The 44914-nt window shown below is 72.6% G+C and carries 38 protein-coding genes, 1 pseudogene and 1 riboswitch; of the genes and pseudogenes, 27 read left to right on the plus strand and 12 right to left on the minus strand.

Annotated features, from left to right (window positions below; genetic code table 11):
- The 4 genes and pseudogenes from CCN42_RS09565 to CCN42_RS09580 form a co-directional block, all read left to right on the plus strand.
- Positions 1 to 790: pseudogene (locus CCN42_RS09565) on the plus strand (ABC transporter ATP-binding protein); the annotation flags it as partial.
- Positions 791 to 952: 162 nt separating this feature from the next.
- Entirely contained in the window at positions 953 to 1840 is an 888-nt protein-coding gene (locus CCN42_RS09570) for a FadR/GntR family transcriptional regulator (protein WP_086734553.1), read from the plus strand.
- A 441-nt stretch (positions 1841 to 2281) separates the two neighbouring features.
- Positions 2282 to 3817 carry an RNA polymerase sigma factor gene (locus tag CCN42_RS09575; protein WP_086734609.1) on the plus strand — a complete coding sequence of 512 codons (1536 nt, stop codon included), beginning with the start codon at positions 2282 to 2284 and terminating at the stop codon, positions 3815 to 3817.
- A gap of 164 nt (positions 3818 to 3981) precedes the next feature.
- Positions 3982 to 4839 carry a S1 family peptidase gene (locus CCN42_RS09580; RefSeq protein ID WP_086734555.1) on the plus strand — a complete coding sequence of 286 codons (858 nt, stop codon included), beginning with the start codon at positions 3982 to 3984 and terminating at the stop codon, positions 4837 to 4839.
- Between the two features lie 121 nt (positions 4840 to 4960).
- Here CCN42_RS09580 and CCN42_RS09585 read toward each other — a convergent pair whose 3' ends face one another.
- On the minus strand, positions 4961 to 5191 hold the full coding sequence (locus CCN42_RS09585; protein ID WP_086734557.1) for a DUF7455 domain-containing protein: 231 nt from the start codon (positions 5189 to 5191) through the stop codon (positions 4961 to 4963).
- Positions 5192 to 5632: 441 nt separating this feature from the next.
- Between CCN42_RS09585 and CCN42_RS09590 the strand changes: the two genes are divergently transcribed.
- The 3 genes from CCN42_RS09590 to CCN42_RS09600 all read left to right on the plus strand — a co-directional run bounded on the left by CCN42_RS09590 (position 5633) and on the right by CCN42_RS09600 (position 10076).
- The gene (locus tag CCN42_RS09590; RefSeq protein WP_086734558.1) at positions 5633 to 7756 is read left to right on the plus strand and encodes a DNA gyrase/topoisomerase IV subunit B; all 2124 of its coding nucleotides are present in this window, start codon (positions 5633 to 5635) and stop codon (positions 7754 to 7756) included.
- Positions 7757 to 7972: 216 nt separating this feature from the next.
- Complete coding sequence (locus CCN42_RS09595; protein ID WP_086734560.1) at positions 7973 to 8494, plus strand: DUF485 domain-containing protein; 522 nt, start codon at positions 7973 to 7975, stop codon at positions 8492 to 8494.
- Positions 8484 to 10076, plus strand: coding sequence for a solute symporter family protein (locus CCN42_RS09600; RefSeq protein ID WP_086734562.1), 1593 nt, complete (start codon positions 8484 to 8486; stop codon positions 10074 to 10076). Before CCN42_RS09595 ends, CCN42_RS09600 begins: the two co-directional genes overlap by 11 nt.
- Before the next feature lie 187 nt (positions 10077 to 10263).
- Here CCN42_RS09600 and CCN42_RS09605 read toward each other — a convergent pair whose 3' ends face one another.
- The 3 genes from CCN42_RS09605 to CCN42_RS09615 form a co-directional block, all read right to left on the minus strand.
- Positions 10264 to 10944: a response regulator gene (locus CCN42_RS09605; RefSeq protein ID WP_086734564.1), complete on the minus strand. Its 681-nt coding sequence runs from the start codon at positions 10942 to 10944 to the stop codon at positions 10264 to 10266.
- Positions 10941 to 12713 (minus strand): sensor histidine kinase, encoded by a 1773-nt coding sequence (locus CCN42_RS09610; protein WP_086734566.1) that lies wholly within the window; start codon positions 12711 to 12713, stop codon positions 10941 to 10943. Before CCN42_RS09610 ends, CCN42_RS09605 begins: the two co-directional genes overlap by 4 nt.
- A 106-nt stretch (positions 12714 to 12819) precedes the next feature.
- Positions 12820 to 13779 (minus strand): ferredoxin family protein, encoded by a 960-nt coding sequence (locus CCN42_RS09615; protein WP_086734568.1) that lies wholly within the window; start codon positions 13777 to 13779, stop codon positions 12820 to 12822.
- A gap of 182 nt (positions 13780 to 13961) precedes the next feature.
- On the opposite strand from CCN42_RS09615, the gene CCN42_RS09620 reads away from it, so the two are divergent.
- Positions 13962 to 15128 carry a CobW family GTP-binding protein gene (locus CCN42_RS09620; protein WP_086734570.1) on the plus strand — a complete coding sequence of 389 codons (1167 nt, stop codon included), beginning with the start codon at positions 13962 to 13964 and terminating at the stop codon, positions 15126 to 15128.
- Here CCN42_RS09620 and CCN42_RS09625 read toward each other — a convergent pair.
- Positions 15125 to 17581: a DNA gyrase/topoisomerase IV subunit A gene (locus CCN42_RS09625; protein ID WP_086734572.1), complete on the minus strand. Its 2457-nt coding sequence runs from the start codon at positions 17579 to 17581 to the stop codon at positions 15125 to 15127. The genes CCN42_RS09620 and CCN42_RS09625 overlap by 4 nt on opposite strands.
- 305 nt (positions 17582 to 17886) lie before the next feature.
- Between CCN42_RS09625 and CCN42_RS09630 the strand changes: the two genes are divergently transcribed.
- The 4 genes from CCN42_RS09630 to CCN42_RS09645 all read left to right on the plus strand — a co-directional run bounded on the left by CCN42_RS09630 (position 17887) and on the right by CCN42_RS09645 (position 22728).
- Entirely contained in the window at positions 17887 to 19281 is a 1395-nt protein-coding gene (locus CCN42_RS09630; protein WP_086734574.1) for a M16 family metallopeptidase, read from the plus strand.
- On the plus strand, positions 19278 to 20666 hold the full coding sequence (locus CCN42_RS09635) for a M16 family metallopeptidase (RefSeq protein ID WP_086734576.1): 1389 nt from the start codon (positions 19278 to 19280) through the stop codon (positions 20664 to 20666). The genes CCN42_RS09630 and CCN42_RS09635 overlap by 4 nt, the downstream gene beginning before the upstream one ends.
- A 224-nt stretch (positions 20667 to 20890) precedes the next feature.
- Positions 20891 to 21058: riboswitch (cyclic di-AMP (ydaO/yuaA leader) on the plus strand.
- A 12-nt stretch (positions 21059 to 21070) separates the two neighbouring features.
- Positions 21071 to 21838 carry a M23 family metallopeptidase gene (locus tag CCN42_RS09640; RefSeq protein WP_086734578.1) on the plus strand — a complete coding sequence of 256 codons (768 nt, stop codon included), beginning with the start codon at positions 21071 to 21073 and terminating at the stop codon, positions 21836 to 21838.
- A gap of 194 nt (positions 21839 to 22032) precedes the next feature.
- A complete protein-coding gene (locus CCN42_RS09645; RefSeq protein ID WP_086734580.1) occupies positions 22033 to 22728 on the plus strand; it encodes a GntR family transcriptional regulator in 696 nt (231 codons plus the stop codon).
- Positions 22729 to 22932: 204 nt separating this feature from the next.
- On the opposite strand, the gene CCN42_RS09650 is transcribed toward CCN42_RS09645, so the two are convergent.
- Entirely contained in the window at positions 22933 to 23214 is a 282-nt protein-coding gene (locus tag CCN42_RS09650) for an HPr family phosphocarrier protein (RefSeq protein ID WP_006136411.1), read from the minus strand.
- A 179-nt stretch (positions 23215 to 23393) separates the two neighbouring features.
- Here CCN42_RS09650 and CCN42_RS09660 point away from each other — a divergent pair, with 179 nt between their 5' ends.
- The 4 genes from CCN42_RS09660 to CCN42_RS09675 all read left to right on the plus strand — a co-directional run bounded on the left by CCN42_RS09660 (position 23394) and on the right by CCN42_RS09675 (position 28841).
- The gene (locus CCN42_RS09660) at positions 23394 to 26258 is read left to right on the plus strand and encodes a bifunctional acetate--CoA ligase family protein/GNAT family N-acetyltransferase (RefSeq protein ID WP_086734582.1); all 2865 of its coding nucleotides are present in this window, start codon (positions 23394 to 23396) and stop codon (positions 26256 to 26258) included.
- 87 nt (positions 26259 to 26345) lie between these two features.
- Positions 26346 to 26942 carry a DUF5998 family protein gene (locus CCN42_RS09665; RefSeq protein ID WP_086734584.1) on the plus strand — a complete coding sequence of 199 codons (597 nt, stop codon included), beginning with the start codon at positions 26346 to 26348 and terminating at the stop codon, positions 26940 to 26942.
- Positions 26942 to 28138 (plus strand): alkaline phosphatase family protein, encoded by a 1197-nt coding sequence (locus tag CCN42_RS09670; protein WP_086734586.1) that lies wholly within the window; start codon positions 26942 to 26944, stop codon positions 28136 to 28138. The genes CCN42_RS09665 and CCN42_RS09670 overlap by 1 nt, the downstream gene beginning before the upstream one ends.
- 52 nt (positions 28139 to 28190) lie before the next feature.
- Entirely contained in the window at positions 28191 to 28841 is a 651-nt protein-coding gene (locus tag CCN42_RS09675; protein ID WP_043504691.1) for a thymidine kinase, read from the plus strand.
- 31 nt (positions 28842 to 28872) lie between these two features.
- Here the strand turns inward: CCN42_RS09675 and CCN42_RS09680 are convergent, their stop codons facing one another.
- Positions 28873 to 29670, minus strand: coding sequence for a VOC family protein (locus CCN42_RS09680; RefSeq protein ID WP_086734588.1), 798 nt, complete (start codon positions 29668 to 29670; stop codon positions 28873 to 28875).
- Between the two features lie 306 nt (positions 29671 to 29976).
- Here CCN42_RS09680 and CCN42_RS09685 point away from each other — a divergent pair, with 306 nt between their 5' ends.
- On the plus strand, positions 29977 to 30825 hold the full coding sequence (locus tag CCN42_RS09685) for a sulfurtransferase (RefSeq protein WP_086734590.1): 849 nt from the start codon (positions 29977 to 29979) through the stop codon (positions 30823 to 30825).
- Between the two features lie 184 nt (positions 30826 to 31009).
- On the opposite strand, the gene sepH is transcribed toward CCN42_RS09685, so the two are convergent.
- Positions 31010 to 32077 carry a septation protein SepH gene (gene sepH, locus CCN42_RS09690; protein WP_086734592.1) on the minus strand — a complete coding sequence of 356 codons (1068 nt, stop codon included), beginning with the start codon at positions 32075 to 32077 and terminating at the stop codon, positions 31010 to 31012.
- 471 nt (positions 32078 to 32548) lie between these two features.
- On the opposite strand from sepH, the gene CCN42_RS09695 reads away from it, so the two are divergent.
- Complete coding sequence (locus tag CCN42_RS09695) at positions 32549 to 33418, plus strand: hypothetical protein (RefSeq protein WP_086734594.1); 870 nt, start codon at positions 32549 to 32551, stop codon at positions 33416 to 33418.
- On the opposite strand, the gene CCN42_RS09700 is transcribed toward CCN42_RS09695, so the two are convergent.
- Positions 33342 to 34661 (minus strand): D-arabinono-1,4-lactone oxidase, encoded by a 1320-nt coding sequence (locus CCN42_RS09700; RefSeq protein WP_086734596.1) that lies wholly within the window; start codon positions 34659 to 34661, stop codon positions 33342 to 33344. The genes CCN42_RS09695 and CCN42_RS09700 overlap by 77 nt on opposite strands.
- On the minus strand, positions 34621 to 35862 hold the full coding sequence (locus CCN42_RS09705) for an MFS transporter (protein ID WP_086734597.1): 1242 nt from the start codon (positions 35860 to 35862) through the stop codon (positions 34621 to 34623). The genes CCN42_RS09700 and CCN42_RS09705 overlap by 41 nt, the downstream gene beginning before the upstream one ends.
- Positions 35863 to 36076: 214 nt before the next feature.
- Here CCN42_RS09705 and CCN42_RS09710 point away from each other — a divergent pair, with 214 nt between their 5' ends.
- Both CCN42_RS09710 and CCN42_RS09715 read left to right on the plus strand, forming a co-directional pair.
- The gene (locus tag CCN42_RS09710; protein WP_086734599.1) at positions 36077 to 37204 is read left to right on the plus strand and encodes a ferrochelatase; all 1128 of its coding nucleotides are present in this window, start codon (positions 36077 to 36079) and stop codon (positions 37202 to 37204) included.
- 8 nt (positions 37205 to 37212) lie between these two features.
- A complete protein-coding gene (locus CCN42_RS09715; RefSeq protein WP_086734611.1) occupies positions 37213 to 38028 on the plus strand; it encodes an inositol monophosphatase family protein in 816 nt (271 codons plus the stop codon).
- A gap of 79 nt (positions 38029 to 38107) precedes the next feature.
- Here CCN42_RS09715 and CCN42_RS43215 read toward each other — a convergent pair whose 3' ends face one another.
- Positions 38108 to 38281 carry a hypothetical protein gene (locus CCN42_RS43215; RefSeq protein WP_167551858.1) on the minus strand — a complete coding sequence of 58 codons (174 nt, stop codon included), beginning with the start codon at positions 38279 to 38281 and terminating at the stop codon, positions 38108 to 38110.
- A gap of 561 nt (positions 38282 to 38842) precedes the next feature.
- Here CCN42_RS43215 and CCN42_RS09720 point away from each other — a divergent pair.
- The 4 genes from CCN42_RS09720 (at position 38843) to CCN42_RS09735 (ending at position 42412) form a co-directional block, all read left to right on the plus strand.
- Entirely contained in the window at positions 38843 to 39496 is a 654-nt protein-coding gene (locus CCN42_RS09720) for a response regulator transcription factor (protein WP_086734600.1), read from the plus strand.
- A 4-nt stretch (positions 39497 to 39500) separates the two neighbouring features.
- A complete protein-coding gene (locus CCN42_RS09725; RefSeq protein ID WP_086734602.1) occupies positions 39501 to 40748 on the plus strand; it encodes a sensor histidine kinase in 1248 nt (415 codons plus the stop codon).
- Between the two features lie 394 nt (positions 40749 to 41142).
- Positions 41143 to 41439 carry a DUF4193 domain-containing protein gene (locus CCN42_RS09730; RefSeq protein ID WP_043504706.1) on the plus strand — a complete coding sequence of 99 codons (297 nt, stop codon included), beginning with the start codon at positions 41143 to 41145 and terminating at the stop codon, positions 41437 to 41439.
- 13 nt (positions 41440 to 41452) lie between these two features.
- A complete protein-coding gene (locus tag CCN42_RS09735) occupies positions 41453 to 42412 on the plus strand; it encodes a hypothetical protein (protein ID WP_086734603.1) in 960 nt (319 codons plus the stop codon).
- A gap of 37 nt (positions 42413 to 42449) precedes the next feature.
- Here the strand turns inward: CCN42_RS09735 and CCN42_RS09740 are convergent, their stop codons facing one another.
- Positions 42450 to 42917, minus strand: a complete 468-nt coding sequence (locus CCN42_RS09740) for a DUF3093 domain-containing protein (protein WP_086734605.1) — start codon at positions 42915 to 42917, stop codon at positions 42450 to 42452.
- Between the two features lie 58 nt (positions 42918 to 42975).
- On the opposite strand from CCN42_RS09740, the gene CCN42_RS09745 reads away from it, so the two are divergent.
- From CCN42_RS09745 to CCN42_RS09755, 3 genes are read left to right on the plus strand one after another with little or no spacing between them, the layout of a single operon-like run.
- Positions 42976 to 43560, plus strand: a complete 585-nt coding sequence (locus tag CCN42_RS09745) for a PaaI family thioesterase (RefSeq protein WP_086734606.1) — start codon at positions 42976 to 42978, stop codon at positions 43558 to 43560.
- Positions 43557 to 44108 carry a dUTP diphosphatase gene (gene dut, locus CCN42_RS09750; protein WP_086168391.1) on the plus strand — a complete coding sequence of 184 codons (552 nt, stop codon included), beginning with the start codon at positions 43557 to 43559 and terminating at the stop codon, positions 44106 to 44108. The genes CCN42_RS09745 and dut overlap by 4 nt, the downstream gene beginning before the upstream one ends.
- Position 44109: 1 nt before the next feature.
- On the plus strand, positions 44110 to 44871 hold the full coding sequence (locus CCN42_RS09755; RefSeq protein WP_086734608.1) for a DUF3710 domain-containing protein: 762 nt from the start codon (positions 44110 to 44112) through the stop codon (positions 44869 to 44871).
- Positions 44872 to 44914: the final 43 nt, after the last annotated feature.

Consider the following 44914-nt stretch of genomic DNA (forward strand, 5'->3'; position numbering starts at 1 on the left):
CCCCATCTCGGTCCGCCCAGCCCCCAGCCCGCTGCGTCCGCTGCGCTACGAGCTGCGCCGGGCCACCGGGGTCGGCATCGGGTTTCTCACCGGCGCCGTGGTGCTTGTGGTCTCGGCGCTCGCCGCGGTCGTCCTGGCCCGTTTCGGGCACACCCCGCAGGCGCGGCTGCTTGCCGCGTGGCCGCGGGAGCTGCCGCTGCCGCCCGCGGCGCTCGGCGCGGGGCTGCTGGGCGCGCTGGCCTTCGGGGACGAGTTCCGTCACCCGGCTCTGGCGGCGGATCGCGGCACGGTGCCCCGCCGGCTGGGGCTGCTCGCCGCCAAGCTCCTCGTGTCCGCGGTCACCGGGCTGGTCCTGGCCGTGCTGACCGTGGGGTGCGATGCCGAGGTGCTCTATCTGTTGTACGGACGGGAGCTCGTGACGGTTCCCGTGGACTGGCTGTCGCTGGGGGTGAGTTGGATCGGGCTGGTGATCGGCTGTGCCTGGGCCGGGGTGCTGGCCGCCGGGGTGTTCCGGTCCACCGCGGGCGGGCTCGCGGTTGTGGTGGCCGTGCCGGTGATCGTCGTACCGCTCGTACAGAAGTTCCTGGAGGGACCGTCCGTGAGGAGCGCGGCGGGCTTTCCGCTGCGGCTGCGCGAGGTGCTGCTGTCGCAGTGGCCTCTCGGTGGGGAGCGCTATGTGTCGGCCGTGGCGCGAGTGGTCGGCCAACCCGTCGGAAGTGCGCTGACGTTGTCGCTGGCCACGCTGCTCTGCGCGTATGTGCTCACGACACTGCGGCGCAGGGTCAGGTGACAACCGTCCGCGCCCATCCGGTCCGGCTCGTGCACAACTCCCTCGCAGAACGCCCATTTCCTTCCGATAAGGCGTCAATTGCGACGCGGTGAGCGATCACCCTTTCGTGTGCTTTTCACCAAAGACCTCAAGGGAGTTGGAGGCGACGCCGACAAAGGATCCGTGAGTACCCTTGCGCACACCATGATGACCTCCGCCCGCGCCGCAGAGTCCGGCCTCGCCGGCCCGGGCGAACTCGACCGCTATCCCTTCGCGGAGGCCGCCGCCGCGGACCGCGTCGGGGTCCCCGCCTGGGAGGGCGCGGACCCCGAGCTGGGCCGGGTGAGCCGACGCGCCGCGGGCAGCCGCGGCCGCGGCCTCCACGGCCAACTCGTCCAGCAGCTCGGACAGATGATCGTCTCCGGCGACCTCGGTGCCGACCGTCCGCTGGTGCCCGAGGAGATCGGCCAGCGCTTCGAGGTGTCCCGCACCGTCGTCCGTGAGTCGCTGCGCGTCCTGGAGGCCAAGGGCCTGGTCAGCGCCCGCCCGAACGTCGGCACGCGCGTGCGTCCCGTCAGCGACTGGAATCTGCTCGACCCGGACATCATCGAGTGGCGGGCCTTCGGTCCCCAGCGGGACGACCAGCGCCGCGAGCTGAACGAGCTGCGGTGGACGATCGAGCCGCTGGCCGCGCGGCTGGCCGCCGGCCACGGCCGCGAGGACGTCCAGCAGCGGCTGTCCGACATGGTGGAGATCATGGGGCACGCCATGGGGCAGGGCGACGCGCTCACGTTCTCCCGCGCGGACACCGAGTTCCACTCGCTGCTCATCCAGATCGCCGGCAACCGGATGCTGGAGCACCTTTCCGGCATCGTCACGGCGGCCCTCCAGGTCTCCGGAGGTCCGGTCACGGGCTGTGACCGCCCGAACGAGGCGACGCTGGTCCACCACGGCCGGATCGTCGACGCCCTCGCCGCGGGGGACGGCGCCGCGGCCGAGGAGGCCATGCGCCAGCTGCTCACCGTGCATCCAGAGGTGGAGCGCGTCGTTCCCGCGCCGCGCGAGCACTGAGCGGAAGCGGAAACCCCGGACGTCGCGGCCGGGGGGCTTCCCTCTTCCTCGTCTGTGTGGCGTCGCCGGTCCGGCGAGCCGTCTCCCGTCGGACCCCGCAGGATCCACCGGACCTGCAGGGTCCGCCGCCGCGAGTGGCGCCGCGAGTGGCGCCGCGGCGGGCGTCCGCCAGACCGCACATGACCTTGTATGTCTGTGTCCGACCATTTTTGGGCACTTACGGGGTGTGACTCGGGCCACGCAAGTTGGGCGTAACGCTCGGGGGAACAGCGCGATGACCTAAGAGGTGACAGCCGCGGAGGGAATACGGACGCCGTTCAAGGCGCTGTGCATCTTCCCGGCCCCCGCCCGCGCCGTCGGCCCATCCGCAAGCCGACGGTCGGCTCTCGTCCGCCGTGGACGGGGCCGGAAGTCGTTTTCCAACGTTCCGAGAGGTTGTTCGTGTCGGCCAGCACATCCCGTACGCTCCCGCCGGAGATCGCCGAGTCCGTCTCTGTCATGGCGCTCATTGAGCGGGGAAAGGCTGAGGGGCAGATCGCCGGCGATGACGTGCGTCGGGCCTTCGAAGCTGACCAGATTCCGGCCACTCAGTGGAAGAACGTACTGCGCAGCCTCAATCAGATCCTCGAGGAAGAGGGTGTGACGCTGATGGTCAGTGCCGCAGAACCCAAGCGCACCCGAAAGAGCGTCGCAGCGAAGAGCCCGGCCAAGCGCACCGCCACCAAGGCGGTCGCGGCGAAGACGGTGACCACTCGTAAGGCCACCACCTCCGCCGCGCCGGCCGCGCCCGTCGACCCTGCCGTCGACCCCACCGAGGAAGCCGCGCCCGCGAAGAAGGCCGCTGCCAAGAAGACCACCGCCAAGAAGGCGGTCGCGAAGAAGACCACCGCCAAGAAGACGGCGGCCAAGAAGACCGGCGCCAAGAAGGACGACGTCGAGCTGCTCGACGAAGAGGTCCTCGAGGACACCAAGGTCGCGGACGAGCCCGAGGGTGCCGAGAGTGCCGGCTTCGTCCTGTCCGACGAGGACGAGGACGACGCCCCCGCGCAGCAGGTCGCCGCGGCCGGCGCCACCGCCGACCCGGTCAAGGACTACCTCAAGCAGATCGGCAAGGTCCCCCTGCTCAACGCCGAGCAGGAGGTCGAGCTGGCCAAGCGGATCGAGGCGGGTCTGTTCGCCGAGGACAAGCTGGCCAACGCCGACAAGCTCGCCCCTAAGCTCAAGCGCGAGCTGGAGATCATCGCCGAGGACGGCCGCCGGGCCAAGAATCACCTGCTGGAGGCCAACCTCCGCCTGGTGGTCTCCCTGGCCAAGCGCTACACCGGCCGCGGCATGCTCTTCCTGGACCTCATCCAGGAGGGCAACCTCGGTCTGATCCGCGCGGTCGAGAAGTTCGACTACACCAAGGGCTACAAGTTCTCCACGTACGCCACCTGGTGGATCCGTCAGGCGATCACCCGCGCGATGGCCGACCAGGCCCGCACCATCCGTATCCCGGTGCACATGGTCGAGGTCATCAACAAGCTCGCGCGCGTGCAGCGCCAGATGCTCCAGGACCTGGGCCGCGAGCCCACCCCGGAGGAGCTGGCCAAGGAACTCGACATGACCCCCGAGAAGGTCATCGAGGTCCAGAAGTACGGCCGCGAGCCCATCTCGCTGCACACCCCGCTCGGCGAGGACGGCGACAGCGAGTTCGGTGACCTCATCGAGGACTCCGAGGCCGTCGTCCCGGCCGACGCGGTCAGCTTCACGCTCCTCCAGGAGCAGCTGCACTCGGTCCTGGACACCCTGTCCGAGCGTGAGGCGGGCGTCGTCTCCATGCGCTTCGGCCTCACCGACGGTCAGCCGAAGACCCTCGACGAGATCGGCAAGGTCTACGGCGTCACGCGTGAGCGCATCCGCCAGATCGAGTCCAAGACCATGTCGAAGCTGCGCCACCCGTCGCGTTCCCAGGTGCTGCGCGACTACCTCGACTAGGTCGCACCCGGCCCGATCGCGGTCGTACGACGTCGAAGGCCCGGTACCGCGGAAGCGGTACCGGGCCTTCGGGCTGCGGGCGTGGGCGACGGGGAGCGGGTGCGGGGAGTGGTGCTCTGAATCACTCTGGGGGTTCGATGAACGCCCCAGAGTGAGGAGTGCGCATGCGTCGCACCTTTGTCCGAGCACTGGCCCGCCCACTGGCCGGGGTCGCTGTCGCGGCCCTGATACCGCTGGTACCGGCGGTCTCCGCCGCTCCTGCCGCAGCCGAGGGCATAGTGGGCGGGTTCCCGGTCGATGTGTCCCAGGCTCCGTGGACGGTGGCGCTCTCCAGTCGTGACCGGTTCGGAGGAACGCGATCCGGGCAGTTCTGCGGTGGGGTGGCGGTCGGCCCCACCACCGTGCTCACGGCCGCGCACTGCCTGGAGGAGGACGTCCTTGGCTCACCGCCGCACCAGGTGCCCGATCTCAAGGTGATCGCCGGGCGTACGGATCTGCGCTCCGATCAGGGCCAGGAGGTCGCGGTGCGCGAGAGCTGGGTGAACCCGGGCTACGACGATGTCAGCAACAGCGGGGACTTCGCCGTGCTGACGCTCGCCGGGCCGTTGCCGTTCAACGCCGTCGTCGCGATGGCCGGCGCGGGCGACCCGGCGTACGCCGTCGGTACCGGGGCCACGGTCTACGGCTGGGGCGATGCCTCGGGCCTGGGTGGCTACGCGGACGGGCTGCGGGCCGCGAGTGTGCAGGTGCTGCCCGACGCGCTGTGCGAGCGGGCGTATCCGCCCGGTGGCGACGGCAGTTACGTCGCCGAGGCCATGGTGTGCGCGGGGCGGCGGCAGGGCGGCCGCGACGCGTGCCAGGGGGACAGCGGGGGGCCGCTGGTGGCCCAGGGGCGCCTCATCGGGCTGGTGTCCTGGGGGAGCGGCTGCGGGCGCTCCGGGAGCCCCGGGGTCTACACGCGGATCTCGGACGCCCTGCGGAAGCTGGGCTGGGACCGCGCGGGGTCCCAGGGGCGGGTGTGAGGACCCTCGACGCAGCCTGAGCCTACGGGCGGGCAGGACGACGGGCGGCCGACCCTGGGTGCAGGGTCGGCCGCCCGTTCACCGGCCTGTGCCGGGGCTGGCTCGTCGATGGGCGCGAGGGTCAGCGTTCGTCTTCGGAGGCGTTGTCGGGAACGGTCGTGAGCCGCTCGGTCTCGTCCTGTATCTCAGCGGCGATCTTCTTGAGTTCCGGCTCGAACTTGCGGCCGTGGTGGGCGCAGAAGAGCAGTTCTCCGCCGCTCAGCAGGACGACGCGCAGGTATGCCTGGGCGCCGCAGCGGTCGCAGCGATCAGCGGCCGTCAGCGGGCTCGCGGGGGTCAGAACAGTAGTCACGTCGCCTCTTCTCTAGCTCGACGAGCTGTCGTACCAGGGTCAACATCCAACCAGCCCCAAAACGTTCCCGCTCGCGGCTTTTCCTCGAAAGATTTTTTCCGAGGCGGCTGGCTGCTGCCGGTTGGCGGCGAATGTGCCGTAGTGCGTGTCTGTGTGTCGTACGGTTTCGCGCGTTCGTATCGGTCTCGGTCCTCCCGGCTGGGTTGCCGGTTGTTCATGAGGACGTGCCCGGAGCCTAAATGGTTCATGCCTGGAAGGGAACGTGATGTGTACTTCACCCCATCGAGGGATCGAACATCCATACGACTCTGGACTAGTCTGCGTTCAGACGAGGGTGGCGTTACAACGGCTCTACCAGGCCTCGGTACCCTCTGAGCGGCAACCCAAGCCACGGCCTTACCCCGATGGGCCCCATCTGAAATTCAGCGAGGAGCGAACCGCGTGACCGCCGAGACGTCCGTGCCGTCCACAGCTCTGCTGGCAGGAGCAGACCGGGACGGTTCCAACTACACCGCGCGGCACCTGCTCGTCCTCGAGGGGCTGGAGGCCGTCCGCAAGCGCCCGGGCATGTACATCGGCTCGACCGACAGCCGCGGCCTGATGCACTGCCTCTGGGAGATCATCGACAACTCCGTCGACGAGGCCCTGGGCGGCTACTGCGACCACATCGAGGTGATCCTCCACGACGACGGCTCGGTGGAGGTGCGCGACAACGGCCGCGGCATCCCGGTCGACGTCGAGCCCAAGACCGGCCTGTCCGGCATCGAGGTCGTGATGACCAAGCTGCACGCCGGCGGCAAGTTCGGCGGCGGCTCCTACGCCGCCTCCGGCGGTCTGCACGGCGTGGGCGCCTCCGTGGTGAACGCGCTCTCCGCGCGGCTGGACGTCGAGGTGGACCGCGGCGGCCACACCCACGCGATCAGCTTCCGGCGCGGCGTGCCCGGCGCCTTCGCCGCGGTCGGCCCGGACGCGAAGTTCGAGGCCAAGAGCGGCCTGCGCAAGGCCAAGAAGATCTCCAGGACCCGCACCGGCACGCGCGTGCGGTACTGGGCCGACCGCCAGATCTTCCTCAAGGACGCCAAGCTCTCCCTGGAGAACCTGCACCAGCGCGCCCGCCAGACCGCGTTCCTGGTGCCCGGCCTGACCATCGTCGTCCGCGACGAGTTCGGCCTCGGCGAGGGCGGCAGCAAGGGCGAGGAGTCCTTCCGCTTCGACGGCGGCATCAGCGAGTTCTGCGAGTTCCTGGCAGCCGACAAGCCCATCTGCGACGTGCTCCGCTTCACCGGCCAGGGCACCTTCAAGGAGACCGTCCCGGTCCTCGACGAGCACGGCCAGATGACACCCACCGAGGTCACCCGGGAACTCGGCGTCGACGTCGCCCTGCGCTGGGGCACCGGCTACGAGACGACCCTCAAGTCCTTCGTCAACATCATCGCCACCCCCAAGGGCGGCACCCATGTCGCCGGCTTCGAGCAGGCGATCGCCAAGACCATGAACGAGGTGCTGCGCGCCAAGAAGCTGCTGCGCGTCGCCGAGGACGACATCGTCAAGGACGACGCCCTGGAGGGCCTGACCGCGGTCGTCACCGTCCGCCTCGCCGAGCCGCAGTTCGAGGGGCAGACCAAGGAGGTGCTCGGCACCTCGGCGGCCCGCCGCATCGTGAACAACGTGGTCTCCAAGGAACTCAAGGCGTTCCTGACCGCGACGAAGCGTGACGCCGCCCAGCAGGCCCGGGTGGTCATGGAGAAGGCCGTCGCCGCCGCGCGGACCCGCATCGCGGCCCGTCAGCACAAGGACGCGCAGCGTCGCAAGACGGCCCTGGAGTCGTCCTCGCTGCCCGCGAAGCTCGCCGACTGCCGCAGCGACGACGTCGACCGCAGCGAGCTGTTCATCGTCGAGGGGGACTCCGCGCTCGGCACCGCCAAGCTCGCCCGGAACTCCGAGTTCCAGGCACTGCTGCCGATCCGCGGCAAGATCCTCAACGTCCAGAAGTCGTCCGTGACCGACATGCTCAAGAACGCCGAGTGCGGCGCGATCATCCAGGTCATAGGGGCGGGATCGGGCCGGACCTTCGACATCGACGCCGCCCGCTACGGCAAGATCATCATGATGACCGACGCCGATGTGGACGGCTCCCACATCCGGACCCTGCTGCTCACGCTGTTCCACCGCTACATGCGGCCCATGGTCGAGGCCGGCCGGGTGTTCGCCGCGGTCCCGCCGCTGCACCGGATCGAGCTGATCCAGCCCAAGAAGGGCCAGGACAAGTACGTGTACACGTACTCGGACCGGGAACTGCGCGACAAGCTCATGGAGTTCCAGAGCAAGGGCGTCCGGTACAAGAACTCGATCCAGCGGTACAAGGGTCTGGGCGAGATGGACGCCGACCAGCTGGCCGAGACCACCATGGACCCGCGCCACCGCACCCTGCGCCGGATCAACCTCTCCGACCTGGACGCCGCCGAGCAGGTCTTCGACCTGCTGATGGGCAACGACGTGGCGCCCCGCAAGGAGTTCATCTCCAGTTCGGCGGCGACGCTGGACCGGTCGCGTATCGACGCGTAGTCGCCGCGCCGGCTCGGGCGGGTGCCGGCCCCGGCTTCGCCGTCGGCCCGACGGGGGTTCCCACCCGGACCGCCGTGCGGTGTCCGTCATCGGGTGCGGGCGGCCCCATGGGGGCTGCCCGCCGCCGGTGGCCGCGCCGCCGTCATGGTCACCTGATGGGGTGAAGGGCTCCGAGAAGAAGAGCCGGTCGTCTTTCCGTTCTGTCCATCCTTGGGCATGCACTCAAGTGACGGTCGTCCCCGTGACGCCATAAGTGTGCGGAACGACGATCCCTGGCACGCCGCCCTCGCCTCCGCCTGGGGCGAGGCGGACCGAGTCCCCGCACGCGTGCCCGCCGCGGCCTCCGAGTGGCCCGGGCGGGCCGAGCGGACGGAGCCCCGGGATGGCGCGGTGAGCGCCGCGGACATCTACCTCGAGGTGCAGCGCGGTGCGGCCTTCCAGGAGGTGCGCAGCCGGTACCGCCGGTTCGTCGTCCCGGCGTTCGCCGCCTTCTTCGCCTGGTACGTCGGCTACGTCGTCGTCGCCACCACCGCGCCCGGGCTCATGGCCCGGCCCGTGGCGGGCGCGGTGAACGTGGCGATGCTGTCCGGGCTCGGGCAGTTCCTCTCCACCTTCCTGCTCACCTGGGCGTACGCCCGGCACGCCCGGCTGCGCAGGGACCGCGCGGCGCTCGAACTGCGCTGGGACACGCAGGAACTGACGCGCGGCATCCCAGGGGTGGTGCCCGGTGGCCGGTGAGCACCAGACCCTGGCCCTCCTGCTGTTCAGCGTCTTCGTCGCCGTGACACTGGCGATCACGAGCTGGGTGAGCCGCGACCGGCACGGCTCGGCGGTGGAGTTCTACGCGGGCGGACGCCTCTTCTCGCCGATGGAGAACGGTTTTGCCATCGCCGGTGACTACATGTCGGCCGCATCCTTCCTCGGCATCTCCGGCCTCATCGCGCTCTTCGGGTACGACGGGCTGCTGTACTCGGTGGGCTTCCTGGTGGCCTGGCTGGTGGTGCTCTTCCTGGTCGCCGAACTGGTCCGCAACTGCGGGCGGTTCACCCTCGCCGACGTGGTCGCCGCGCGGATGCGGGAACGGCCGGTGCGGATCGCGGCGGGAACTTCCTCGGTGACCGTGTCCGTTCTGTACCTGGTGGCGCAGATGGTGGGGGCGGGCAGCCTGGTCGCGCTGCTGCTGGGCGGGACGAGCGCAGCCGCGCAGACCTGGACGGTGATCGGCGTCGGCGCGCTGATGGTCGTCTATGTGTCGTGGGGAGGGATGCGGGCCACCACCTGGATCCAGATCGTGAAGGCGGTCCTGCTGATGGGCGGGGCGATCACGCTGACCGCGCTCGTGCTGGTGCGGTTCCACGGCGACGTCGACCAGCTGCTGCGCACCGCGGCGGACCGCAGCGGCCACGGCACGGCGTTCCTGGCGCCCGGCCTGAAGTACGGCGGGGACTGGACCGCCCGCTTCGACTTCATCAGCCTCGGGCTCGCCCTGGTGCTGGGCACGGCCGGGCTGCCGCACATCCTGTCCCGGTTCTACACCGTGCCCACGGCCCGCGCGGCGCGGCGTTCGGTCGTCTGGTCGATCGGACTCATCGGCGGCTTCTACCTGATGACGATCGTCCTCGGCTTCGGCGCGGCCGCGATCGTGGGCCCGCAGGCCGTGCGCGCGTCGAACGCGGCCGGGAACACGGCGGTCCCGCTGCTGGCGCTCGACCTGGGCGGCGGAGCGGACTCCACCGGCGGAACGGTTCTCTTCGCGGTCGTCGCCGCGGTCGCCTTCGCCACCATCCTCGCGGTGATCGCCGGAGTCACCCTCGCCTCCTCGGCGTCCGTGGCCCACGACCTGTACGCCTCGCTGCGCAGCAGGCGCGCGAAGCCCCGCAGCGAGGTGGCCGTGGCGAGGGTGGCGGCGTTCGGCACCGGCGTCGTCGCGATCGCCCTCGGGCTGCTCGCCCGGGACCTCAATGTCGCCTTCCTGGTGGGCCTGGCCTTCGCCGTCGCCGCGTCCGCGAACCTGCCGGTGCTGCTCTATGCGCTGTTCTGGCGGCGCTTCACCACCCGGGGCGCGGTCTGGGCCGTCTACGGCGGCCTGGTGCCTGCGGTGGCGCTGGTGCTGCTGTCACCCGTGGTCTCGGGCAGCCCCGACGCGCTCTTCCCGCACGCCGACTTCCAGTTCTTCCCGCTGCAGAACCCGGGCCTCGTCTCCATCCCGCTGGGCTTCCTCGCCGGCTGGCTCGGCACCGTCACCTCGGCGGAGCCGCCGGACGCGGCCAAGCACGCGGAGACGGAGGTGCGGTCGCTGACGGGGGCGGGCGCGGCGTGACGGGGGCGCGCGGCGTGAGAGGGCGCGCGTCGTGCGTGACGGGGACAGGCGCGGATGACGTCGGCCGAGGCCCTGCCGAGAGGACGGCGGGCCCTGTCGGGACGACGGCGGGCCCTGTCGAGACGACGGCGGGCCCTGTCCGTATCCAAGGGGGCACGGCCCTTCCCCCGCCCCACGGGGCCGTGCCTCAGGCGCGGGTCGCCCACACGTAACGGTGTTCCGGGCGGCCCGCGTCGCCGTACTTCAGGGTCAGCGTGGCCCGTCCCGTGCGCTCCAGGAGCTTCAGATAGCGCTGGGCGGTCTGCCGGCTCACCCCGGTGCGCTCGGCGATCTCCTGGGCCGACAGCGGTCCCTCGGCGTTCATCAGGCACTGCCGCACCAGCTCGGCCGTGGTGGGGGAGTGCCCCTTGGGCAGATCCGGCTCCGACGGCGCGGACAGCGCCCCGAAGATGCGGTCGACCTCCGCCTGCTCCGCCTCGCCGCCGCCGTCGAGGGTGCGGCGCAGCTGCGCGTACGCCTCCAGCTTGGCGCGCAGCCCCGCGAAGGCGAACGGCTTGACCAGGTACTGCAGCGCGCCGTGCCGCATCGCCGCCTGCACCGTCGCGACGTCCCGGGCCGCCGTCACCATGATCACGTCGGTCTGGTGGCCGCGCCGGCGCATCTCCTGCACCACCGCGAGCCCCGTCCCGTCGGGCAGATAGTGGTCCAGGAGGACCAGATCCACGTGCGGCAGCGTCTCCAGCAGCCGCAGCGCCTCCGCGGCCTGGTGCGCCTCCCCGGCGACGTGGAAGCCCGGCACCTTCTCGACGTACGCGGCGTTCACCCGCGCGACCCTGGTGTCGTCGTCCACGACCAGGACCTCGATCATCGCGTCTCCTCCTCGGCGGACCGCGCGGCGGACGGCACGGCGCGGACGGACTGCGAGCCCGGGACGGGCTCTGCGCCCGGTACGGACCCGGCGGTCCGCGCGCCCGACACGGACCCGGCGGTCCGCGCGCCCCGCGCGCTCACCGCGGGCCGCGGCCCCGGCTCGGGGAGTGCCTCGGGCAGGACCACGGTGAACTCCGCGCCCCCGCCGGGCGCCTCGCCCACCGCCACCGTGCCGCCCTGCCGCTCCGCCAGCCGTCGCACCAGGGACAGCCCGATGCCGCGCCCGCGGTGGGCGGGCGGCTCCTTCGTCGACCACCCCTCGGTGAAGACGACCTCGCGCCGTTCCTCGGGGATGCCGGGCCCGGTGTCGCGCACCGCTAGCACGGCGGTGCGGCCCTCGGCCTGCAACTCGACCTCCACGCGCGCGTGCGGTGTGCCGGCGACGGCGTCCAGCGCGTTGTCGACCAGGTTGCCGACGATGGTGACCAGACCCCGCGCGTCGATCAGCCGGTCCGGCAGGCCGGTGCGGCCGGAGAGCCGCAGCGCCACCCCGCGTTCGGCCGCGACGGTCGCCTTGCCGACCAGCAGGGCGGCCAGCAGCGGGTCCCGGATCCGCTCGGTGATCTGTTCCGCCGTGGCCCGGTGATCGCCGACCACCTCGCCGACGAACTCCACGGCGTCGTCGTACATCTCCAGTTCGAGCAGCCCCAGCAGGGTGTGCATCCGGTTGGCGTGCTCGTGGTCCTGGGCGCGCAGGGCGTCGATCAGGCCGCGCGTGGAGTCCAGTTCCCGCCCCAGCTGCTCCAGCTCGGTGCGGTCGCGCAGGGTGGCCACCGCCCCTCCGTCGTCGGTGGGCATCCGGTTGGCGACCAGCACCCGCTGCCCGCGCACGGTGAGCAGATCGGTGCCCGTGACCCGGCCGGCCAGCACGTCGGCCGTACGTCCCCCGCCCAGCGCCTCGTCCAGGGAGCGGCCCACGGCCTCGTCCCCGATGCCGAGCAGGCGCCGCGCCTCGTCGTTCAGCAGGCGGATCCGGCCCGCGCGGTCCAGGGCCACCACGCCCTCCCGGATGCCGTGCAGCATCGCCTCCCGCTCCGCCAGCAGGGCCGCGATGTCGGAGAAGGCCAGATCCCGGGTCTGCCGCTGGACCCGGCGGGCGATCAGCCACGCGGCGAGCGCGCCGACGGCCAGGGCGCCGCCGGCGTACGCCAGCAGCTCCGGGATCGCATGGACGAGCCGCGCGCGGACACTGTCGTACGCGATGCCGACCGACACCGCCCCGACGATCGCTCCCTCGCCGTCGCGCAACGGGACCTTGCCGCGCGCGGAGCGGCCCAGCGTGCCCTCGTCGATCTCCATGACCTCCCGGCCGGCGAGCGCCTCGCTGGGGTCGGTGGAGACGTGCCGGCCGATCTCCTCCGGCTCGGTGTGCGACCAGCGCACGCCGCGGGTGTCCATGACCACGATGTACTCGGCCCGGGTGGCCTTGCGGATCCGCTCCGCCTCCCGCTGGACGGGCCCGTCGGGCGCCGGCGGCGTGGCGCGGACGGCGTCGGCGAGCCGCGGCTGGGCGGCGGTGGTCTGCGCGATCGCCAGCGCCCGGCGCATCGCCTGGTCGTCGAGCTGATCGCTGAGCGGTGCGAGGAACAGCCCGGTCGCGAGCACCGCGACTCCCGCGGCGATCGCCACCTGCATCAGCAGCACCTGCGAGAACACCCGGCGCGGCAGGCCGAGACGCAGACGGCGGGCGGGGTGCGTGGGGCTCATACCCATGACGGTACGTGGCGGGGGCGCCCGCGCCGAAGCGCGGGGGCTCGCGCGTACCCACGGCCGCCCCCCGGCGCGCCTGTCTCCCGCACGCCGGGCGGACGGGTCAGCTCGCGAGGGCCGCCGGGGTCAGTTCGCGGACCGCCACGACGTCCATCCGCGCGGGGGCGCCCAGGACCGAGGTGCCGCAGCTCTCCGGCCGTGGCGGCTCCGACGCCCCCTGGGCGACGAGGACGCGCCAGCAGCGGCCGTCGGTGTGGGCGACGGTCACCTCCCAGCGCGGGGCCGCGCCGGCCGCCCGTACGGAGTTCTCGGTGCGCACGACGCTCAGCACGCCCGCCGCGTACTCCCGGACCGCCCGCCGCACCGCCAGCTCGGCCGCCTGGCCGGGCCGTTCCCAGGCGGAGCTGCCCCGGCACCCGTCGACCACGATCCGGCCCTCCTGGACGGCGTGCAGGACCTCCTTGACGCCGTGGGCCTCGGCCCGGCCGTAGGCGTAGCCGTACGGCAGGACGAGCAGCGTCGGCGAGAAGCGGTGACCGCCGAGATGGGTGACCTCCCAGACGCCCTCCACGCCGGACGCGGCCAGCTCGGCGGCGAGCGGGCGGCCCAGCAGGGCGCAGCAGCGGTCGCGCTTGCCGTTGGTGCACACCAGGGCGAGGGGGGCGCCGGTGTGGGGGCCGCCCTGGAGGGCGGTGTCGAAGGTGCGGTGGTCGCCCCGGCCCAGGGCGGCGAGATCCAGGTCGAGCAGCCGGCGGGGGTCGTCGGTGGTGGCGGTGCGCACCCAGGTGCCGCCGGGCACGGTGTGGGCGGCGTAGATCCGGCGGACGGCGGGTGTGCGGCAGTCCGCGTGGCGGCCGGGGCGGCGGATGAGCGCGATGCGTACGCCGGTGCCCTTCGCGGCGGCATCGAGGGCGCGGCCCAGCGCGGGATCCAGGTGGCTCGAGGTGAGCGCCCTGGCGCCCCACGGGCCGGGCTGCTCCACCAGGAGCCAGGTCCTGGCGGTGGCCGCGGTTCCGGAAATGGGCTCGTCGAGGCTCCGGGAGACGGTCGCACACGTACTCACACAGGTGAGCCTAACCTGACTTGGTCATCACATGCCTCCGGTTGCTCGGTTGTCCTGCTCCGAGCGGGTATGAGGAGTCCGGTACGGCCCTGCCGACTGCTCGTATTCTGAGCGCCGCAGGCAGTTTCCGATGTGCGCCGGTCACGGTCCGGCGCACACACCGCTGGGAGAGAGGTCGCACGTTGGGGCAGAGCCCGAGGCCACACCAGATCCCGGTCGTCGTCCTCGCCGGATTCCTGGGCTCCGGCAAGACGACCCTCCTCAACCACCTGCTCCACCGCAGCGGGGGCAGCCGGATCGGCGCCGTGGTGAACGACTTCGGCGCGATCGAGATCGACGCCATGGCGGTGGCCGGCGCGCTCGGCGACTCCACCGTCTCGCTCGGCAACGGATGCCTGTGCTGCGCCGTCGACGCCGGCGAGCTGGACCTCTACCTCGACCGGCTCGCCCGGCCCGAGACCGGCATCGACGTCATCGTGATCGAGGCCAGCGGGCTCGCCGAGCCGCAGGAGCTGGTCCGTATGGTCCTCGCGAGCGAGAACCCGCGCGTGGTCTACGGCGGGCTCGTCGAGGTCGTCGACGCCGCCGAGTTCGATGCCACGCGCGCGAAGCATCCCGAGATCGACCGGCACCTCGCCCTCGCCGACCTCGTGGTGGTCAACAAACTGGACCGGGCCACGGACGCCGAGCGCGTCCTTCGCCAGGTCCGCTCCCGCACCGACCGGGCCGCCGTCGTTCCCGCCACCTACGGCCGGATCGACCCCGAGTTCCTGTTCGACTGCCGGCCGAGCGAGGAGCGCATCGGACAGCTGTCGTTCGACGACCTGCACGACGACGCCCACGACACCCACGGCCCGGACGGCGAGGCCCACGGCCACGCCGGGCATCTGCACACCGGCTACGACAGCCTGTCCTTCGTCTCCGACGTCCCGCTCGACCCCCGGCGGCTGATGCGGTTCCTCGACAGCCGTCCCGAGGGGCTCTACCGGATCAAGGGGTACGTCGACTTCGGTGCCCACGACCCCCGCAACCGCTACGCCGTCCACGCCGTCGGGCGGTTCCTGCGGTTCTACCCGGAGCCCTGGGCACCCGGCGCCGGACGGCTCACCCAGCTGGTGCTGATCGGCTCCGGCATCGACGCCCCACTCCTCGGCAAGGAACTGGAGGCGTGCCGGAGCGACGCCCCGCACACCGCCGACGAGCACGGCATGTGGGGCGTCCTGCGCTACGTCCAGGACCCGGACGAGCCGGACCCCGGGGCGGACGACGCGCCGGACCGGGACTCCGAGCCCCTGTACGACCCGGAGTCCGAGCCCTTGTACGACCCGGAGTCCGCCTCGGAGGCCTAGACCGGCCCGGCCACCGCCGCCACCGGCTTCGGCAGCGACACGCCCGAGCCGTCGCGGCGCGGGTCGATGTCGGGCAGCTCGGTCGGCAGGCCGTTCCGCTGCGCGGCCCGCGCCGGCGTCGCGCCCGCCCAGGCGAAGGCCAGGCAGTCCTCGCCCTTCAGGAACCGCTGGCAGCGCACCCCGCCGGTGGCGCGGCCCTTGCGCGGGAACTGGTCGAACGGGGTCACCTTGGCGGTCGTCTGGACCGAGTCGTCGAGCGTGCCGCGCGAGCCGGCGACGGTGAAGACGATCGCGTCCGCGGCCGGGTCCACCGCCGTGAACGAGATGACCTTGGCGCCGTCGGCGAGCTTGATGCCCGTCATACCGCCGGCGGGACGGCCCTGCGGGCGGACCTGCGCGGCCTGGTAGCGCAGCAGCTGGGCGTCGTCGGTGATGAAGACCAGGTCCTCCTCGCCGGTGCGCAGCTCCACCGCGCCGACGATCCGGTCGCCCTCCTTGAGGGTGATCACCTCCAGCTCGTCCTTGTTGGCCGGATAGTCCGGGACCACGCGCTTGACCACGCCCTGTTCCGTGCCGAGCGCCAGACCGGGCGAGGACTCGTCGAGGGTGGTCAGGCAGACCACCGTCTCGTCACCCTCCAGGGAGACGAACTCCGCGAGCGGCGCGCCGCCCGAGAGGGTGGGCGCCGTCGCCGTCTCCGGCAGCTGCGGCAGGTCGACGACGTTGATCCGCAGCAGCCGGCCGGCCGAGGTCACCGCGCCGACCTCGCCGCGGGCCGTGGCCGGCACCGCCGAGACGATCACGTCGTGCTTGGCGCGCTTGCCGCCCTCGTCCTCCGTGAACGGCTCGGCGTTGGCCGTGCGGGCCAGCAGACCCGTCGAGGACAGCAGCACCCGGCACGGATCGTCCGCCACCTGCAGCGGCACCGTGGCGGCGGTGCTGCCCGCGGACTCCAGCAGGACCGTACGCCGCTCGGTGCCGAACTTCTTGGCCACCGCGGCCAGTTCCGAGGAGACCAGCTTGCGCAGCTCCGCGTCCGACTCCAGGATCCGGGTCAGCTCCTCGATCTCGGTGTTGAGCTTGTCCTTCTCCGCCTCCAGCTCGATCCGGTCGTACTTGGTGAGCCGGCGCAGCGGGGTGTCGAGGATGTACTGCGTCTGCACCTCGCTCAGCGAAAAGCGCTCGATCAGTCGCTCCTTGGCCTGCGCGCTGTTCTCGCTGGAGCGGATCAGCCGGATGACCTCGTCGATGTCGACCAGCGCGGTGAGCAGGCCCTCGACCAGGTGGAGCCGGTCGCGCCGCTTGCTGCGGCGGTGCTCCGAACGGCGCCGGACGACCTCGAAGCGGTGGTCGAGATAGACCTCCAGCAGCTCCTTCAGGCCCAGCGTCAGCGGCTGGCCGTCCACCAGGGCGACGTTGTTGATGCCGAAGGACTCCTCCATCGGCGTCAGCTTGTACAGCTGCTCCAGGACCGCCTCCGGCACGAAGCCGTTCTTGATCTCGATGACCAGGCGCAGCCCGTGCTCACGGTCGGTGAGGTCCTTGACGTCGGCGATGCCCTGGAGCTTCTTGGAGCCGACCAGGTCCTTGATCTTGGCGATGACCTTCTCCGGGCCGACCGTGAAGGGCAGCTCGGTGACGATCAGGCCCTTGCGGCGGGCCGTGACGTTGTCGATGGTGACCGTGGCGCGCATCTTGAAGGTGCCGCGGCCAGTCTCGTACGCGTCGCGGATGCCGGACAGGCCGACGATCCGGCCGCCGGTGGGCAGGTCGGGGCCCGGCACGTGCCGCATCAGGGCGTCGAGATCGGCGTTCGGGTGCCGGATGAGGTGGCGGGCGGCCGCGATGACCTCGCCCAGGTTGTGCGGCGGCATGTTGGTGGCCATGCCGACCGCGATGCCGGACGCGCCGTTCACCAGCAGGTTCGGGAAGGCGGCGGGCAGGGCGACCGGCTCCTGCTCCTGGCCGTCGTAGTTCGGGGCGAAGTCGACCGTGTCCTCGTCGATGGACTCGGTCATCAGGCCCGTGGCCGCGGCCATCCGGCACTCGGTGTACCGCATGGCGGCGGGCGGGTCGTCGTTGCCCAGCGAACCGAAGTTGCCGTGGCCGTCGACCAGCGGCAACCGCATCGAGAAGGGCTGGGCCATGCGGACCAGGGCGTCGTAGATCGACGCGTCGCCGTGCGGGTGCAGCTTGCCCATGACCTCGCCGACCACGCGGGCGCACTTCACATAGCCGCGTTCGGGGCGCAGGCCCATCTCGTTCATCTGGTAGACGATGCGCCGGTGCACCGGCTTCAGGCCGTCGCGGGCGTCCGGCAGCGCTCGGGAGTAGATGACCGAGTACGCGTACTCGAGGAAGGAGCCCTGCATCTCGTCGACGACGTCGATGTCGAGGATCCGCTCCTCGTACGAGTCGTCGGGCGGCGGGGTCTTCGTGCTGCGGCGGGCCATCGCTGCCTGGCTCCTTGCTGAAGCGTGGTGAACGGGATCTGACGCGGACCATTGTGGACCGCGGCACTGACAACGCGGAGCGGGACCCGGCGTCGCCGCCCGGCCCCCCGCTGCGCGCAGGCTACGCCTGTCGCCGCCCGGCCCCGCTGCCCGCAGGCTACGCCCTCGCGGCGGGCAATCCCTTTCTCGCTCTCGGCGTACGCGCTGCGGGAACTTCGCAGACGGTCCGCACGCTTGCATACAGTGGCAGGACCGGCAGGAAACAAGCGGTCTCAGCCACCGCATCCGCGATCGAAGGGACGTACATGCCCAAGGGTCACACGGCCACAGCCGAGGCAGGCACCGGCGGCCTGACAGCGACCGAGCACCGCCTGGCCAACGGCCTGCGCGTGGTGCTCTCCGAGGACCACCTGACCCCGGTCGCGGCGGTGTGCCTCTGGTACGACGTCGGCTCGCGCCACGAGGTCAAGGGGCGTACCGGCCTGGCTCACCTTTTCGAGCACCTGATGTTCCAGGGCTCCGCCCAGGTGAAGGGCAACGGCCACTTCGAACTGGTGCAGGGCGCCGGCGGCTCCCTCAACGGCACCACCAGCTTCGAGCGCACCAACTACTTCGAGACCATGCCCGCCCACCAGCTGGAGCTGGCGCTCTGGCTGGAGGCCGACCGCATGGGGTCCCTGCTGGCCGCCCTGGACGACGAGTCCATGGAGAACCAGCGCGACGTCGTCAAGAACGAGCGCCGCCAGCGCTACGACAACGTCCCCTACGGCACCGCCTTCGAGAAGCTGACCGCCCTCGCCTACCCGGAGGGCCACCCCTACCACCACACGCCGATCGGCTCGATGGCCGACCTGGACGCGGCGACCCTGGAGGACGCGCGGGAGTTCTTCCGCACCTACTACGCGCCCAACAACGCGGTGCTCTCGGTCGTCGGCGACATCGACCCGGAGCGGACCCTCGCGTGGATCGAGAAGTACTTCGGCTCGATCCCCTCCCACGACGGCAAGCCCGCCCCGCGCGACGGCTCGCTGCCCGACGTCATCGGCGAGCAGCTGCGCGAGGTCGTCGAGGAGGAGGTCCCGGCGCGCGCCCTGATGGCCGCCTACCGGCTCCCGCACGACGGCACACGCGCGTGCGACGCGGCGGACCTGGCGCTGACCGTCCTGGGCGGCGGCGAGTCCTCCCGGCTGTACAACCGGCTGGTGCGCCGGGACCGCACGGCGGTCGCGGCCGGCTTCGGCCTGCTGCGGCTGGCGGGCGCGCCCTCGCTCGGCTGGCTCGACGTGAAGACCTCCGGTGACGTGGAGGTGCCGGTCATCGAGGCCGCGATCGACGAGGAGCTGGCCCGGTTCGCCGAGGAGGGCCCCACCGCCGAGGAGATGGAGCGCGCCCAGGCCCAGCTGGAGCGCGAGTGGCTGGACCGGCTGGGCACGGTCGCGGGCCGCGCCGACGAACTGTGCCGGTACGCCGTGCTGTTCGGCGACCCGCAGCTCGCCCTCACCGCCGTCAAGCGGGTGCTGGACGTGACACCCGAGGAGGTCCAGGAGGTCGCCAAGGCCCGCCTGCGGCCCGACAACCGCGCGGTGCTCGTCTACGAGCCGCTCGCCCCCGAGCAGCCGGAGCAGGTGGAGGGCACCGAGGACCCGGAATCCGCGGCGACCGTGGAAGCCGCCGACGCCAACGAGGAGGCGGCCAAGTGACCGAGCTGACCAGCATGGAGTTCCACCCCCGGCCGCAGCCGGGCGAGGCCAGGCCGTGGGCGTTCCCGGCGCCCTCGCGCGGGGCCCTCGACAACGGCCTCACCGTCCTGCGCTGCCACCGCCCGGGTCAGAAGGTCGTCGCCGTCGAGGTGCTCCTCGACGCCCCCCTGGACGCCGAGCCCGCCGGCCTGGACGGTGTCGCCACGATCATGGCGCGCGCCTTCTCCGAGGGCACCGACAAGCACTCCGCCGAGGAGTACGCCGCGGAGCTGGAGCGCTGCGGCGCCACCCTCGACGCGCACGCCGACCACCCGGGCGTCCGGCTGAGCCTGGAGGTTCCGGCGTCCCGCCTGGAGAAGGGCCTCGGGCTGCTCGCGGACGCGCTGCGGGCGCCCGCGTTCGCCGACGGCGAGGTCGAGCGGCTGGTCCGCAACCGCCTGGACGAGATCCCGCACGAGCTGGCCAACCCCGCCCGGCGGGCCGCCAAGGAGCTGTCCAAGGAGCTGTTCCCGGCGACGTCGCGCATGTCGCGTCCGCGCCAGGGCACCGAGGAGACGGTCGCGAAGATCGACTCGGCGGCCGTCCGCGCCTTCTACGAGCGGCACGTCCGCCCGGCCACCGCCACCGCCGTGGTGGTCGGCGACCTCACCGGCATCGACCTGGACGCCCTGCTCGGCGAGACCCTCGGCGCGTGGGCCGGCTCCCCGGGGCAGCCGCGGCCGGTGCCTCCGGTGACCGCCGACGACACGGGACGCGTGGTCATCGTCGACCGCCCCGGCGCCGTCCAGACGCAGCTGCTCATCGGCCGCGTCGGCCCGGACCGGCACGACCGCGTCTGGCCCGCCCAGGTGCTCGGCACCTACTGCCTCGGCGGCACCCTCACGTCCCGCCTGGACCGGGTGCTGCGCGAGGAGAAGGGCTACACCTACGGCGTGCGCGCCTTCGGGCAGGTCCTGCGGTCCGCACCGGACGGCACGGGCGCCTCGATGCTCGCCATCAGCGGCTCGGTGGACACCCCGAACACCGGGCCCGCCGTGGAGGACCTGTGGACGGTGCTGCGCACGCTCGCCGCGGAGGGCCTGACCGACGCCGAGCGGGACGTCGCCGTGCAGAACCTGGTCGGAGTGGCACCGCTCAAGTACGAGACGGCGGCGGCCGTGGCGAGCACCCTGGCCGACCAGGTCGAGCAGCACCTGCCCGACGACTACCAGGCCACGCTGTACCGGCAACTGGCCGCCACCGGCACGGTCGAGGCCACCGCGGCGGTCGTCAACGCCTTCCCGGTGGACCGTCTGGTGACCGTCCTCGTCGGTGACGCGGCGCAGATCAAGGAGCCGGTGGAGGCCCTGGGCATCGGCGAAGTCACCGTCGTCACGGCCGAGTAGGACAGCCACGCGGGCGCGCCCGCGCGGCCGGCGGCACATACGCGCGGAGGGGCCCTGGTGACCGAAGCGTCACCAGGGCCCCCTGGTGTCCGAATTGAGGCGGAGGTTGCCTGTCTGGCCTGTGGGATGCGCTACAAAACCCCGCATTCGTTTGAGCTTTGAAAGCCGTCCCCCTTAGCGTCGTCCGGGCTGTTCGTCAGGCAGTGCGCCGCACCCGCGGCACCGGACAGTCATCGCCGAGTCCCCGTACGGCGCGAGCCAGGGGAGCCGGGGACCCAACCATGAAGTCCCTGGGGTGAATCGGACGCCCGCGCCGTGCGCGAGGGGGTCCGTAGGAGACCTTCCTGCTCCGAACCCGTCAGCTAACCCGGTAGGCGAGAGGGAAGGAAAGGACCAGCCACTTCATGGCGTTCACCCGCGCCACCGGGAAGCACCGTCGTCCCAGCCGGATGCAGCGTTCCACCGCCCGCGCGGCGGGCGTCGCGGCGCTCACCACCACCGGCGTCATCGGCACCCTGGCCGGCCCGGCACTCGCCGCCGTCGAGTCCCCCGCCGAGCAGACCGGTCTGACACCCGTCCTGACCATCGGCGACGAGGTCGCCGACCAGATCGACGCGCAGGCCGCCGCGCAGCAGCAGGCCGCGGAGCATGCCGCCGCCGTCAAGAGGGCCGAGGCGGCCGCCATGGAGCGCGCCGAGGAGGAGGCCCGCAAGGCCCGCGAGGCCGCGGAGCGGGCGGCCCGGGAGGCCGAGCGCAAGCGCCTCAACACCTTCGTGCTGCCGATCAGCGGCTCCTACGTCTCCACCGGCTACCAGGCCGGCAGCTCCCTGTGGTCCTCCGGCAGCCACACCGGCGTCGACTTCCACGCCGCCAGCGGCACCTCGGTGCACTCGGTCGGCGCCGGCACGGTCGTCGAGGCCGGCTGGGGCGGGGCGTACGGCAACCAGGTGGTCATCCGGATGCACGACGGCACGTACACCCAGTACGGGCACCTGTCCTCCATCGGCGTGTCCGTCGGCCAGACGGTGACGCCGGGCCAGCAGATCGGCCTGTCCGGCGCGACCGGCAACGTCACCGGCCCGCACCTGCACTTCGAGGCCCGCACCGGCGCGGAGTACGGCTCCGACATCGACCCGGTCGCCTACCTGCGCGCGCACGGCGTGAGCATCTGACGCGTCCCTGACGCCCCCGCGCACTTCCCGAAGCCCCGGCCCCGCGCCGGGGCTTTCGGTATTTAGGCCGCTCCCTTGTCCAAAAAATATCCATGGATTCCGGCCCGCCGTCGGAAATACCGGCTCATTGCCATAACATCGCTGAACACACGTCAGTCGTCGACGTTTCACGGGGATTAAGGCGGAGGTCGGTCATGCGTATTCCGGCGCACTCGGTATGCACGGCGATCCGGGACGACATCGTCGCGGGTGTCCACGAGCGCGGCAGCCGGCTCACCGAGGAACTGCTCGCCCGCCGCTACGGCGTCTCGCGCGTCCCCGTCCGGGAGGCCCTGCGCACGCTGGAGGCGGAGGGCTTCGTGGTGACCCGGCGGCACGCGGGCGCGTGCGTCGCGGAACCCACCGAGCAGGAGGCCTCCGACCTGCTGGAGATGCGTCTGCTGCTGGAGCCGCTGGGCGCCTCCCGCGCGGCCCAGCGGCGCACGGAGGCGCATCTGAAGGTGCTGCGCGGTCTGGTCCGGCTGGGCCAGGAGCGCGCCCGCCGGGGTCACAGCGACGATCTGCGCTCCCTGGACGGCTGGTTCCACGAGACGCTGGCCCAGGCTTGCGGCAGTCCCGCGCTGACCTCGACGCTGACCCAGCTGCGGCACAAGATCGCCTGGATGTACGCGGTCGAGGCGCCGGCCGGCCCGGTGGAGTCCTGGGCGGAGCACGGGGCGATCGTGGATGCCGTGGCGCGCGGCGACAGCGAACGCGCGCGGGCGATCACCGCGGTGCACACCGAGCGCGCGACGGCCGGGCACCGGCTGCGGTTCGGCTCGGGCGGGGATCGCGCGGAGCGTGTGAGGAACTCGCAACATGCCGTAAACACGTCGGGCCTGCGGCATTAACACGGGCGCCGTATACAAAGACCGGGTATTTCGACGGCCGGGTATTTCCCTGCTCATTTTCCAGCGCGCCGATAATTGTCGCCCGCGCGGCCGACGCCTGCCCGGAAATGTGTCGGAAATGCCGCGGACGGCAACCCTCAAGAAAAGCGGGACCGCGCCGCCCGGAAAGGGCGACGCGGTCCCGGCGTGACTGCCGCGCGAGCGTCAGACGGTCTCGGGGAGCTCCTCGAGACCCTCGGCGACCAGCTTGGCCAGGCGGTCGAGCGCGGCGTCCGCGCCCTCGGCGTCGGAGGCGAGGACGATCTCCTCGCCGCCCTGGGCGCCCAGGCCGAGGACGGCCAGCATGGAGGCCGCGTTGACGGGGGTGCCGCCGGCCTTGGCGATCGTCACCGGGACGCCTGCGGCCGTGGCGGCTCGGACGAAGATGGAGGCGGGGCGGGCGTGGAGACCCTCGGCCCAGCCGACGTTGACGCGGCGCTCAGCCATGTGATGCTGCCCTTCAGGTGTTCAGGGTTGTCTAGACCAGTTTCCCACATCGTGAAGCATGCCCGGAGCGGACGTGCGTCCCCTCCACCGGGTGGCTCCGGACCGCGGCCTCGGTCCGGTGCTCCGTCCTCACAGACTGCCCCGCGCCCCTGCCGGACGCGAGCCGTACTCTGGGGCCCATGCAGACCTCGTCGGACCGGCACGAGTACCCCGCCCACTGGGAAGCCGACGTGGTGCTGCGCGACGGCGGCACCGCGCGCATCCGCCCCATCACCGTCGATGACGCCGAGCGCCTGGTCAGCTTCTACGAGCAGGTCTCGGACGAGTCGAAGTACTACCGCTTCTTCGCGCCCTACCCGCGCCTGTCCGCGAAGGACGTCCACCGCTTCACGCACCACGACTTCGTGGACCGGGTGGGACTCGCGGCCACGATCGGCGGCGAGTTCATCGCCACCGTACGCTACGACCGCATCGGCAGGAACGGACTGCCCGCCTCCGCCCGCCCGGCGCCCGCCGGCGCCCTGGCCGGAAGCCGCTTCGCGCCCGCCCCCGACATCCCCGACGAGGCCGAGGTCGCCTTCCTCGTGCAGGACGCCCACCAGGGCCGCGGCGTCGCCTCCGCCCTGCTGGAGCACATCGCCGCCGTCGCCCGCGAGCGCGGCATCCGCCGCTTCGCCGCCGAGGTGCTGCCCGCCAACACCAAGATGATCAAGGTGTTCACGGACGCCGGGTACACCCAGAAGCGCAGCTTCGAGGACGGCGTCGTCCGCCTGGAGCTGGACCTCGAACCCACCGACCGCTCCCTGGCCGTGCAGTACGCGCGCGAACAGCGCGCCGAGGCCCGCTCCGTGCAGCGACTGCTCGCCCCCGGCTCGGTCGCCGTCGTCGGCGCCGGCCGCACCCCCGGCGGCGTGGGACGCGGTGTGCTCGGCAACATCCGGGACGCCGGCTTCACCGGGCGGCTCCACGCGGTCAACCGCGCCCTGCCCGACGGGCAGAAGGAACTGGACGGGGTCCCCGCGTACCGGTCCGTGCGGGACATCGACGGGCCCGTCGACCTCGCGGTCGTCGCCGTGCCCGCCGAGCACGTGCCCGAGGTCGTCACCGAGTGCGGCGAGCACGGCGTCCAGGGGCTGGTCGTGATCTCCGCCGGATACGCCGAGAGCGGCCCCGAGGGACGCGAGCGCCAGCGGGCCCTGGTGCGCCTCGCGCGCGCGTACGGCATGCGGATCATCGGCCCCAACGCCTTCGGGATCATCAACAACTCCCCGGAGGTACGCCTCAACGCCTCCCTCGCCCCCGAACTGCCGCGCCCCGGACGGATCGGTATGTTCGCCCAGTCCGGCGCGATCGGCATCGCCCTGCTGTCGCGGCTGCACCGGCGCGGCGGCGGCGTCACGGGGGTCACCGGCGTGTCGACCTTCGTCTCCTCCGGCAACCGCGCGGACGTCTCCGGCAACGACGTCCTCCAGTACTGGTACGACGACCCGGACACCGACGTCGTCCTGATGTACCTGGAGTCCATCGGCAACCCCCGCAAGTTCACCCGCCTCGCCCGCCGGACGGCGGCGGCCAAGCCGCTGGTCGTGGTCCAGGGCGCCGGGTCCGCCCCACAGGGCCACGCGGTCCGCGCCACGCGACTGCCGCACGCCACGGTGTCCGCGCTGCTCCGGCAGGCCGGCGTGATCCGCGTGGACACCATCACGGAACTGGTGGACACGGGCCTGCTGCTCGCCCGCCAGCCGCTGCCGCCCGGGCCGCGCGTGGCGATCCTCGGGAACTCCGAGTCCCTGGGCGTGCTGACCTACGACGCCTGTCTCGCCGAGGGCCTCAGGCCCGCGCCGCCCCTGGACCTGACGACCGCCGCGACGCCGGAGGACTTCCGCGCGGCCCTGTCCCGCGCGCTCGCCGACGACACCTGCGACGCGGTGGTGGTCACGGCGATACCCGCGATCGGGGAGGAGTCCGCCGGGGACGCGGCGCTGGCCGAGGCGCTACGGTCCGCGGCCGAGCGGACGCCGTCCAAGCCGGTCCTGGTCGTCCACGTGGAGCTGGGCGGACTCGCCGAGGCCCTGTCGGCCGCCACGAGCACCGCCCCACGCGCGCGTGCCGCGACCGCCGGCCCCGCCGAGCCCGACACCCGCCCGGAACCGGCCTCCCCGGCCGAGCCCGCCGAGGGCACCCGACTCATCCCCGCCTACCCCGCCGCCGAACGCGCCGTCCGCGCCCTCGCCGAGGCCGTGCGGTACGCGCAGTGGCGGCGCGAGGCCACCGACCCCGGCAAGGTGCCGGAGTACGAGGACATCGACGAGAAGGGCGCCGCCCGGCTGATCGGCGGCCTCCTCGCGCGCGGCCAGGGCCTCACCCTCGGCACCGACGAGACCTGCGAGCTGCTCGGCCGGTACGGCATCCCGGTGCGCCGCGCCCTGCCCGCCCCCACCCCCGAGGAGGCCGTCGCCGCGGCCCGCGCCCTCGGCTACCCGGTCGCCCTCAAGGCCACCGCGCCGCACCTGCGGCACCGCGCGGACCTCGGCGGCGTCCGCCTGGACCTCGCGGACGAGGAGCAGCTGCGCCGGGCGTACGCCGAACTGGCCGGCCTGTTCGGCACGCCTGAGGAGCTGCGCCCGGTGGTGCAGGCCATGGCGCCGCGCGGGGTGGACACCGTCGTCCGCGCGGTGATCGACCCCGCCGCCGGAGCGGTGCTCTCCTTCGGGCTCGCCGGGGCGGCCTCGCAACTGCTCGGCGACATGGCGCACCGGCTGATTCCGGTCACCGACCGGGAGGCGACCTCCCTGGTCCGGTCGATCCGGACGGCACCGCTGCTGTTCGGCTGGCGCGGCTCGGCACCGGTCGACACCCCCGCCCTGGAGGAGCTGCTGCTGCGGGTCTCCCGGCTGGTCGACGACCACCCCGAAGTGGTGGCCGTCACGCTGGAGCCGGTGGTCGTCGCCACCGAGGGCCTGAGCGTGCTCGGCGCCTCGGTGCGGCTGGCCCCGCCCCCCGCCCGCGACGACCTGGGCCCGCGCACGCTCCCCGCCTACTGAGGGCCTCCTCCGGGAGCCTCCCGAGACGGATCCGAACCCGGTCCGTGGCCGCCGAGCGGTGCCTCGCAGTCAGTGCGCCCCCGTAGGATGGACGGCATGGCCAAGACCAGTACGACGACCCAGGGGCTGCGAGCGGCGATCGAACGCAGCGGCTACTACCCGGCCCTCGTGGCCGAGGCGGTGGAGGCCGCCGTGGGCGGCGAGCCCATCCGGTCGTACCTGGTCCACCAGGAGACGACGTTCGACCAGAACGAGGTCCGCCGGCACGTGACCGTGCTGGTCCTCACCGACACCCGCTTCATCGTCAGCCACACCGACGAGCAGGCCGCCGACAACACCTCGCCGACGCCGTACGCCACCACCTCCACGGAGTCCGTGAAGCTCGGCCGGATCTCGTCGGTGGTGGTCAGCCGCGTGGTCGCCAACCCGGAGTCGTACACGCCGGGCAGCCTCCCGCGCGAGGTCGTGCTCACCATCGGCTGGGGCGCCGTCTCCCGGATCGACCTGGAGCCCGCCGCCTGCGGCGACCCCAACTGCGAGGCCGACCACGGCTACACCGGCAGCGCCACGGCCGACGACCTCAGCCTGCGCGTCAGCGAGGCCGGCGACGGCCCGGAGACGGTGCGCCAGGCGCTCGCCTTCGCGCAGGCCATCTCCGAGGCGACCGCGGACCCGACCCGCTGATGGTGCAGCCGCCCACCGCCTGGGGCCCCCATCCGGAACCCCTCGCCGTCGACTCCGCCCCCCTGCCCGAGTACGGCACGGGATCGCTCGCCGATCTGCTGCCCACGCTCGCCGCGGGCATGGGCGTGCCCGGTATGACGGCCGCCATCCCGGAGCTGACCCCCGCCGACCGCAACTGCGTGTTCCTGATCGACGGCCTCGGCTGGGAGCAGCTGAAGGCGCACCCGGACGAGGCACCGTTCCTTACCTCGCTCCTCGCCGCCTCGCGCGGCGGCACCGGCCGCCCGCTGACCACCGGCTACCCGGCGACCACGGCCACCTCCCTGGCGTCCGTCGGCACCGGCCTGCCCCCGGGCGCGCACGGCCTCCCCGGCTACACCGTACGGAATCCGGCCACCGGCGAGCTGATGAACCAGCTGCGCTGGCAGCCGTGGACCGAGCCGGGCGCCTGGCAGCCGTACCCCACCGTCTTCGAGCTGGCCGACCGCGCGGGCGTGCACGCCGCCCAGGTGTCCTCCCCGGCCTTCGCGAACACCCCGCTGACCAAGGTGGCGCTCAGCGGCGGCACCTTCCACGGGCGGCTGTCCGGCGAGGACCGCATGGACCTCGCGGCCGAGCAGCTGGCCGCCGCGGACCGCAGCCTGGTCTACACGTACTACGCCGAGGTCGACGGCGCCGGCCACCGCTTCGGCGTCGACTCCGACACCTGGCGCGGCCAGCTGATGTACGTCGACCGCCTGGTCCAGCGTCTGGCCGAGCAGCTGCCCCCGCGCAGCGCGCTGTACGTCACCGCCGACCACGGCATGGTCGACGTGCCGTTCGACGAAGAGCACCGGATCGACTTCGACGAGGACTGGGAGCTGCGCGCCGGGGTCGCCCTGCTGGGCGGCGAGGGCCGCGCCCGGCACGTCTACGCCGTGCCGGGCGCCGCGAACGACGTCCTGACCTGCTGGCGGGAAGTGCTCGGCGAGCAGTTCTGGGTGGCCTCGCGCGACGAGGCGATCACCGCGGGCTGGTTCGGGCCGCGGGTCGACGAGCGGGTGTACGCGCGCATCGGCGACGTCGTCGCCGCCGCGCGGGACGACGTGCTGCTCATCGCCTCCGAGCGGGAGCCCAACGAGTCGGCGATGGTCGGCAACCACGGTTCGATGACCCCGGCCGAGCAGTTGGTCCCGCTGCTCGAAGTACGGCCCTGAAGCCCGCCGACCGCACACCATGACGATCTCGCCGAAAGGTGCTCAACCTCCCATGCCCGAGCTGGTCTTCTTCTCCGGAACCATGGACTGCGGGAAGTCGACCCTGGCTCTCCAGATCGAGCACAACCGCTCCGCGCGCGGGCTCCAGGGCATGATCTTCACCCGTGACGACCGCGCGGGCGAGGGCAAGCTGTCCTCCCGGCTCGGCCTGGTCACCGACGCGGTCGAGGTCGAGGACGGCATGGACCTCTACGCGTACCTCGTCGACCATCTCTCGCACGGCGGCCGCGCGGACTACGTGATCGCCGACGAGGCGCAGTTCCTCGCCCCCGAGCAGATCGACCAACTCGCGCGCGTGGTCGACGACCTGGGGCTCGACGTCTACGCCTTCGGCATCACCACCGACTTCCGCACCAAGCTCTTCCCCGGCTCGCAGCGGCTGGTGGAACTGGCCGACCGGGTCGAGGTCCTCCAGGTCGAGGCCCTGTGCTGGTGCGGCGCCCGCGCCACTCACAACGCCCGCACCGTCGGCGGCGAGATGGTCGTCGAGGGCGCCCAGGTGGTCGTCGGCGACGTCAACCAGGCCGAGGCGGTCGGCTACGAGGTGCTGTGCCGCCGCCACCACCGCCGCCGGATGACCGCGGCGACGGCCCACGCGGCGGCCCTGTCCCCGGACGTCCTGCCGGTGCCGCAGACCACCTGACCCCTTCGCGCGGCCCTGCCGGGCCCGTCGCTCAGGGGCGCTGGAGCAGGCAGAAGCGGGCACCTTCGGGATCGGTCACCGTCGCGACCCGGCCGCGTCCGCCGTCCTCGGCCGGTTTCACGACGTGCCCGCCCAGCTCGGTCAGCCGGAGGAGGGCCTCGTCGGTGTCCGCGACCTCGAAGTACGTCAGCCAGTGCGGGCCCCGGTCGCGCGGCAGGGCGTGGCCGACACCGTGGATGCCGGCCACGGCCCGGCCCTCGACTGAGAGGGTCACGTAGTCGAAGTCGGCGGAGACCACGGGCTCCTCCTCGTAGCCGAAGACGGTCTCGTAGAACTTGGCGACGGTCGCGGACTCGAAGGTCACCAGCTCGTTCCAGACGGGAGTGCCGGGCATCCCGGAGACGGCCGTGCCGCGGTGCCGCGCCGCCTGCCAGATCCCGAAGACGGCACCCGTGGGATCGGACCCGATCGCCATCCGCCCCGCCTCACCGGCGTCCAGCGGACCCACGCCGATCGTGCCGCCGCACAGCCGCGCGGTCTCCGCCGTCCGGTGCGCGTCGTCGGAGGCGAGATACGGCGTCCAGGCGATGGGCAGATGCCGGTCGGGCGGCAACTGCCCGATGCCCGCCACCTCGCGGCCGTCGAGCAGGGCCCGCACGTAGGGGCCGAGCTGCTGGGGACCAGGGCGGAACTGCCAGCCGAACAGCGCCGCGTAGAACTCTTGGGTCGCCGCCATCCCGTGCACCATCAGACTCACCCAGCAGGGCGTGCCGGGCGCGTACCGGGCGTGTTCGCCGGGCCGGCCTTCCGACCCCCGTGCCTCGGTCATCGTCACTCTCTCCTCGGCCCCTCGCGGCGCCGCGTCGCTTCCGCTCTCCGGACCCCGTGCCGATGCTCGCACCACCGTCGGTGTCACGCGCTCGGGCGCGCCGCCGCATCTCGTCCGGTCACCGGAAAATGTTCCGACCGGCGGGTTCCGGCCCGTTTCGGGGGACGGCACGCGGATGTCGATCGGTGCCACCCGGTCCTGCACTGCGCGTGCCCGATCCCGCACGGCGCGTGATCGGGCCTGCTTGGCGGAGCAGAGTAGCCGGACACGGGCGCCGCGGCCACCCCGTACGCCAGGATGGTCGCCATGAACGCCATCATCTCCGCATCCGCACTCGCCGACGCACTGGCGGGGCCGAACCCGCCCGTACTGCTCGATGTCCGCTGGCAGCTCAGTCTGGCCAAGGCGGCGGGCGAGCCGCCCTTCGACGGCCGCGCGGCGTACGCGGCTGGTCACCTCCCCGGCGCCGTCTTCGTCGACCTGGACCGGGAGTTGGCCGGGACGCCGGGGGAGCGCGGCCGGCATCCGCTGCCCGGCCTCGCGGAGTTCGGCGCCGCGATGCGCCGCGCGGGCGTGTCGTCCGGGACGCCGGTCGTCGTCTACGACGGGGGGCAGGGCTGGGCCGCGGCCCGCGCCTGGTGGATGCTGCGCTGGACGGGGCACCCGGACGTGCGGGTCCTGGACGGCGGGTTGCCGTCCTGGGAGGGGCCGTTGTCCCAGGAGGAGCCGACGCCCCGGGAAGGCGATTTCGAGCCGGTCGCGGGGGCGGGGCTGCTGGATGCCGACGGTGCGGCCGCGCTGGCCCGTTCCGGCGTGCTGTTCGACGCGCGCGCGGCGGAGCGGTACCGCGGTGACGTGGAGCCGATCGACCGGGTCGGCGGACACATCCCGGGCGCGATCTCGGCGCCGACCACCGAGAACGTGACCTCAGACGGCCGTTTCCTCCCCGCCGGGGAACTGCGTGCCCGTTTCCAGGCCCTGGGTGCCGCCGAGGGCACGGAGGTCGGCGTGTACTGCGGCTCGGGCGTCTCCGGCGCCCACGAGGTGCTGGCCCTGGCGGTGGCGGGCATCCCGGCGGCCCTCTACGTGGGCTCCTGGTCGGAGTGGTCGTCGGACCCGGAGCGCCCGGTCGCCGTCGGAGCGGAGCCGCAGTAGCACGGGGGCGCGGGGGCGCGGACGGGCGTACTGAAGCTCGGGGAGCGTCCGGACGCACTCCGCGGCCCCCGGCGCGCCCGGTCACTCCCGCTGCGCCCCAAGTCGCTCCCCGTCTGCGCCAGACGTACGAGAGGTCCGGGCCCGCGCCGTTCACGGCGCGGGCCCGGACCTCTCGTACGGCCGGTTACTCCTGCTTCTTGCGGCGTGTGCCGAAGACGATCTCGTCCCAGCTGGGGACGGCCGCCCGGCGGCCCGGGCGGACGCCGTCCGCTTCGGCCTGGCGGTCGGTGGCACCGATCAGGCGGTCGCGGTGGCTGCCCACCGAGCGGGGCATGAGGACGTCGGCGTAGGCGGAACCGGCCGAGGCGGCGGGCGGCGGCGGCTCCTCCACCGCGGGCTCGTCGTCATCGGGTTCCTCCGTGGCCTCGGCCCGTTCGGGCACCACGAGGTCCCCGCGGAAGCTCGGCACGGCCTCCAGCAGGCTGGTCAGCGAGTCCCGCTCGCCCGACGCCGTCGCCGCGGTCTCCTCCGCGGGCTCGGGCACCGGTGCGGGCAGGCTCGGCCGCTCCCGCTCCCGCTCCCGGTCGCGGTCCCTGTCGAGGGATCCGGCCAGCGCGCGGTCCCGCGGCAGCCGGGCGATCCGCGGCACGAACGGGAAGCTGGGCTCGGGCGCCCCGAGGTCGTCGGACTCGCCGATCAGCGAGCGCGCCTCGGAGTCGACGGCCTGCACGAGCCGCCGGGGCGGGTCGTACGTCCAGCTCGCCGAGTGCGGCTCGCCCGCGACGCGATAGACGAGCAGCACCTCCCAGGTGCCGTCGTCGCGGCGCCAGGAGTCCCACTGGACGGTGTCCTTCTCGGCACCGCGCAGCAGCAACCGCTCCTGGACGGCCTCGCCGAGCAGCGGACCGGAGTTCTCGCCGGGGCGGCGGACCGGGGTCTTGCGGGCCCGCTCGGCCATGAAGGCGCGCTCGGCCAGCACGGGACCCTCGAAGCGGCGTACGCGATCGACGGGGATGCCGGCCATCTGGGCGACCTCTTCCGCGGTCGCACCCGCGCGTATACGCGCCTGGATGTCGCGGGGGCGGAGATGGCTCTCCACCTCGATCTCGATCTGGCCGAGGCGGGGACGGTCGCCGCGCACGGCGGCGCGGAGCCGTTCGTCGATCGGAAGCGTGTACTCCGTGCTGTCCGCAGCCTTCAGCACCAGCCGTGTGCCGTCATTGGAGACGGCCACGACACGCAGTTCGGGCATGGGGACCTCCCGGGTGGTGCCTGCCGACGTCACGTGCGTCGCTGCTTCCGCTAGTCGAGTGTGGCCTGCCCGGGTGCAGCCTGCCACAACCTTGCCGAGTTGCCCGGCGTGTCGGGCAAGGGCCCTGGATCGCCGTTATGGCACGGTTACCTATTCGCAACGCTAAGTGACCAACGTCGTCACCCTGTGCAACAAGCCCCCTCCCGGCGGTCCTTGACGGGCCCCGGACACCCTGGCGGGAGACCGGACCCAGGGCTCGCAACAGTACTCCATTCGGACCACGTGCGTGGATCGGCGCGCCGCCGAACTTCTCGCGTGGCGTGGGACTTGACCGTCCGTGGCCGATTTTCGTGATCAGGAACGTGGCGTACTTCACGGAATCACCAGAATCGGAACTAGCGGTTTCGGTCGTACGTCCCCCTCTCGTACGGCAAGTCGATCTGGTGCGGGAAAGGCAGGCAAGGCCCGGGAATGCGTGAAAAGCCCGATGTCGTCCGGGAGTCGAGTTCCGAGGCGCCCGAGAAGGAGGTGCAGCAGAAGCGGATCGACCTCAGCGTTCCCCAGGTCGCGGGCAGCGCGGTGGCCGCGGTCCTGGCGGCCAAACTCGCCTCCTCCTTCGGGGTGTACGGGACGATCGCGGGCGCGGGCGTGGTCAGCGTCATCGCCACCTGCGGCGGTTCGCTGTTCCAGCACTTCTTCAAGCGGACCGGCGAACAACTGCGGACCGGCAGGACACCGGTACGGGTGGCGATGGGGGCGGCCCCGCAAGCGCCTTCCGCACCGGGGGAGTTCTCCGAGGGAGCCGTCTACCGCGCGCGCGTGCGCGGCTGGAAGCGCTGGGCGCCGGCGGCGGCCGTGGTCTTCGGCATCACCATGACCGGCATCACGGCGTACGAACTGGCTTCCGGCGACAGCTTCAGCGGCCGGGGCGGGACGACGGTCGGCGGCGCGCTGACGCGGCAGGGCACGTCGTCCTCCGACTCCGATTCCGACTCCGATTCCGACTCGGGCTCGGACTCGGGCCGTTCCAGTTCCGGGGCGTCGGAGGACACGGGGGAGACCGGCGGTCCCGGTGGGGGCACGCCCTCCGCCTCACCGTCCCGGGCTCCCGGCGAACAGGGTGACGGCACGCCGTCCGGCGGCGACGGCGGTACGGCCGGCAGCCCGACGCCCGCCCCGACCGCCCCCGGGGAGACCGGCGGGGAGAGCGGGGCGGGCGGCGGGGAGACGAGCGCCGGGACGCCGTCCCCGCCGGCCCCGTCCGCTACGCCCCCAGAACCCGGCGCAAGTAGTCGTTCCGGAAGCGCCGCTCCGGGTCCAGCCGGTCCCGCAGCGCCGTGAACTCGCCGAAGCGCGGGTACACCCCGGCGAAGTACTCCGCGTCGCGCGTGTGCACCTTGCCCCAGTGCGGGCGCCCCTCGTGCGCCGTGAAGATGCGCTCGGCGGCGGTGAAGTACCGCTGGTAGGGCGTGCCGCGGAACATGTGGACGGCGATGTACGCGCTGTCCCGGCCGGACGCCGTGGACAGCGTGATGTCGTCGGCCGGGGCGGTGCGCACCTCGACCGGGAAGCTGATCCGCAGCGGGGAGCGGTCGACCATCGCCTTCAGCTCGCGCAGGGTGTCCACCACGGCCTCGCGCGGGACGGCGTACTCCATCTCCACGAAGCGCACCCGGCGCGGCGACGTGAAGACCTTGTAAGGGATGTCGGTGTAGCTCCGCGCGGACAGCGCCTTGCTGGAGATCCGGGCGATGGCGGGGATGGCGGCGGGCGCCGCGCGGCCGACCCAGCTGGCCGCCTGGAAGACCCCGTTGGACAGGAACTCGTCCTCGAACCAGCCCTTGAGCGGGCTCACCGGCCGCTCCGGCCCGGCGCTGCGGTTGTTCCGCTTGGTGGTGGTGCTGCCGGTGTGCGGGAACCAGTAGAACTCGAAGTGCTCGTTCTCCGCCCACAGCTCGTCGAACTCGGCGAGCACCCGGTCCAGCGGCATCGGCTCCTCGCGCGCGTGGAGCAGGAAGACGGGCTCCACGGCGAGGGTGATCGCGGTGACGATGCCCAGGGCCCCCAGGCCGATCCGGGCCGCCGCGAAGACCTCCGGGTTCTCCTCCGCGGAGCAGGTGAGCACCGAGCCGTCGGCGGTGACCATCTCCAGCGCGGTGATCTGGGCGGCGATCGAGCCGGAGTCGCGGCCGGTGCCGTGGGTGCCGGTGCTGGTGGCGCCCGCGACGGTCTGCTCCATGATGTCGCCCATGTTGGTCAGCGACAGACCCTCGCGGGCCAGGGCCAGGTTGAGCCGCTTGAGCGGAGTGCCGGCCAGAACCGTGACCGTGCCGGCCTCCCGGTCGATGTCACGGATGCCGGTCAGCAGCTCCGGGCGTATCAGGACCCCGCCGGTGGCGGCTATGGACGTGAAGGAGTGCCCCGTACCGACGGCCTTCACCGGCAGGCCGTCCTCCGCCGCCCTGAGCACCGCCGCGGCCAGTTCCTCCACCGTCGCCGGAGTCACCTCCCGCGCGGGGCGGGCGGCGACATTGCCGCCCCAGTTACGCCACGTGCCGTTCTTCCCGCTCGCTGTGCTGCTCAACGGTGCCTCCCCGACCCGGAGCCGGCCGCTTGAGCCGGCGGTAACCGAGGAAACCGACCGCGACCGCGACGGCACCGGACACCGCCGGAACCCCGTACCCGGCACGCGCGCCGGCGGCGTCGATCACCCAGCCGGCCGCCGAGGAGCCGAGGGCGACCCCCACCGCGAGACCGGTGCTCACCCAGGTCATGCCCTCGGTCAACTGCGCGCGTGGTACGTGCTCTTCGATGAGGGACATCGTCGTGATCATCGTGGGAGCGATGGACAGACCCGCGACGAAGAGCGCCACGGCCAGAAACGGCAGGTTCCCGACCAGTAGGAGGGGGATCATACTCACGGCCATCGCACACACACCCAGCAGCCAGCGAGGTTCGGGCGCCCCCTTGAAGTGCAGCAGCCCGAAGACGGCCCCCGCCACACAGGAGCCCGCCGCGTACAGCGCGAGGACGAGGCTGGCCGCGCCCTTGTGCCCCTGCTCGTCGGCGAAGGCCACGGTGACCACGTCGACCGCGCCGAAGATCGCGCCGGTCGCCACGAACGTGACGACGAGGACCTGGAGCCCGGGGGCGCGCAGCGCGCTGCGGCCCCGGCCGTGCTCCGCGCGCGGGTGCGGGGCGGGCTCGGTGGCGCGCTGCGCGGTCAGCCAGAAGACGCCGACCGCCAGGAAGCAGCCCGCGAGCAGCGGCCCGGCCTCCGGGAACCAGGTCGTGGACAGGCCGATGGAGATGATCGGCCCGAAGATGAAGCAGACCTCGTCCACCACGGACTCGAACGAGTACGCGGTGTGCAGCTGCGGGGTGCCCCGGTAGACGGCCGCCCAGCGGGCCCGGATCATCGCGCCGACGCTCGGCACGCAGCCGATGCCGACACAGGCCACGAACAGCACCCAGTCCGCCCACTCGTAGTGCGCGGCGAACAGCAGCAGCGCGCCCGCGGCCAGCGAGACCAGCGTCGCGGGACGCAGGACCCGCCGCTGTCCGTACTGGTCCACCAGCCGGGACACCTGCGGACCGGCCACCGCCGCCGACAGCGCGATCGTCGCCGAGAGCGCGCCCGCGAGCCCGTAGCGCCCGGTGAGCTGGGAGATCATCGTGACGACGCCGATGCCCATCATCGACAGCGGCATCCGGCCGAGGAAACCGGCGGCGGAGAACGCCTTGGAGCCGGGGGCGGCGAACAGGGCGCGATACGGGCTGGGCACGGGGCTCTCCGGCGGCTCGGTCAGGCGGGCGGGTGGACGCGGACATGCTGCGGCATGCGGCGACATGGCGGCACGCACGCGCCCGTAAGGCATAAAGATGGTCGATACAGCTTACGAGTTAGGTCACCCTAACGCACCCCTCGGGACCAGCCCGGAGCGCGTCCCCGCCCCCGCCGTTGCCGCACTGTCGGTGGCGGGTGGCAGGATCGGTCCCATGCCAGACGCGCTCGATGCCACCCCCTACGACGCCCTGCTCCTGCTCTCCTTCGGCGGCCCGGAAGGGCCGGACGACGTGGTCCCGTTCCTGGAGAACGTGACGCGCGGGCGCGGCATCCCCAAGGAACGCCTGAAGGAAGTCGGGCAGCACTACTTCCTGTTCGGCGGGGTCAGCCCGATCAACGACCAGAACCGTGCCCTGCTGGACGCCCTGCGCAAGGACTTCGCCGGCCACGGCCTGAACCTGCCGGTGTACTGGGGCAACCGCAACTGGGCGCCGTACCTCACGGACACCCTGCGCGAGATGGTCCGCGACGGCCGCCGCCGCATCCTGGTCCTGGCCACCAGCGCCTACGCCTCCTACTCGGGCTGCCGTCAGTACCGCGAGAACCTCGCCGACTCCCTCGCCGCCCTGGAGGCCGAGGGCCTGGAACTGCCGAAGATCGACAAGCTGCGGCACTACTTCAACCACCCGGGCTTCGTCGAGCCCATGGTCGACGGTGTCCTGGAGTCCCTCGCCGACCTCCCCGAGGAGATCCGCGACGGCGCCCACATCGCCTTCACCACCCACTCCATCCCGGTCTCCGCGGCCGACACCTCCGGCCCGGCCGAGGAGCACGGCGACGGCGGCGCCTACGTCCGGCAGCACCTGGACGTCGCGCGGCTGATCGCCGACGCCGTCCGCGAGCGGACCGGCGTCGACCACCCCTGGCAGCTCGTCTACCAGTCCCGCTCCGGCGCCCCGCACATCCCGTGGCTGGAGCCCGACATCTGCGACCACCTGGAGGAGCGGCACGCCGCCGGGGTCCCGGCCGTCGTCATGGCCCCCATCGGGTTCGTCTCCGACCACATGGAGGTCCTGTACGACCTCGACACCGAGGCCACGGCCAAGGCCGAGGAGCTGGGCCTGCCGGTGCGCCGCTCGGCCACCGTCGGCGCCGACCCGCGGTTCGCCGCCGCCGTCCGCGACCTGCTCCTGGAGCGCTCCGCCGTCGAACGCGGGCAGGAGGTCACGCCCTGCGCCCTCGGCGCGCTCGGCGCGAGCCACAACCTGTGCCCGGCCGGCTGCTGCCCGGCCCGCGCCCCCCGGCCCGCCGCCGCGGGCGCCGACAGCCCCTACACGTGAGGAGCGCCGTGACCGACCCCCTGCACACGGACCTGCTCGCCCTCGCCCAGGAGGCCGCCCGCCGGGCAGGCGAGCTGCTGCGCGACGGCCGCCCGGCGGACCTCGGTGTCGCCGCCACCAAGTCGAGCCCCATCGACGTGGTCACCGAGATGGACATCGCCGCCGAGAAGCTGATCACCGGCTTCCTCGCCGAGCGCCGCCCCGACGACGGCTTCCTCGGCGAAGAGGGCGCCGCCACGGAGGGCACCAGCGGCATCCGCTGGGTGATCGACCCGCTCGACGGCACCGTGAACTACCTCTACGGGCTGCCCACCTGGGCCGTCTCCATCGCCGCCGAACAGGACGGCGAGACGGTGGTCGGCGTCGTCGCGGCCCCCATGCGCGGCGAGACGTACAGCGCCGTCCGCGGACGCGGCGCCCGCGCCACCGGCTCCTGGGACGGTGAGCGCGAGCTGCGCTGCCGCCCGGCACCCCCGCTGGACCAGGCGCTGGTCTCCACCGGCTTCAACTACGTCACCGACGTCCGCGCCCGCCAGGCCGACATCGTCCAGCGGCTGATCCCGCTGCTGCGGGACATCCGGCGCGGCGGCTCCGCCGCGATCGACCTGTGCGACGTCGCCGCGGGCCGCCTCGACGGCTACTACGAGCGCGGGCTGCATCCCTGGGACCTCGCGGCGGGGGACCTGATCGCCCGGGAGGCGGGCGCGCTGACCGGTGGACGGCCCGGAGAGCGCCCCTCACGCGAGCTGACGGTCGCGGCTGCCCCGGGCGTCTTCGAGCCCCTCCAGCGGCTCCTGGAGGACCTGGGCGCCTGGCACGACTGAGTCCGTGCGACGCCGTACGACGACGAAGCGGGCCCCGGCGATGGATTCGCCGGGGCCCGCCTCATAACGGGTGGACCGGTCAGACGCGGTACGCGCCGACTTCCACGCCATGTTCGGCGGCGAGGCGGCGCAGGTCGTCGAGCTCACCCTGCTCCACCTCGACGAGGAAGTCGTCGCCCTCGTCACGAGCCCGCGTCAGGTCGGACTCGGTCGCCCTTATGCGCTGCAGAAGTCCTGCGGTGAATGCGTCCATGCTGCGCCCCCTCGTCCTGGGTCGTGGGTCGATGGCACGGGGGTGTGCCGGTTCGGAAGGGGCGATCACGTCTCCCATGAGTGCCCAGCGCTGCCCTGCTGGGCGGCGACGGCGCCGGACACCCACGCCCACTCTGCGAAGCGGACCGCGGCGTACCGCATGGTGCTGCGGCACAAGCAGAGCGTGATCGCGGGGTGTAAACCGTCCTCCCCCCGCTCCCTTCCGCGGAAACCTCAACCGGAGCAGAAAATCTGGCATTCCCGGGCCCCCGCCGCGGACGCACCGAACCGCCGCCGGCCGTTTCCCGGAGCTTCGCCCCGGCGTCCCCCGAGCCTCCCGCGTGCCTCAGGCCTCCGCCGTTCCCGGGCCTCGCCGGGTCCCTGCCCCGAGGACCTGTCCGGCGCCTCCCGCCCGCCCCGCGGTGTCGGACAGGTCCCTGGACCCACCCGGCTTACCGCCGACTTACGGCCGAAAAGGGCAGGATGGAGGCCAACACACCCACCACCCCCTGCCCGCGTGCGCCCATCGGCCGCGCGGGCGGCCACAGGAAGGACAAGCGACGTGCGCGTACTCGTCGTCGAGGACGAGCAGCTGCTCGCCGATGCGGTGGCCACCGGGCTGCGCCGGGAGGCCATGGCCGTCGACGTCGTGTACGACGGTGCGGCCGCCCTGGAACGCATCGGCGTCAACGACTACGACGTGGTCGTCCTCGACCGCGACCTCCCGCTCGTGCACGGCGACGACGTGTGCCGCAAGATCGTCGAACTGGGCATGCCCACGCGCGTGCTGATGCTCACGGCCTCCGGCGACGTCAGCGACCGCGTCGAGGGCCTGGAGATCGGCGCGGACGACTACCTGCCCAAGCCGTTCGCGTTCAGCGAGCTGATCGCGCGCGTGCGTGCTCTCGGCCGGCGCACCAGCCTGCCGCTGCCGCCCGTCCTGGAGCGGGCCGGGATCAAGCTCGACCCCAACCGCCGCGAGGTCTTCCGCGAGGGCAAGGAGGTCCAGCTGGCGCCCAAGGAGTTCGCCGTCCTGGAGGTGCTGATGCGCAGCGAGGGCGCCGTCGTCTCCGCCGAGCAGCTGCTGGAGAAGGCCTGGGACGAGAACACCGACCCGTTCACCAACGTGGTCCGCGTCACCGTCATGACCCTGCGCCGCAAGCTGGGCGAGCCGCCCGTCATCGTCACCGTCCCCGGCTCCGGCTACCGGATCTGACCCCGTGGCCGCCACCCCCGCGCCGCCCGAGGCGCCTCCGAAACCCACCTGGGACCCCCGACGGCCGGAGCCGCCGTTCCCCTGGCTGCGACCGACCATCCGGATAAGGCTCACGCTGCTGTACGGCGGCATGTTCCTGATCGCCGGCATCCTGTTGCTGTCGATCATCTACCTGCTGGCGGCCCAAGCCCTCAACACCGGCAACGAACCGCTCTTCAAGATCGTCGACGGCACCGACATCAAGGTCGCCAGTGAGGACTGTCCCCCGGTCAACTCCAGGAGTCTGACCCTCGCCGAGTTCAACGCCGCGATCAGCGAGTGCATCGACCATCAGCGCCGGGTCGCCCTGGACACCCTCCTCAGCCGCTCCCTCCTCGCCCTCCTCGGCCTCGCCGTGATCGCCTTCGCCTTCGGCTACGCCATGGCCGGGCGCGTGCTCTCGCCGCTCGGCCGGATCACCCGCACCGCGCGCGCGGTGGCCGGCTCGGACCTGTCCCGCCGGATCGAGCTGGACGGCCCGGACGACGAGCTGAAGGAGCTGGCCGACACCTTCGACGACATGCTGGAGCGCCTCCAGCGGGCGTTCACCGCCCAGCAGCGCTTCGTCGGCAACGCCTCGCACGAGCTGCGCACCCCGCTGGCGATCAACCGCACGCTGCTGGAGGTGCACCTGTCGGACCCGAACGCGCCCGTGGAGCTCCAGCAGCTCGGCAAGACGCTGCTGGCGACCAACGAGCGCAGCGAGCAGCTGGTGGAGGGCCTGCTGCTGCTCGCGCGCAGCGACAACCAGATCGTCGAGCGCAAGCCGGTCGACCTGGCCGAGGTGGCCTCGCAGGCCGTCGACCAGGTGCACGCCGAGGCCGAGGCCAAGGGCGTGGAGATCCGCGGCGAGCGCGAGCCCGCGGTGGTCCGGGGCAACGGCGTCCTGCTGGAGCGGATCGCCCTCAACCTGGTCCAGAACGCGGTCCGGTACAACGTCCCCGAAGGCGGCTGGGTCGAGGTCACCACCGAGATCCAGCACGGCCAGGCGGTGCTGATGGTCACCAACACCGGCCCCGTGGTCCCGGCGTACGAGATCGACAACCTCTTCGAGCCGTTCCGGCGGCTGCGCACCGAGCGCACGGGCAGCGACAAGGGCGTCGGTCTCGGCCTGTCCATCGTGCGCTCGGTGGCCCGGGCGCACGGCGGGCACATCGCGGCCCGGCCGCGCGAAGGCGGGGGGCTGGTGATGCGAGTCACCCTGCCACTCTGAGACCATGGGCGGACACACCCGAGGTTGTTCGCTTTGCGCGGAATTTTCTGGGCACCCGTACAGCCGTCTCGTGTGTGATCGATCACAAGAACGATTTTCAGGCCATCTACTCTCCGTGAACACTCAGGCCGCCGGAAAGCCGGGAAAATGCGGGTTTTCTGGGGGCTTGATCACGGGAAGTACACGGTGAGACGCCTTTGAAGTGCGCCATTCGGACCGTGTACGGTCCCGATCGCCGTCCAACCCGATCACTCGCGAGGGGTCCGGTTGGGTGTCGATTGAGTAACAGACCTTGATGTGAGGCAAAATCTCCGCCTCGGGTCGGGCACAAGTCCGGCCTCTCACGCGTTACGTGCGCTGGAGACACCGCAGACACCCGGAGGGGGAGAGCGACATGGCAACCGATTACGACACTCCACGCAAGACCGACGACGACGTCGACTCGGACAGCCTCGAAGAGCTGAAGGCTCGTCGAAACGACAAGTCGGCGTCGTCCGTAGACGTCGACGAGTTCGAGGCCGCAGAAGGCCTGGAACTGCCCGGCGCGGACCTCTCGAACGAGGAACTGGCCGTCCGGGTGCTGCCCAAGCAGCAGGACGAGTTCACCTGCATGAGCTGCTTCCTGGTGCACCACCGCAGCCAGCTGGCCCGGGAGAAGAACGGCCAGCCGATCTGCCGCGACTGCGACTGAGGCGGGGTCGGCCGTGACTGGCTCGACCCCACCCTGGAAGCGCCGCTTCCCCCGCCGGGAAGCGGACACGGGGCCGTCCGACGGCCCTCACGGCGCGCGTGACGACGAGCGAGGCTCACCCGGCACGGGGCAGGTCCCGGCGGGGTCGGCCTCGCTCGAAGCGGCCGGCGACCGGGACGGGCTCCCGGTGCCGGCGCAGAGCCCCGCACCCACCGCCGGCCGGCGCGTGGCCGCCTTCCGGGACAGGGCGCGAGAACTGGCGAAGGACGGCGCCCGCAAGAGCGGCGAGCGGGCCCGCGCGGGCCTCGGGCATCTCGCCGACCGGCTCATCGACATGGCGCCGCGCATCCCCGTACGGGACCTCGCGACGCTGCGCAGGCAGTTCCCGGGCCTCGGCCCCGAGGAGCTGGCCGACAAGCTGGTGGCGGGCGCCTCGAAGGCCTCCGCGACCGTCGGCGCGGGCGTGGGCGCCGCCGCCATGCTGCCCGTGCCGCCCGCCATGCCGACGGAACTGGCCGCCGAGATCACCGGCGTCGCCGCGATCGAGCTCAAGCTCATCGCCGAACTGCACGAGGTGTACGGCGTACGGCCGCCCGGCACCCTCAAGGACCGCAGCAGCGCCTACCTGAACTCGTGGACGGAGGAGCGCGGGATCGACCCCCGCAAGCCCTCCACGGTCAACGCCGCCTTCGGCGGCCCGATGAGGAAACAGCTGCGGCAGCAGATCATGAAGCGGATGGTCCGCAACCTGCCGAATCTGATGCCGTTCATGGTGGGCGCCGCGGTCGGCGCGGTCATGAACAGGCGTGACACCCGCAAGCTCGCCGCGCGGATCCGCGCCGACCTGCGCAGGACGCAGGTGCCGTGGGACGCGCTGACCGGCCTGCCACCGCTGGAGCAGCCGGCCGAGCCGCTGCCGCTGGAGGACGGCCTCGGGGAACCCGGCGCCGGACCGGGAGAACCCGGCCGCTGAGCCCGGCGGCGGTCCGCGCCGGTGGGTGCCGGCCGGCTCAGGAGGCCGTGGCCGTCCTGGCCGCCTCGATGGCCGCCGCCAGCCGCTCCGGTTCCCGCGTCGACAGGTACAGATACGGCGTCGGGTCCTCGGGGTCCGTGACCTCCACCCGCAGCGCCGTCGGGATGTAGGCCCGCAGCAGCAGGAAGGCGCGGGTGTCGGCCTTGTAGGTGCGCCAGGCCCGGGCCTCCTCCGGGTCCAGGACGTGGGCCTCGCCCAGCGCCGTCACCGGGATCTTCGCCTCGCCCGCGATCAGCGAGCCGCCCACCACGCGGATGCGCTGCGAGCCGTACGAGCTGGCCGCCACCGCCGCGACCGCCGTGCCGCCGACCAGGCCGCCGAGCATCGGAAGGGTGCCGAACGGCAGCAGGATGAGGGCCATCGAGAGCCCCACCAGGAAGCTGATCAGCCACCAGGAGCGGGGGGCGGTGAGGCGTTCGTCGTACGAGGTGGCGGAGAGCTGCATGAATCCAAGCTTGGCACGGTGTCGGCGGGGGGCCGACGCGCGGGTAAGGTCTGCGCCTGTGAGTGGTACATCCGCAAGCCTTCAGCCTCCCGCCGACGCCGCGAAGCCGGTGCGGCACCCCGACGCCCCCGCGCCCGGCGAACTCCTCGGCGCGCACTACGGCCAGTGCTTCGGCTGCGGCGGCGAGCAGCCGCACGGCCTGCACCTGGCGGCGCGGGCCGGTGAGGGCGTGTCCATCACAGCCGAGTTCACGGTCCGCCCCGAGCACCAGGGCGCCCCGGGTCTCGCGCACGGCGGCATCCTCGCCACCGCACTGGACGAGACGCTGGGCTCGCTGAACTGGCTGCTGCGCACCATCGCCGTCACCGGACGGCTGGAGACCGACTTCGTGCAGCCCGTGCCGGTGGGCACCACGCTCCACCTGGAGGCCGAGGTGACCGCGGTGGCCGGGCGGAAGATCTACTCGACCGCCACCGGACGCGTCGGCGGCCCCGACGGGCCGGTCGCCGTGCGGGCCGACGCCCTCTTCATCGAGGTCAAGGTCGAGCACTTCGTCAACCACGGCCGGGACGAAGAGATCCAGGCCGCCATGAACGACCCGGACCAGCTCCGGCGGGCCCGTGCCTTCGAGGTGAACCCGTGAGCCGCGAGCCGCTGAACGTCCTGATCCGCCGCGTCGACCCCGACGTCCCGCTCCCGGCGTACGAGCACCCCGGGGACGCGGGGGCGGATCTGCGCACCACCGAGCCGTGCGAGCTGGCGCCCGGCGAACGGGCCGTTCTGCCCACGGGGGTGTCGATCGCGCTCCCCGAGGGGTACGCGGCCTTCGTGCACCCCCGGTCCGGGCTGGCCGCCCGCTGCGGTGTCGCCCTCGTGAATGCCCCGGGGACGGTTGATGCCGGGTACCGTGGGGAGATCAAGGTGATCGTGGTGAATCTCGACCCGCGCGAGGCCGTGCGGTTCGAGCGCTTCGACCGGATTGCCCAACTGGTCGTCCAGCAGGTCGAGAAGGTCCGCTTCCAGGAGGTGGCGGAGCTTCCCGACTCCGCGCGGGCCGAGGGGGGCTTCGGTTCCACCGGCGGCCATGCCGCGGTGGACGGCGGGAACGGCACAAGCGGTCAGGCCGCCGTGGGCGGCACGACGGGTGGGTATCGATACGCTTCGGTCGTATCCGACCGGGAAGGACAGTGACGTGTTCGGACGTCGCAAGAAGAAGGGTGCCGCCGAGGACGCGGCCGGCGAGGCCGAGCAGGTCGTCGACAGCGTCGACACCAAGTCGGACGAGGGCGAGCGCGAGCGGGTGCGGCTGGAGCCGGAGCCCCGGCCCGACGGCCCCTGGGACAGCAGTGAGGTCCGTGACCCGGCCGAGGGCCGGGTCGACCTGGGCGGTCTGTTCGTGCCGGGCGTCGACGGGATGGAGCTGCGGGTCGAGGTCGCGGGCGACGCGATCGTCGCGGCGACCGTCGTGCTGCGCGACAGCGCCATCCAGCTCCAGGCCTTCGCGGCTCCCAAGCGGGAGGGCATCTGGGGCGAGGTGCGCGAGGAGATCGGGGCCGGCATCACCCAGCAGGGTGGCATCGTCGACGAGGTCGAGGGACCGCTGGGCTGGGAGCTGCGCGCCCAGGTGCCGGTGCAGCTGCCGGACGGCACCGGCGGTTTCCAGGTCGTGCGGTTCGTCGGCGTCGACGGCCCCCGCTGGTTCCTGCGCGGTGTGATCTCGGGGCAGGGCGCGGTGCAGCCGCAGGCCGCCGGACTGCTCGAGCAGATCTTCCGGGACACGGTCGTGGTCCGCGGCGAGGGCCCGATGGCGCCCCGCGACCCGATCGTCCTGAAGCTGCCGAACGACGCGCAGATGGTGCCCGAGAGTGTCCAGCAGGACGACCAGGGCAGCTCCCGCTTCGCCGGCGGCATGGGGCAGCTCCAGCGGGGGCCGGAGATCACCGAGGTCCGCTGACGGCACGTGAGAGCGCGAAGGGCCGCACCCCGGCCGGGGTGCG

This window comes from Streptomyces glaucescens (assembly GCF_002154375.1).
Taxonomy (GTDB): domain Bacteria; phylum Actinomycetota; class Actinomycetes; order Streptomycetales; family Streptomycetaceae; genus Streptomyces; species Streptomyces glaucescens.

Excerpts from the sequence above, each read along its gene's own strand:
- CCN42_RS09670 (WP_086734586.1), top strand. The coding sequence starts at position 26,942 with ATGGTGCAGCCGCCCACCGCCTGGGGCCCCCATCCGGAACCCCTCGCC.
- CCN42_RS09580 (WP_086734555.1), top strand. The coding sequence starts at position 3,982 with ATGCGTCGCACCTTTGTCCGAGCACTGGCCCGCCCACTGGCCGGGGTC.
- CCN42_RS09665 (WP_086734584.1), top strand. The coding sequence starts at position 26,346 with ATGGACGGCATGGCCAAGACCAGTACGACGACCCAGGGGCTGCGAGCG.
- CCN42_RS09640 (WP_086734578.1), top strand. The coding sequence starts at position 21,071 with ATGGCGTTCACCCGCGCCACCGGGAAGCACCGTCGTCCCAGCCGGATG.
- CCN42_RS09695 (WP_086734594.1), top strand. The coding sequence starts at position 32,549 with ATGCGTGAAAAGCCCGATGTCGTCCGGGAGTCGAGTTCCGAGGCGCCC.
- CCN42_RS09710 (WP_086734599.1), top strand. The coding sequence starts at position 36,077 with ATGCCAGACGCGCTCGATGCCACCCCCTACGACGCCCTGCTCCTGCTC.
- CCN42_RS09660 (WP_086734582.1), top strand. The coding sequence starts at position 23,394 with ATGCAGACCTCGTCGGACCGGCACGAGTACCCCGCCCACTGGGAAGCC.
- sepH (WP_086734592.1), bottom strand. The coding sequence starts at position 32,077 with ATGCCCGAACTGCGTGTCGTGGCCGTCTCCAATGACGGCACACGGCTG.
- CCN42_RS09625 (WP_086734572.1), bottom strand. The coding sequence starts at position 17,581 with ATGGCCCGCCGCAGCACGAAGACCCCGCCGCCCGACGACTCGTACGAG.
- CCN42_RS09595 (WP_086734560.1), top strand. The coding sequence starts at position 7,973 with ATGCACTCAAGTGACGGTCGTCCCCGTGACGCCATAAGTGTGCGGAAC.
- CCN42_RS09685 (WP_086734590.1), top strand. The coding sequence starts at position 29,977 with ATGAACGCCATCATCTCCGCATCCGCACTCGCCGACGCACTGGCGGGG.
- CCN42_RS09650 (WP_006136411.1), bottom strand. The coding sequence starts at position 23,214 with ATGGCTGAGCGCCGCGTCAACGTCGGCTGGGCCGAGGGTCTCCACGCC.
- CCN42_RS09675 (WP_043504691.1), top strand. The coding sequence starts at position 28,191 with ATGCCCGAGCTGGTCTTCTTCTCCGGAACCATGGACTGCGGGAAGTCG.
- CCN42_RS09630 (WP_086734574.1), top strand. The coding sequence starts at position 17,887 with ATGCCCAAGGGTCACACGGCCACAGCCGAGGCAGGCACCGGCGGCCTG.
- CCN42_RS09680 (WP_086734588.1), bottom strand. The coding sequence starts at position 29,670 with ATGACCGAGGCACGGGGGTCGGAAGGCCGGCCCGGCGAACACGCCCGG.
- CCN42_RS09610 (WP_086734566.1), bottom strand. The coding sequence starts at position 12,713 with ATGAGCCCCACGCACCCCGCCCGCCGTCTGCGTCTCGGCCTGCCGCGC.
- CCN42_RS09730 (WP_043504706.1), top strand. The coding sequence starts at position 41,143 with ATGGCAACCGATTACGACACTCCACGCAAGACCGACGACGACGTCGAC.
- CCN42_RS43215 (WP_167551858.1), bottom strand. The coding sequence starts at position 38,281 with ATGGACGCATTCACCGCAGGACTTCTGCAGCGCATAAGGGCGACCGAG.
- CCN42_RS09605 (WP_086734564.1), bottom strand. The coding sequence starts at position 10,944 with ATGATCGAGGTCCTGGTCGTGGACGACGACACCAGGGTCGCGCGGGTG.
- CCN42_RS09740 (WP_086734605.1), bottom strand. The coding sequence starts at position 42,917 with ATGCAGCTCTCCGCCACCTCGTACGACGAACGCCTCACCGCCCCCCGC.
- CCN42_RS09645 (WP_086734580.1), top strand. The coding sequence starts at position 22,033 with ATGCGTATTCCGGCGCACTCGGTATGCACGGCGATCCGGGACGACATC.